Origin of the sequence: Dethiothermospora halolimnae, from assembly GCF_037577855.1 — a bacterium.
Lineage (GTDB): Bacteria > Bacillota > Clostridia > Tissierellales > VENL01 > Dethiothermospora > Dethiothermospora halolimnae.
In genome coordinates this window covers 1-40,867 of record NZ_JBAKFX010000038.1, presented here as the reverse complement: position 1 = coordinate 40,867, position 40,867 = coordinate 1, and the positions used below count along the sequence as shown (strand labels likewise).

The 40,867-nt window shown below is 30.7% G+C and carries 44 protein-coding genes and 1 pseudogene; all 45 read left to right on the top strand.

Annotated features, from left to right (window positions below; all coding sequences use genetic code 11):
• Positions 1–262: 262 nt before the first annotated feature.
• The 45 genes and pseudogenes from V6137_RS14260 to V6137_RS14040 all read left to right on the top strand — a co-directional run bounded on the left by V6137_RS14260 (position 263) and on the right by V6137_RS14040 (position 40,721).
• Positions 263–766, top strand: a complete 504-nt coding sequence (locus V6137_RS14260; protein ID WP_425448625.1) for a YqeG family HAD IIIA-type phosphatase — start codon at positions 263–265, stop codon at positions 764–766.
• Positions 767–1,009: 243 nt separating this feature from the next.
• On the top strand, positions 1,010–2,692 hold the full coding sequence (locus V6137_RS14255; RefSeq protein WP_425448623.1) for a GspE/PulE family protein: 1,683 nt from the start codon (positions 1,010–1,012) through the stop codon (positions 2,690–2,692).
• 10 nt (positions 2,693–2,702) lie between these two features.
• Complete coding sequence (locus V6137_RS14250) at positions 2,703–3,764, top strand: type IV pilus twitching motility protein PilT (protein WP_425448622.1); 1,062 nt, start codon at positions 2,703–2,705, stop codon at positions 3,762–3,764.
• Positions 3,765–3,776: 12 nt separating this feature from the next.
• Positions 3,777–4,988, top strand: a complete 1,212-nt coding sequence (locus V6137_RS14245; protein WP_483863908.1) for a type II secretion system F family protein — start codon at positions 3,777–3,779, stop codon at positions 4,986–4,988.
• A gap of 502 nt (positions 4,989–5,490) precedes the next feature.
• Entirely contained in the window at positions 5,491–5,889 is a 399-nt protein-coding gene (locus V6137_RS14240; RefSeq protein ID WP_425448624.1) for a type II secretion system protein, read from the top strand.
• Positions 5,890–5,920: 31 nt separating this feature from the next.
• A complete protein-coding gene (locus V6137_RS14235) occupies positions 5,921–6,685 on the top strand; it encodes a prepilin peptidase (protein WP_425448620.1) in 765 nt (254 codons plus the stop codon).
• A 241-nt stretch (positions 6,686–6,926) separates the two neighbouring features.
• Entirely contained in the window at positions 6,927–8,006 is a 1,080-nt protein-coding gene (gene pilM / locus V6137_RS14230) for a type IV pilus assembly protein PilM (RefSeq protein WP_425448619.1), read from the top strand.
• 12 nt (positions 8,007–8,018) lie between these two features.
• Positions 8,019–8,579, top strand: a complete 561-nt coding sequence (locus tag V6137_RS14225; protein WP_425448618.1) for a PilN domain-containing protein — start codon at positions 8,019–8,021, stop codon at positions 8,577–8,579.
• Positions 8,566–9,927: a LysM peptidoglycan-binding domain-containing protein gene (locus tag V6137_RS14220; RefSeq protein ID WP_425448617.1), complete on the top strand. Its 1,362-nt coding sequence runs from the start codon at positions 8,566–8,568 to the stop codon at positions 9,925–9,927. Before V6137_RS14225 ends, V6137_RS14220 begins: the two co-directional genes overlap by 14 nt.
• Before the next feature lie 72 nt (positions 9,928–9,999).
• Positions 10,000–12,882 (top strand): S-layer homology domain-containing protein, encoded by a 2,883-nt coding sequence (locus V6137_RS14215; protein ID WP_425448616.1) that lies wholly within the window; start codon positions 10,000–10,002, stop codon positions 12,880–12,882.
• 14 nt (positions 12,883–12,896) lie between these two features.
• Positions 12,897–13,946 (top strand): hypothetical protein, encoded by a 1,050-nt coding sequence (locus tag V6137_RS14210; protein WP_425448615.1) that lies wholly within the window; start codon positions 12,897–12,899, stop codon positions 13,944–13,946.
• Positions 13,947–14,031: 85 nt separating this feature from the next.
• Positions 14,032–14,088 (top strand): annotated as a pseudogene (locus tag V6137_RS14205) (type II secretion system protein); the annotation flags it as partial.
• Positions 14,089–14,151: 63 nt separating this feature from the next.
• On the top strand, positions 14,152–14,484 hold the full coding sequence (locus V6137_RS14200; protein ID WP_425448614.1) for a hypothetical protein: 333 nt from the start codon (positions 14,152–14,154) through the stop codon (positions 14,482–14,484).
• A complete protein-coding gene (locus V6137_RS14195) occupies positions 14,477–14,890 on the top strand; it encodes a type IV pilus modification PilV family protein (RefSeq protein ID WP_425448613.1) in 414 nt (137 codons plus the stop codon). The genes V6137_RS14200 and V6137_RS14195 overlap by 8 nt, the downstream gene beginning before the upstream one ends.
• A 38-nt stretch (positions 14,891–14,928) precedes the next feature.
• A complete protein-coding gene (locus V6137_RS14190) occupies positions 14,929–15,462 on the top strand; it encodes a prepilin-type N-terminal cleavage/methylation domain-containing protein (RefSeq protein WP_425448612.1) in 534 nt (177 codons plus the stop codon).
• A 10-nt stretch (positions 15,463–15,472) separates the two neighbouring features.
• Positions 15,473–15,964: a hypothetical protein gene (locus V6137_RS14185; RefSeq protein WP_425448611.1), complete on the top strand. Its 492-nt coding sequence runs from the start codon at positions 15,473–15,475 to the stop codon at positions 15,962–15,964.
• A gap of 51 nt (positions 15,965–16,015) precedes the next feature.
• Positions 16,016–16,534: a shikimate kinase gene (locus tag V6137_RS14180; protein ID WP_425448610.1), complete on the top strand. Its 519-nt coding sequence runs from the start codon at positions 16,016–16,018 to the stop codon at positions 16,532–16,534.
• A 92-nt stretch (positions 16,535–16,626) separates the two neighbouring features.
• On the top strand, positions 16,627–17,064 hold the full coding sequence (gene aroQ, locus V6137_RS14175; protein WP_425448609.1) for a type II 3-dehydroquinate dehydratase: 438 nt from the start codon (positions 16,627–16,629) through the stop codon (positions 17,062–17,064).
• A gap of 85 nt (positions 17,065–17,149) precedes the next feature.
• Positions 17,150–17,707 (top strand): elongation factor P, encoded by a 558-nt coding sequence (gene efp, locus V6137_RS14170; RefSeq protein ID WP_425448608.1) that lies wholly within the window; start codon positions 17,150–17,152, stop codon positions 17,705–17,707.
• 45 nt (positions 17,708–17,752) lie between these two features.
• The gene (locus tag V6137_RS14165; RefSeq protein WP_425448607.1) at positions 17,753–18,130 is read left to right on the top strand and encodes a CD1247 N-terminal domain-containing protein; all 378 of its coding nucleotides are present in this window, start codon (positions 17,753–17,755) and stop codon (positions 18,128–18,130) included.
• Positions 18,131–18,363: 233 nt separating this feature from the next.
• Positions 18,364–19,440, top strand: coding sequence for a stage III sporulation protein AA (gene spoIIIAA / locus V6137_RS14160; protein ID WP_425448606.1), 1,077 nt, complete (start codon positions 18,364–18,366; stop codon positions 19,438–19,440).
• Positions 19,391–19,915, top strand: a complete 525-nt coding sequence (spoIIIAB, locus tag V6137_RS14155; protein ID WP_425448605.1) for a stage III sporulation protein SpoIIIAB — start codon at positions 19,391–19,393, stop codon at positions 19,913–19,915. Before spoIIIAA ends, spoIIIAB begins: the two co-directional genes overlap by 50 nt.
• 23 nt (positions 19,916–19,938) lie before the next feature.
• Entirely contained in the window at positions 19,939–20,136 is a 198-nt protein-coding gene (gene spoIIIAC / locus V6137_RS14150) for a stage III sporulation protein AC (RefSeq protein ID WP_425448604.1), read from the top strand.
• A 14-nt stretch (positions 20,137–20,150) separates the two neighbouring features.
• Positions 20,151–20,537 (top strand): stage III sporulation protein AD, encoded by a 387-nt coding sequence (spoIIIAD, locus tag V6137_RS14145; RefSeq protein WP_425448603.1) that lies wholly within the window; start codon positions 20,151–20,153, stop codon positions 20,535–20,537.
• Positions 20,538–20,550: 13 nt separating this feature from the next.
• Entirely contained in the window at positions 20,551–21,726 is a 1,176-nt protein-coding gene (spoIIIAE, locus tag V6137_RS14140) for a stage III sporulation protein AE (RefSeq protein ID WP_425448602.1), read from the top strand.
• Between the two features lie 8 nt (positions 21,727–21,734).
• Positions 21,735–22,361: a stage III sporulation protein AF gene (spoIIIAF, locus tag V6137_RS14135; protein WP_425448601.1), complete on the top strand. Its 627-nt coding sequence runs from the start codon at positions 21,735–21,737 to the stop codon at positions 22,359–22,361.
• 16 nt (positions 22,362–22,377) lie between these two features.
• On the top strand, positions 22,378–22,965 hold the full coding sequence (gene spoIIIAG, locus V6137_RS14130) for a stage III sporulation protein AG (protein ID WP_425448600.1): 588 nt from the start codon (positions 22,378–22,380) through the stop codon (positions 22,963–22,965).
• Between the two features lie 19 nt (positions 22,966–22,984).
• The gene (locus tag V6137_RS14125; RefSeq protein WP_425448599.1) at positions 22,985–23,653 is read left to right on the top strand and encodes a SpoIIIAH-like family protein; all 669 of its coding nucleotides are present in this window, start codon (positions 22,985–22,987) and stop codon (positions 23,651–23,653) included.
• 72 nt (positions 23,654–23,725) lie between these two features.
• Positions 23,726–24,133, top strand: a complete 408-nt coding sequence (locus V6137_RS14120; protein ID WP_425448598.1) for an Asp23/Gls24 family envelope stress response protein — start codon at positions 23,726–23,728, stop codon at positions 24,131–24,133.
• Between the two features lie 55 nt (positions 24,134–24,188).
• A complete protein-coding gene (amaP, locus tag V6137_RS14115; protein WP_425448597.1) occupies positions 24,189–24,731 on the top strand; it encodes an alkaline shock response membrane anchor protein AmaP in 543 nt (180 codons plus the stop codon).
• 19 nt (positions 24,732–24,750) lie between these two features.
• Positions 24,751–24,978, top strand: coding sequence for a DUF2273 domain-containing protein (locus V6137_RS14110; RefSeq protein ID WP_425448596.1), 228 nt, complete (start codon positions 24,751–24,753; stop codon positions 24,976–24,978).
• Positions 24,979–25,036: 58 nt separating this feature from the next.
• Positions 25,037–25,447, top strand: coding sequence for a transcription antitermination factor NusB (gene nusB, locus V6137_RS14105; protein ID WP_425448595.1), 411 nt, complete (start codon positions 25,037–25,039; stop codon positions 25,445–25,447).
• Positions 25,440–26,384: a tRNA (adenosine(37)-N6)-threonylcarbamoyltransferase complex transferase subunit TsaD gene (locus tag V6137_RS14100; protein ID WP_425448594.1), complete on the top strand. Its 945-nt coding sequence runs from the start codon at positions 25,440–25,442 to the stop codon at positions 26,382–26,384. The genes nusB and V6137_RS14100 overlap by 8 nt, the downstream gene beginning before the upstream one ends.
• 13 nt (positions 26,385–26,397) lie before the next feature.
• On the top strand, positions 26,398–27,627 hold the full coding sequence (xseA, locus tag V6137_RS14095) for an exodeoxyribonuclease VII large subunit (protein ID WP_425448593.1): 1,230 nt from the start codon (positions 26,398–26,400) through the stop codon (positions 27,625–27,627).
• Entirely contained in the window at positions 27,614–27,847 is a 234-nt protein-coding gene (xseB, locus tag V6137_RS14090; RefSeq protein WP_425448592.1) for an exodeoxyribonuclease VII small subunit, read from the top strand. Before xseA ends, xseB begins: the two co-directional genes overlap by 14 nt.
• A 9-nt stretch (positions 27,848–27,856) precedes the next feature.
• Complete coding sequence (locus tag V6137_RS14085) at positions 27,857–28,750, top strand: polyprenyl synthetase family protein (RefSeq protein WP_425448591.1); 894 nt, start codon at positions 27,857–27,859, stop codon at positions 28,748–28,750.
• A gap of 713 nt (positions 28,751–29,463) precedes the next feature.
• Complete coding sequence (locus tag V6137_RS14080; RefSeq protein ID WP_425448590.1) at positions 29,464–30,132, top strand: hypothetical protein; 669 nt, start codon at positions 29,464–29,466, stop codon at positions 30,130–30,132.
• Positions 30,095–31,975, top strand: a complete 1,881-nt coding sequence (gene dxs / locus V6137_RS14075) for a 1-deoxy-D-xylulose-5-phosphate synthase (protein WP_425448589.1) — start codon at positions 30,095–30,097, stop codon at positions 31,973–31,975. The genes V6137_RS14080 and dxs overlap by 38 nt, the downstream gene beginning before the upstream one ends.
• Positions 31,976–31,987: 12 nt before the next feature.
• On the top strand, positions 31,988–32,788 hold the full coding sequence (locus V6137_RS14070; protein WP_425448588.1) for a TlyA family RNA methyltransferase: 801 nt from the start codon (positions 31,988–31,990) through the stop codon (positions 32,786–32,788).
• Between the two features lie 189 nt (positions 32,789–32,977).
• Positions 32,978–33,430 carry an arginine repressor gene (locus tag V6137_RS14065; protein WP_425448587.1) on the top strand — a complete coding sequence of 151 codons (453 nt, stop codon included), beginning with the start codon at positions 32,978–32,980 and terminating at the stop codon, positions 33,428–33,430.
• Between the two features lie 14 nt (positions 33,431–33,444).
• The gene (recN, locus tag V6137_RS14060) at positions 33,445–35,136 is read left to right on the top strand and encodes a DNA repair protein RecN (RefSeq protein WP_425448586.1); all 1,692 of its coding nucleotides are present in this window, start codon (positions 33,445–33,447) and stop codon (positions 35,134–35,136) included.
• Between the two features lie 203 nt (positions 35,137–35,339).
• Positions 35,340–36,671, top strand: a complete 1,332-nt coding sequence (gene spoIVB, locus V6137_RS14055; RefSeq protein ID WP_425448585.1) for a SpoIVB peptidase — start codon at positions 35,340–35,342, stop codon at positions 36,669–36,671.
• 209 nt (positions 36,672–36,880) lie between these two features.
• Entirely contained in the window at positions 36,881–37,687 is an 807-nt protein-coding gene (gene spo0A / locus V6137_RS14050) for a sporulation transcription factor Spo0A (protein ID WP_425448584.1), read from the top strand.
• Positions 37,688–37,701: 14 nt separating this feature from the next.
• On the top strand, positions 37,702–37,869 hold the full coding sequence (locus V6137_RS14045) for a hypothetical protein (RefSeq protein ID WP_425448583.1): 168 nt from the start codon (positions 37,702–37,704) through the stop codon (positions 37,867–37,869).
• A gap of 215 nt (positions 37,870–38,084) precedes the next feature.
• The gene (locus V6137_RS14040; RefSeq protein ID WP_425448582.1) at positions 38,085–40,721 is read left to right on the top strand and encodes a calcium-transporting P-type ATPase, PMR1-type; all 2,637 of its coding nucleotides are present in this window, start codon (positions 38,085–38,087) and stop codon (positions 40,719–40,721) included.
• The last annotated feature ends 146 nt before the right edge of the window (positions 40,722–40,867 follow it).

Below are 40,867 nucleotides of genomic sequence, written 5' to 3'. Positions count from 1 at the left end.
TATATTTTAAATATCATTTGATTACTGTTTGTCAAGGGCGGCTACGGTGGACTTAGTATAATTCCACTGGTTTATCCCAGTATTATCCATAACATTAGTTTTTCATAGAACTTTTTACATTACCAGTCTATACATTATATATTATGAATAAAGTAAGATAAATGTAATTTAAAGTTGTGAAAAGGGTAAAAATAATATTATGTTATAATTTTATATATTGTTAATATGGAAAAATATAATTTGAGGTGATAAAGTGAAAAAAATGTTAATACCAGATTTATACGTAGACTCTATTTTTCAAATTGATTTTGATAATTTAAAGGAAAAAGGTATAAAGTCCCTTATAATAGATATAGATAACACTTTGGTTGCATGGGATAAGGAATCTGCGCCTGACAGTGTTATTAAGTGGTTTGATAAGATAAAAAAAATGGGTTTTAATATTTGTTTGGTATCTAATAATACAGAGGACAGAGTTGTAAAATTTAATGAAAACTTATCATTATATGCTGTTCATAGAGCTACTAAACCTAGAAAAAAACCCTTTTTAGATGCATTAAGTTACCTTAAAACTACAGTTAAGGAAACGGCAATGATAGGAGATCAAATATTTACCGATGTTTTAGGGGGAAATAGGGTTGGATTATATACAATATTGGTAGTTCCAATAGCGGGAAAGGAGTTTATATGGACTAAATTTATTAGAAATATAGAAAGATTAGTTTTAAAGAAAATAAATAAAGGGGAAAATAAAAAGAATAAATAGTTATAAAAGTTTTACTCACAACCTAAAAATATAAATTGACAAACATGGTTAATCATGGTAATATAAATAACTGTGAGATAAATGGAAAACAATGGATAAGGACTATGGTTAAAAGGCATATATTTCCTAAAGTTTTTTCAGTAATTAGGGAGGAATTTACATAAATAAGTTGAATTATTAATAAAATAGTAGTCTTTTACTATACAAAGTGGTAATATAGTACTATAGATTGTAGGTGAAAAAATGGTTGATAAAAATAAAATGAGGTTGGGAGATTTATTAGTTAATGTAGGTAAACTTTCGGAGGAACAGTTGCAACAGGCTTTAAAGGAACAACAAAAATCGGGGAAAAAATTAGGTGAGATTTTAGTAGAAAAGCAATATGTAACCGAAAGGGATATTATACAGGTACTAGAGTTTCAACTGGGGATACCCCATGTTGATTTGAACAAATACTTTGTTGATCCTGAGGCACCCCAGTTAATACAGGAAAAAATAGCAAGAAGGAATACTTTAATACCAATAAAAACAGATAGGGGTAAATTAGTGGTAGCAATGGCAGACCCCCTTAATATATTTGCAATAGATGATATAAAGATTGCCACGGGGATGGAAGTAGAGCCGGTTATTTCAACAAGGGAAAACATATTAAGTGCCATAGAACAATTTTACAATAGACAAAATGCTGAAAAGGCATTAGAAGAGTTTAGAAGCCAATATGATGTGGATAGCATAAATGAGTTAGATGAAGAAGTTTTAAACGAAATCAACAATGCACCAGTGGTCAAATTAATAAATTCCATAATAAGACAAGCTGTTAAATCTAATGCCAGTGACATACATATAGAACCCTTTGAAGAGAAACTTAGGGTTAGGATAAGAATAGACGGGGATCTACAGGAGATTATGACACCATCAAAATCAACCCATTCTGCCATAGTTACAAGAATTAAAATAATGGGGAAAATGGATATAGCTGAGAAAAGAATACCTCAAGATGGAAGGGTAGAAACAAGTATAGATGGTCGTGACGTGGATTTACGTATTTCTATATTGCCCACAGTATATGGTGAAAAAATAGTTATTAGACTATTAGATAGGGGTAATTTTTTATTATCAAAGGATCAGCTGGGCTTTACAAAGGGGAATCTAGATAGATTCGATAAAATAGTAAAAAATCCAAATGGAATAATATTAGTTACCGGTCCCACCGGTAGTGGTAAAACCACCACGTTATATACAGTCCTTAGGGAACTAAATGAAATAAATAAAAATATAATTACTGTGGAGGACCCTGTTGAATATAGACTAGATGGTATTAATCAAGTTCAAGTAAATAATAAAGCTGGATTAACCTTTGCCAATGGATTAAGGTCCATATTGAGACAGGACCCGGATATAGTAATGATAGGTGAGATTAGGGATGTGGAAACTGCCCAAATAGCTGTTAGAGCCTCTATCACAGGACACCTTGTTATAAGTACTATGCATACCAATAGTGCTCCCGCTACCATATCGAGACTTATGGATATGGGGATAGATTCATATCTTATAACATCATCGGTAGTTGGGGTGGTTGCCCAAAGACTGGTTAGAAAGATATGTGAAGAGTGTAAGGTGAGTTATACTCCTGATGTTAATGAAAAGAGGATATTAGGCATAGAAGAAGATGTTACATTATATAAGGGGCAGGGATGTAATAAGTGCTATAATACCGGTTATAAGGGAAGAATTGCTATCCATGAAATTATGCCATTGACATCGGGGATAAGGGAAGTTATAGATGCTAATTCTAGTATAGACCAATTAAAGAATAAGGTATTATTAGAGGGAATGATTACCCTTAAGGAAAATTGTAAAGAGCTTGTTTTACAGGGAACTACAACCGTTGAAGAACTACTTAAAGTGGCTTATACAATGGAATAGGCGGTGAATTATGGACGTACTTAAATTATTGGAAAAAACAATTGAAAAAAAGGCTTCCGATTTACATATAACAGTGGGAGTTCCCCCTATTATAAGAATTGATGGAGAGCTGGTAAGCCTAGGGGATACAGTTGTAACACCTAAAGATAGTCAGCAATTGGTTCAACAGCTTTTAGAAGAAAAAAACTTTAATAAGTTGGAAAGCAAAGGGGAGGTGGATGCTTCTTATTCCTATCCTGGAGTGGGTAGATTTAGGGTAAATGTATATAAACAAAGGGGAACATATGGTATTGCAATAAGAAGTGTAGCTTTAAAGATACCAACTGTAGAAGAATTGGGACTTCCTAATACCATAAAGGATTTAGCTAGGAAAAAAAGGGGACTTATACTTATAACAGGACCAACAGGAAGTGGTAAGTCCACTACATTGGCAGCAATGATTAATAAAATTAATAATGAAAGGGCTTGTCACATATTAACCTTGGAAGACCCCATTGAGTATTTACACAAACATAATAAAAGTATAGTAAATCAACGGGAAATAGGTCATGATAGCAGTTCCTTTGCAGATGCCTTAAGATCATCCTTAAGACAGGACCCAGATGTAATATTGGTTGGTGAGATGAGGGACCTAGAAACTATGCAGATAGCTATTACAGCGGCTGAAACGGGACATTTAGTCCTATCTACGTTGCATACAATAGGGGCAGCAAAAACTATAGATAGGATAATAGACGTGTTTCCAGCTAATCAGCGTCAGCAAATAGTTATGCAATTATCAAGTGTATTACAGGGAGTAGTATCTCAACAATTATTGCCTCGGTTAGATGGTAGTGGCAGAGTGGCAGCTTTGGAGATGATGGTTACTACACCTGCCATAAAGAACTTGATTAGAGAGGGGAAAACCCATCAAATACAAACAGCCATACAGACCGGTGGAAAGTTTGGAATGAAGACTATGGACAAGTCCCTTGTTGAACTTTATAAAAATGGGATTATATCTATGGAAAACACTATGAATTTTGCTATAAATAGTGATAATGTAAAGCGACAAATTAACTTTAGAGGGTAAGAGGTGATATCTTTGCCTGTTTATAAATATACGGCTATGACTAAAAGTGGCGATAAAACAGAGAGTACATATACTGCAAACTCTGAAACGGAAGTTTTAGCCATGTTAAGGGATAGTGGGCACTTTCCCATTAAGGTACAGGAGATGGTTGAAAAAAAGGAAATTAGTTTAGGCGATATATTCAATAAAGTAAAAACAAAGGATATAGCAATATTTTGTAGACAGTTTTATACAATGTTAAATGCAGGGGTTACCATAGTCAATTGCTTAGATATATTAAGACATCAAACGGAAAATAAAAAACTTAGAAAAGTAATTGGAGATGTATATGAAGATGTACAAAAAGGATTAACACTATCTGAGGCCCTTAAAAAACATAAAAAAACATTCCCAAGCCTTTTTATAAATATGGTGGAGGCTGGGGAGTTAAGTGGAACTTTAGATACAGTTATGAATAGAATGGCAACCCACTATGAAAAGGAGTATAAGATAAACAATAAAATAAAGGGAGCAATGGTATACCCTATAATACTAAGTATTGTAGCTATAGGTGTTGTTATATTTCTTTTGACATTTGTTATGCCAACCTTTATGGGAATGTTTACTGGTAGTGGTGTAGAGTTACCGTGGCCTACAAAAATATTATTATCCATAAGTGACTGGTTACAGAGCTATTGGTATATATTTATTGGAGCTTTATTAATTCTTATAGTTGGACTTGGTTATTATGGCAAAACCGATAATGGTAGATTTATTATAGATAATATGAAGTTAAAAATACCAGTTGTAAAAAATACGTCTGAAAAGGTAATAACATCAAGATTTACTAGGACACTATCTACATTATTGGTCAGTGGAGTGCCACTAATAGATGCATTGGAGATAGTTTCTAAGGTGGTTAATAATAAAGTAGTTGAAAAGAAAATGAATAGTGTAAAAGAAGAGGTCCAGAAAGGAGCCAGCTTATCAAAGCCCGTTAAGAATACGGGAGTATTCCCACCTATGGTGGACTCCATGATAGAAATAGGTGAAGAATCGGGCTCCCTAGATGATATCCTAGATAGGACTGCAAATTTTTACGACGAAGAAGTGGAAACTGCAATACAGAAGATGACTACCATGTTAGAGCCTATTATGATAGTTGTTATGGCAGTTATTATAGGATTTATCGTAATAGCTATGGCATTGCCTATGTTTGATATGGTTAATACGGTTGAAATGTAGTTAATAGTTAAAAGTTAAGAGTTAATAGTCGTTGGAGGATTTTTGTTTAGTGGAGAGTTGAGAAGGGAGAGAGGAGAGATGGTGGTGGGGAAAATATTTTGTGGAATTTATATTTGTATGTATAATTTTTTTGTTTGTTGGGAATAATCGGAGCTAATGAAGATAGTTAATAGTCGTAGGGGTAAAGAGGGTTTTGGTTTTACCCTGTACTTTGTACCTTGTATTCTGTACTGCATTTAGAAGTAGCTTCGAATTCATTGGAAGGTTACTTTATGAGATAGTTTATTGTTACCATGAAATATTGGTAATTGATATATTATATTAATTATGGGGAGGTGGTTTGAGGAGTAGTGGAGAGTTGAGAGTGGAGAATTGAGAGTTAAGAGCGTGGGAAAGCTTCGCTTTCCTGTGTAGGGGCTGGATATGTCCAGTCCACTGGCCAAGTGAAGAGGCGAGGAAAAATTAAAAAATTACATATTTAGGAGGAATTTAGATGTTTAAGATGTTAAGTAAAAAGATCAATAATAAGAAAGGTTTTACACTTATTGAATTAATCGTTGTTATTGCTATATTAGGTATTTTGGCAGCTATAGCTATACCTAGATTAGGTGGATTTAGAGATAGTGCGAGTAGTGCTGCAGATGAAGCCACAGCTGCAACTATTGCAAATGCTATAACTTTACATTATGCAAATATAGGAGCACCTTCAAAAAAAGTAGATGTAGCTATAGATAGTGAATTAGATACTGAAATAAAAAAAATGATAACAGATAGTGATGGAGCTGTACCAACACCCCAAGATAAAGATGCTAGTAACTTCTTTGCTGTAGTAAGTACTGATGGAAGTGTTAAAGTTTATTATGATAATGCTGATGGTACACAACTTTATCCATCAAATTAATATATTATACTAGATTTGGGAGGAAAAACAGATGATACCAACAATAATACTAATCACAGGAATAATAATAGGGTCATTTCTAAATGTATGCATATACCGCATACCTAGAGAAGAGTCAATCGTGTTTCCCTCCTCTCATTGTACAAGCTGTGGTACTGGTCTTAAGAGTTGGGATTTGGTGCCGGTTTTTAGTTATTTGTTTAATAGGGGTAAGTGTAGATATTGTGGAGAGAAGATCTCTCCACAATATCCTATTATTGAGGTTTTAAATGGACTTTTATATTTATTATTATATCTACAGTTTGGCTTATCAGTAAGGTTTATAACCTTCGCAATAATAACCAGTATCCTACTAATAATAACCATAATAGACTACAAAACCCTAACCATTCCAAATGGACTAGTCCTATTAATACTAACAATATCACTAGCCTATCAAACATATCAATCTTTTAATAACCAATCTCTCTCCCTTCTCCTCTCTCCACTGTTATCTATGTTCCTGGGTGGTGGAATACTTCTTTTAATAGCTGTAGTAACAAAGGGAGCCATGGGTGGGGGAGATATAAAGCTTATGGGAGCATTGGGATTATTGTTGGGTATTAAATATACAGTGTTGACTTTGTTTTTATCCTTTGTAGTTGGTGGAATAATATCAGTAATCTTATTAATTAGTAAAATTAAAAAAAGAGGACAAGCTATACCCTTTGGACCATTTATAGCTTTGGCATCTTTTATATCTATGGTATGGGGACAGGGAATTCTTGATTGGTATTTTAATACAATGTTTTTATAGGTAAGGGCGTAAATTGGTTGTGGGATTACGAATCCTCCAACAACATAAGGGGGCATGAATCCCCCAACAACATAGGGGGTCATGAATCTCCTAATAACATATGGGATTTTTCCATATACTGCGGAATTACCAAATCTCTGCTCTCTGTACCTTGCACTCTGCACAGAACAAAGAAGCGCCAAAGGTGACTTTGTTCTTATATTATAAAAGTAATAAAAACATATAAAAGGGGGTTAAGTGGTTGAATATAACAAAACCCAAATTACTAAGTAAAAATGTGGTATCAATAGATATAGGAACTTATTATATAAAGATAGTATCTGGAAAAGGCAATAAAAATGGTGTATCAATAGATACAATGAATATGGTTGAGACATCTCCTGGCTCATATAGTGACGGACAGATTATAGATATAAATAAAATGAAGGATTCAATAGAAGAGGTTTTAAAAAGAGAAAAAATAAAAGCAAAATCAGCTATATGTACCCTTGAAAGTACATCGGTTATAATGAGGGAATTAGAAGTTCCAGTTATAAAGAAAAAAGAAATGATGGAAATGATAAAACTAGAAGTTCAACAGTATCTTCCTGTTGACTTAAAGGAATATATAATTCAATATAAAAAGATAAAGGAATTTGATGATAATGGAAATAAAAAGGCTAGGATACTAACAGTTGCCATGCCTAAAATTATAGTTAATAACTATAATCAATTATTAAAAATGCTAAGATTAAAACCAATGGCACTTGATATAAACTCAAATGCCCTTGATAAACTGTTTGATGAAAAAACTATTATAAATGAAAGTTTTAATTTTGAAAACAAAACTGTGGCCTTAATGGATATAGGTTATAGTTATATACATATAGTTATACTTCATAATGGAGTATTCCAATTTAATAGATTGTTAAATTTAGGGGCAAAGGATATAGATAGTAATATTGCTAACTCTTTTAACCTTACCTTAGAGGAAGCTATGAAGAAAAAAGAAGAGATTGAAAGTTTAAACGAAGTAAGCAATGAGACTATATCCTCCCATATAATGATGAATGATATTATAAAGTCAACAATAGATAGTTGGATAGGTGATATAGAAAGGTTATTTAAGTATTATACCAGCAAAAAAGTTGGTAATAAAATAGATAAAATCTTCATACATGGACAAACATCAAAATTTGAAGGGATGGATAAGTATTTAGAGGAGTTATTAGATATATCGGTTTCAAAGATTAAATCGTTAAATAATGTAGATATATCTAAGACAGATAATAAAAACTTAACCTCCTATATAAATGCAATAGGAGCTATGATAAGAAGGTAGGGGGATATAAAGATGAATGATTTTAATTTTTTTCAAGTATATGAAGAAAGGCATACCACCGATAATAACAATATATTAATATATGGACTTACTATCTTAATAATTATTGCTATTGTTACATATCCCATCATAAATGTTATAAAAATAAGAAATCTAGATGGTGAAGTAGTGGCTATAAAGGAGCAGGTTGAGTCTCCTAAGATAAAATCACGACTTAATGAAATAGAAAGCAAAAAAAATACCATAGAAGAGTTAGAGTTAAAGTACGGAGTATTAAGTAAGGTCGAATATAGAATGAAAACCTTAGATATTGTAAATGAATACTTGATAGATATATTAACTAAATCTATGCCCTCGGGGATACACTTTAGTTCTATAAAGATTAATAGATCATCGATCCAAGTTGATGGTGTTGGGATGAATAAAGATTCCATAGCGATACTACAAAATAACTTAAGAAAAATAGAACTATTTGATAATATGTATGTCCCCAGTATATCTTCAAATAGAGGATTTTATAATTTTTCTCTTACAATGAATATTAAGGGTGTGAATATAGATGAAGCTAACTAGAAGGGAGAAAATACTATTACTATTACTTAACATTGTGGTTATAGGATGGGGCTATTATAAGTTTATAATAACACCTCAATTTGAAAAAATGGATTCTTTAAAGTCGGATAAACAGGTATTTAGTAGTAGATTAGAAAGCTATAAAGAGATAGCCAGCTCAGGAGAAGAACTAGATAACAAACTATTGGATCTAACAAACGGAGTAGATAAAGTTACTAGAAAATATTTTCCCCATATAGAGCAAGAGGAAATAATATATATAGTAAATGAATTTCTTAAGAGTAATGATTTAGAAGTGGACTCCATATCATTTACCCAACCATCGGAAGAAAAAATGGGGGAATTAACTTTAGATAAGATGTCAGTTACACTCCCCTATAAGGGAAAATACTCTTCATTAATGGCTTTTCTAAAGAAGTTAAGAAAATACCCCAAAAAGATAATCATTAGTGATGTAGATATGACAAATGGAGAGGATGATGTATTAACTGGGAATATAGGACTAGACTTTTATAGTTTAGGAAAAGTAATCTCAACTAATGATGATATAGTATCTTGGAACTTAGAGGATGAAGAACAAAAGGAAAACCCCTTTGAAACAGTGGATGGATATAAAGAGATGTTAAACAGACCCCTTGACTTTGATAAAGATAGTATAACTATAACTATGGGACAGAGTAAAGTATTATTAGAAGATTTTGAAGATACCAATATTAACTATATGGCAACAGCAAGGGAGTTTAAAGGAGATTTTAATCTAGATACAAATGCAAAATCAAATGATTTTTCTTATCGTATGGATTATGAGCACCCTATTATGGAGAAAGAAGGAAGAGGCTATGTTTTATTAGATGATAAAAATCTAAATATAAAGAAACCTCCTAAGGCTATAGGTCTATGGGTTTATGCAAATAAGGAATCAAATAATAATCTAGGAATAAGACTTAAAGACTTAAACGGAGACAAAAAAATATATTATTTAACTAAGGGTATAAACTGGACAGGCTGGAAACACCTTATGGTTGTACCACCCCAGGATAAAAAGTTATATCCATTACAGTTAGACAGGATAACAATAGACTTTGAAAAGGAAAAAGAAGAAGGAACTATATTAATCGATAGTTTGGAAGCATATTATGATTTAGAGATATTTAAAGACCCGATAGATCAATATAGTGGAAATTATATACACTATGAAGTTCAACCGGAAGATACACTAAAGAGTATATCGAGGGAATTTTATAATGACACAACTAAAGTTGGAGTTATTATGAGGTACAATAATCTATATAATAACAAGATACAGGCAGGTAAGATACTGATATTACCAAGAAATATTGAAGAATAGGTGATAAAATGGGGGAGTTATGTTCATACTTGAAGGGACTATAGAAAAACTAAACTAAAAAGAGGTGATAAGATGAATAAAAAACAAATAATATCGTTGTTACTTGTTACTATATTAATATTTAGCATATCATCACCTATATTTGCAGATGATGATAATCAGTGGGAAGAAACCACTGATTATGAAATGGGAGAAGACCATGGTAAAGAAATAGGGGCTATGATAGGTAGATATTATGGACATAAGCATTTTTTAGAAGGGAAAAAACTTGACTGGAGAGAAGGAGAAAATCCTTGGGATAAAATTCCCGAATTAAAGGATTTTATTGAACAATATATGGTAAATGAACAATATCAACAAAACTATAATAACGGTTTTAAAGAGGGTTTTAGAAAGGCCTTTGGAGGAGAATATGTTAAGGCTTATCAGGAAGCTAATATGGATACAAAGGTAGACATAGATATTAAGAGCGGTCTAGAAGATGGACAAACTGCTGGAGAATTGATGGGTAAAAAATATGGTAAGGAATACTTTTATGATGGTCTAGGAAATGACTGGTTAGATGCACTAAGTACTAACTTTGAAGATTCCCAGATAATAAGTAAATATAATCTTAATAATGAAACCGATGATTATAGGGATGGTTTCTTAGCTGGTTTTAGAGCAACATTTAAAAAAGAGTTTGAAACTACATATCATGAAATAAATATGGATGATGCTACTAACTCCCATGATAAAGGTTTTAATGATGGTAAAAAAATAGGAAGTAAAATAGGAGCGGAAAAGGGGAAGGAAGATTATAGTAAAGGGAATGCCAATGATTGGTATAGTGCTTTACCTAAAGACGAGCCAATAATAAAAGAATATAACTTAGAAAATGAAACTAATGGATATAGAAACGGTTTTATTGAAGGATATAAAGAAGCCTTTAGGGAGAGTTACAAAGAAGCCTATAGAAAGGCTAATATGAACAATGTATTGGACGGTGGTGCAGAGCAGGGGGAAATAGATGGTGCAGAGTTTGGAGATGTATATGGGATTAGAAAGGCCTATGAGGATCTAAAGGGTGATATATTTGATGTACCGGTTACCGGATGGGAAAAGCATAAAATGACACCTGATGAAGTGATAAAACATGATGAAATAAATGAGAAATATGATATCGCTCAAAAGGGGGAGGATTATCAAGATGCCTTTTATGAAGCCTTTATTGATGCCCTTGAGAAAAGCTATAGTGAAGTTATAGAGTCTAAAAAAGAAGATGATGAAGACGAAGAAGAGATTTTACCAGAGGATGAACAGGGTTATAATGATGGTAAAGAAATAGGAAGACTTGTTGGTGAAATATATGGATATGAAGATTATTTAGATGATAGGGATAATGACTGGGAAGATGCCATACCATCAAATAGAGATATAAGGGACGAATATAATCTTGATGATGAAACTAGTATATATGAAGATAAATTTATAGAAGGATTTGAAGAAGGATTTAAAGATAGTTATCAAAAGGCATACAGGGAAAAAAATATAGGTAGACAAAAGACCTCCTTTGATGATGGTAGGGAACATGGGGAGTACTTTGGAAAGTTAACAGGTGAAAACTATGGAAGACGGGATTATTATAGTGGAGATGAAAATTCTTGGGAAGATGCTATTTTAGATGATGATGATATAATAGATGAATATTCTTTAGATAATGAAAATAAAGAATATGAGAAGGGCTTTTTAGTTGGATTTAAAAAGCAGTTTCAAGAAAGTTATACAGAGGTATTTAGAAATACAAATGTTGACACCAATAAATTAACCAAAGAAAACGGCATTAAACATGGTAAAGAAATAGGTACTAAAATGGGGGAATCTATGGCAAAGATAGATTACACCAAAGGGGATACAAATGATTGGAGAAATTCAATTTTTACCGATGAGGAAATAATAGAAAAATATCAATTAAATAGGGAGACTGAAGACTATAAAAAAGGGTTTATAGTTGGATTTAAAGATGGTTTTAAGGAAAGTTATATAAAAACATTTCAAGATACTAATATTAATATTTCTAAAGGAATTATAGAGTATAGCGAAGTTTCAATGGAAGGAAAGAATATAAAAAGTTCCGATGAGATGGTAAATATAGATATAAAACCGGGGACATTCTATACTAAAACCTATATAGGGATAGAAAAGAGTAAAGGTCCATCATTATACTTTAATGGCAAGTATGCCCCCGCGTCCCAAGTATATAATTTATCTGTGAAAAATCAATATAATTTTATAAAAATAAGACAGCCTATAAAATTAACCTTTAAATATCATGGTCCAGACACTGGAGGCATATATAAACTTGTAGATGGAAAGTGGCTTTATCTATATAGTGAAGTTGAAGATGGAAAAATTTCAACGGAAATAGAAGATGTTCTATTTACAGAGGGTACATATGCTGTCTTTGTTGATGATAATTACACCAAGTTATCAGATATAAGGGGACATTGGGGAGAAAAAGAAATGTATACATTTACAAGGAGATACTACTTGTCGGGATACTATGATGGTACATTTAGACCAGAAACCAATGTAACGAGGGCGGAGTTTGTAACTATATTAGATAGGGTTTCAAATTGGGATAACTCCCAGTATTATAATAGTGTGACTAAATTTAAAGACTATATGGTCTTTGGAGGTTATAAAAGTTCCATAGCTAAGGCTATAGCTAGGGGATACATTAAGGGATACCCCGACAATACATTTAGACCCAATATACCAATTTCATATAGTGAAATAGAATGGCTAGTTGAAAGGCTACCGGGAAATAGTGGATTTGATTGGAAAGACATAAGGGATAAGATGATGTATGAAAAGGATTATCGCTCTAAAAGTTTTGATGATAAAGATAAATATATAACAAGGGCAGAGGTTGTCTATTTGTTATATACACTACAACAGCAGGGTGCTATATAAAGGAGGGATAATGGATGAATTTAAAAAAATATAGTAGTTTATTTTTAGCCATAATATTATTATCTACTATACTATTTACCACGGTGTATGCCGATGATAATAAGACTAATGTTGGCTTTGAAATTAATTATGGAGGGGAATACAGTCAGTATCCCCAGGTAACATTATGTTTGGAAAATTTGAATAAAAAAATTAATGTATTAAATTATAAAATTCAGTTCTCTTTAGACAAAAAAACTTGGATGGGCTACAATAGTACAACCCAATCTTGGGAAGAGGGATATCAGAGTAATTATCAACCCTATTATCCCAACTTTAATATAGGAAAGGGACAAGGTATAAAAATAGTCTATGTAAAGATATTCAATGGAAATGATGAGACTATTGCTTCCGATACAATAAACTATAGCCCAGAAGCAATTAATCCTACTATAGAGCCTTCTATATCAATAGACCCTACTACTGGGGAGTCGGTATCGAATAAAGGGGGGATAACTAGGGGAAATGGTAGTAAAAAGGACCCCTACGTTATAAGAAGTAATAATACAAGTATATTACTTAAAGCTCTAAACTCTTCCCATGTAAAGTATTCGGTTAATACCGGCAGTTGGAGTGACTGGAAAGAAATAAAAGATGAAACCATAGATGTTCCTATAAAGCTTACTCAGACTGAAGGATTAAAGAGGGTTTTAGTAAAAACTAAAAATAGATATGGTGTTGAAAGTAGAACAAAAACTATTTACTACTTAATAGACAGTACACCGGCAAATATAGATTTTTCAACTAAATATCACTCTTTTGTTGCCGTTGAGGGAAATATAGACTTTGATTTAGAGATATATGACAATTTATCTGATACTGTGGATTTTACATTGGAAATATATATATATGATCAAATAGTTACTAAAAAGGGAAGAATACAAATGTATGTAAATAATAAACCCACAACTGTACCAATGTCAGTAGAAGGACTACCCAGTGGAAACTTTATAGCTAAGGTGATAGTAAAGGATGGAGCTAATAATGTTTCTGAAAGAAAAATAACAATAAATAGTATAGAATAAAAATAAATGGACAAACTCTAAAATAGAGTTTGTCCATTTATTTTTATTTAAGGGTGGAGATAGATTATGAAGTCACACTGATAAAGGGTTTACATTAATAGAGGTTATTTTAGTAATTAGTATATTATCAATACTGGCATCCATATCATATCCTAGATTTAATAATATAATAAATGAAATAGAGATGAAAAATGAAATCAAGAAAATGAAAAATGATATTCTTAAAGCAAGAAACTCGGCTATTATAGAAGGAATAAGTTACAGGGTAGTATTTAAAACTAAAGGGAGTACTTATAAGATATATATGGTAGATGAAAAAATTAAATGTATTAAAAATGTGAAAATGAAGCATATAAGAATAGATGGAACTAATTTTTTAAAAGACGAATTTTACTATAGGGCCTCTGGAGCTCCAAGTAAAGGAGGAAGAATTAAATTAGTAAGTCAAAATGATACATATGATATGACTATACAGGTTGCTACAGGTAGAGTAATGTTAACCAAGGTAACAGGAAAAAAAGGTGATGTATATGAATAAAACATATTTAAAGGATACTAATGGATTTACATTGGTGGAGATGGTAGTTAGTTTCTGTATAATTTCTATAATTATAGTTAGTTTTACATTACTTATAGGTACAGCATATAAAATTATAAATAGCTCTAAAGATTCCATAGATATAAATAATAGAGCAGAGAGTATAATGGAAAATATTAAGTCTGGTAACATCTATAATGGGTTTAAAGAGGAAGAAAAAATAGAACTGAAAACTAGGCTAGAAACTAGCTTTGAAATTAAGAACTATACTGGAAGTATAAAAATTACAAAGAAAAATGAAGAATTATTTTTAGTAACCTTAAAAATAAAAGATTCTAAAAGGGCAAAAGAAATAAACCTACAAACCTATATAACAAAGGATATTGTAAATAAACTATTAATATAAAAAATCAGATTATAAATAAAATGTAGGGGATAGTAATTATGAATAATTATGGATTTACTTTTATTGAGTTGATAATTTCTATTGCTATATTGTCAATAATATTTGTTTTAATAGGTACAGTATTAGATTTAGGTTTTGAGGCTACGGAAAATGGTGAACAAACACTAAATACCCTTCAAAGGGGACAATATTTAATAAATAAGATTACTTCAGAGGTAAGGGAAGGAAGTGGCATATTAGATATTAATAAAATTAAAGATATAAATAAAAGTAAATATAGGGACAATTTTGGATTTGTTATACTAAATCAAGAAAAAGAAAAATTTATATTATATTATAGAGAGAATAGGTACAATAGAATAAAAAGAGCTACAGCAGAAAATATAAAAGGAAAGTCTATAAAAGCTTCTAATTTTTTAGGACATAATATAATTGGAAACTATGTGAAAAAAATAAACAACAATGGACTTAATAAAGAAAATAAAATAATCAATTTAAGGATTTCCATAAAGAATAAAAGAAGTATAATTAACTTTAATAAGGATATAAGTGTACAGTGTTCCATCAAATAATGGAGGTATTATGAATAAAAAATATTTAAATAATAAAGGATATATGTTAATATTTACATTATTGATTATGTTTATATTTTCTATAATAGGTATTTTTATATTATCAATGGCTTTTGAAAACCTAATAATAAGTGATAATAACATGAAAAGCACAGAATCATATTATATGGCAGAATCAAAAATAAAGTTGGCATTATATGATAATGAATATTATAATATTATCAAAGAAAAGATTAAGGAACATATAGATAACGGAGTTCTTTTAAATGATAAAATTAGGATTGAAGATTTCTTTGTTAAGATAAACTTTAATAAAATAGATGAGGGACTGGTATCTATCAAAGTTACCAATACATATAAAAATTGTAGAAGAATAGTTAAAGCTATTTTTAACCCCTTTAATATTGCGAGTGATTCCATTAAGACTAAAGATTTAGAAACTTTAAGTCTCGCCGAGAGGCCAATAGTAATTACTATACAACAAGAACTTCAGTCTGTATAGATTAGTGAACATAAGATTAATAGACAATATAAAAACGATGGTGGTGTTTTAATGAGAAAAAATATAGTCTTAACTGGATTTATGGCATCGGGGAAAAGTACTGTTGCAAAGGTGTTATCAAAAAAGCTTAAGATTAGATACATTGATATAGATAGATATATAGAAAGAAAGGAAAATATGTCTATAAAGACTATTTTTAATAAATTTGGAGAGAAGCATTTTAGAGAATTGGAATCAAAGGCAGTAAATAAAATATCAAAGCAAAGAAATGTTATAATATCCACAGGAGGCGGAGTTATTTTAAATAATAAAAATATTAAATCATTAAAGAAAAGGGGAAAAATATTTTTATTAGATGCTTCTCCGAAAACCGTTATTAAAAACCTTAAAAATTCCCGAAGAAAGAGACCATTACTATCTACACGGAACTGGGAAGGTAGGGTTTATGACTTAATGAATAATAGAAAAAATCTCTATAAGAAAAGTTGTGACTATGTTATTTCAGTAGATGGTAAGTCAATAAATGAAATATGCAATGAAATTTTAGAAATAAATAATATTAGTTTGTAAAATAATATATAAAACAGTTAATTGTGCTATTCAAAGGTTAAAAAATATGTTATTATATTATAGAATACATATAGAGGAAGGGTTTAGTACCGATGCCAAAAATTTTAGTCATACATGGACCTAATTTAAATATGCTTGGTATAAGGGATAAATCTAAATATGGATCTAAAAATTATAACCAAGTTAACGATTTAATTATGAAAAAGTCAAAGGAAATCGGCTTAGAGACTGAGATATTTCAGTCAAATACTGAAGGAGACATAGTTACAAAGATACAACAATCAATTGGTAACTATCATGGACTAGTAATAAATGCCGGTGGATATACCCATTATAGTGTTGCCATAAGGGATGCCATAGAGTTAATAGATGTACCAGTAATAGAGGTTCATATGTCTAATATATATAATAGAGAAGAATTTAGGAAAAATTCTATGTTATCTCAAGTATGTACTGGACAAATTACTGGATTTGGATATTTAAGCTATTTATTAGCATTAGAGGCTTTAAAGCATAACTTGATTTATTAATGGGGAAACTGATATTTTAAACTTATAAAATTTATTCTCTTTTTATAATTAATAAGAGAAATAATAATATTAGGAGGTTAAGATTATGATTACAGCAGGAGATTTTAGAAAAGGACTAACTTTTGAAATGGATGGAGAACTTTACCAAGTACTTGATTTTCAACATGTTAAACCGGGAAAAGGGGCAGCCTTTGTTAGAACTAAGGTAAAAAATGTTATGACAGGAGCTATTAAGGAGTCAGCTTTTAATCCTAATGATAAATTCCCTAAGGCTTTTATAGAAACTAAGGAAATGCAATATTTATATAATGATGGTCAGTTATACTACTTCATGGATAATGAGACATTTGAACAACTACCTCTTAACTATGAGCAAGTGGAAGAAGCTATTAAGTATATAAAGGAAAATGAAACTGCTACTATAAGATTTTATAAAGGAAAGCCCTTTGAGGTTCAGGCACCTAACTTTGTAGAACTAGTAGTTACTCAAACAGAACCAGGGGTTAAAGGAGATACTGCAACTGGAGCTACAAAACCAGCTACAGTTGAAACAGGAGCCACAGTTCAAGTACCGTTGTTTGTAAATATAGATGATAAAATTAAAATAGATACTAGAACTGGTGAGTATTTATCAAGAGTTTAGTCAATAATATAAAAGAGTTTCAAATTAAAAAAATGGAGGGATAATATGGAACATTTATATGAAAAAATATCATATTTAACGGGGCTAGCTGAAGGGTTAGGTATTGATAATAAAAGTAAGGAAGGAAAGCTATTACTACATATCATTGATACCCTTGAAGATTTTGCTGATACAATCTCTGAACTTTCAGGAGAGCAAGAGGAGCTAAGTGACTATATAGATTATATAGATGAAGACTTAGCAGATGTTGAAGATGAAGTTTATGAAAATCTTGATTATGAATATGAAGATGATATTGATTATATCGAAATGGAGTGTCCACATTGTAAGGAAACTGTTTATCTTGATAAAAACTTACTTGATGAGGATGCTGTTTGTCCCAACTGTTTAGAAACTATAGTATGTGACTGTGTAGAGGAATAAAAAAACCGATGTCTTAGACATCGGTTTTTTTATGTATATATATTTGTTAAATATATTTAGTTCAGTTAAGTTATTATAGAATTGATAATATCTTAACTGATTAGTTATTAGAGTATTAATAATATCTTAACTCATTAGTTGTTGGGGGATTCGTAATCCCCCAACTAATTTTATATATATAAGAATATTTTTGTATATTCTTTAATAGTATATATAAAGAGGAGGGACAAGTTATGGATGTACAAAAGAATATAAACTTTAAAAAAAAGAATTCTAAAAATGAATCATTAACATTTGATTATATAATAAGATATCTTGAGCCTAGTATTACAGAGAAGTTATACAATATACCCACTGAAATAAAAAAGAAAATTGAAGAAATAAGACTTAGAAATAATATGCCTCTAATGATATCCATAGCAGGTAAAGATTATATATTAAGTACCAATGGTGATATCACACATAATATAGATGAAGGTTATATAGTAACCAAGGGCGACATAGATAAATCTTTTCAGATTTTAAGTAATTATTCAGTATATGCACTGGAAGATGAGATAAGAAATGGTTTTATAACTATAAAAGGGGGACACAGGATAGGTATCACTGGGAAAGTAAACTATATAAATAATAGAATAGAAACTATAAAAAATATATCATCATTAAATATTAGGATAGCTAAAGAAGTTAAGGGAGTCTCTGATGAAATTTTTAAATATTTAATAAAAAAACCAAACTCAATATATCATACATTAATTGTATCTCCTCCCCAATGTGGTAAAACTACGTTGTTAAGGGATTTAGTAAGAAATATAAGTAATGGATTAACAGTATATGATTTTAAAGGATTAAAGGTGGGATTAGTAGATGAGAGATCGGAAATAGCATCGGTATATGGAGGAGAAACCCAAAATGATGTGGGGATTAGAACCGATGTATTAGATGGATGTAAGAAATATGATGGCATAATTATGTTAATAAGGGCCATGTCACCTAATGTAATAGCCACAGATGAATTAGGTGATAAAAAGGATATAGATGCTATACATGAAGCCTTAAAGGCAGGTGTAAAAATAATATCAACGGTGCATGGAAAAAACATAGATGATATTAGAACTAAGCCTAATTTGAGAAAAATAATTTCTGAGAAAATTTTTGAGAGAATTATAATTATGGACAATTCTAATGGTGTTGGAACTATTAGAGATATAGTGGAAGGACACAACTTTAAGTCAATATTAAAAGAAGAGAGGAAAAATTATGTTTCTATTAAAAATAATAGGAAGTATAATAATAATAATTTCATCTAGCCTAATAGGTTTTTTATATGGCAACAGGTATTCAACTAGGGTTAAAAATTTAAATCATATACAAAATTGTCTACAGCTTGTGGAAACAGAAATTATATATAGGGCTACTCCCTTACCCGATGCTTTGGGACAAGTTTATGAAAAGGGAAATAAAAATGTATCATTTATATTTAAAGATATAAGGGAGACCTTACTTAAAAACAAAAATATGGATATATCAAGTAGTTTTAATCATGTATTAGAAAGTTCTAAAGATAGATTAAAATTTCAAGAGGATGATATAGAGATATTAAGGTATTTGGGGAGAGTTATAGGAACCTCTGACAGGTTAGATCAGCAAAAACATTTAAAGGTTATAATGGAACAGATTATTATTCAGCAAAGGGAAGCACAAGAAAATAGAAAAAAAAATGAAAAGATGTATAAAAGTTTAGGCATATTATCGGGACTAGCTATCATAATTATATTACTATAAAGAAAAATGAAAGGATTGATAATATGAATATAAGTCTGATATTAAAAATATCAGGTATAGGGATACTATTGGGGATATTACATACAATCTTATCCAAGCAAGGAAAGGAAGAATATGCTCATATAGCTACCATAGCTGGTGTCATAATTGCTTTTACGATGATAATGGGAATAATAGGAGATCTCTTTGATAGTGTTAAAACTATATTTAAATTATATTAGATAGGGTGATAGATATGGAAGTACTGCAAATAGTAGGGGTAGGAATAATAGCAACGATTTTGGCTGTTGTAGTAAGGCAACAGAAACCAGAGATAGCTCTACAAATTAGTATAGTAGCTGGGCTTATTATTTTTTTATTTGTAGTAACCAAATTATCCTATGTTATAGATTTATTAACAAACCTAGCGGGAAAAGTGGACATGGAGTTTATTTACTTTTCAACAATATTAAAAGTAATAGGTATAGCCTATATAGCAGAATTTGGTGCCCAAATATCCAGAGATGCTGGAGAGGAGGCAATAGCTTCCAAGATAGAGTTGGGTGGAAAGGTTTTAATAATGGTGGTTTCTATTCCAATAGTAACTGCATTATTAGACCTAATAATGAAAATAATGCCTTAAGGTGTGACAAACTATGAATAAAAGAACAGTTATTATTTTTATATTAATATTTATACTGGTTCCCAGTATAGGATATTGTGATGATGAAGTGATTGATAAAGACAAGATAGTTGAAGAACAATTAAAAAATTTAAAACTAGAAGAGTTAAGTGACATTATCAAAGACATAAATAAATCATCGGATGAATATTTTCCGGAGGTGAATTTTAAAGGTTTATTAATATCTTTAGTTAAGGGTGAACAGATAGTAAATAGTCAAGAGGTATTAAAAGGAATTTTAAATATAGTATTTAAGGAGGTAATAGTTAACTTTAAATTACTATTGAAATTACTTGTACTAGCTATAATATGTGCCATATTAGTAAACTTACAAAGTGCCTTTGAAAGTGATACGATAGGGAATTTGGCTTTTTATGTATGTTATATAATACTTATCTCCCTATGTATAAAGGGCTTTAGTATTGGTATAGGAATAGCAAGGGATGCCATAGATGACATGGTGGTATTTATACAAGCTTTACTTCCCACCCTTATAACCCTTTTATTAGCAATGGGAGGACTTACGTCATCGGCATTATTCCAACCCCTTTTATTAGGTGCTATAACAATAACCAGTACTATAATGAAGGATGTATTGTTACCAATTGTATTTTTCTCAGCCATTATAGGAATTGTAAGTAATATTTCTGATAGGATACAATTTTCAAAGCTGTCGGGATTGTTAAGGCAGATATCAGTTGCTATCATAGGCATAACCCTTACAGTTTTTATAGGTGTAATCTCTATACAGGGTATAACTTCAGCTCAAGTGGATGGAATAACAATTAAAACTGCTAAATTTGCAGTTGATAAGTTTATACCAATTGTTGGTAAGTTTTTATCCGATGCAATGGACACGGTTATAGGATGTTCCATGCTTTTAAAGAACGCAATAGGGGTTATAGGATTAATTGTTTTATTTATAATATGTATAATGCCAATTATAAAAATTATTGCTCTGGTATTTACTTATAAAGTAGTTACAGTTGTTATAGAACCTATATCGGACTTTAGAATAATTAATTGCTTAAACGAAATTATTAAGTCCCTTATAGTTATATTAGGTATAGTAATTTCCGTCGGTATGATGTTTTTTATAACGATTACTATTATTGTTGGAGCCGGAAATATAACTATGATGCTTAGGTAGGTGATAAAATGATAGACTTTTTAAGGGCTTGGGTAAGTGACATAGTCGTTGTGGTTATTCTTATTTCATTTTTAGAGATAATATTACCTAAGGGAAACATGAAGCGATATATAAATATGGTAATAGGGTTATTAATAATAATTGTTTTAATAAATCCATTCATAAATTTGTTATCTAAAGATATAGATATAGAAGGGGAGGTTTTTAAAAATATAGTTGATGGACAAAATATTGAGTATTCAAATGATGAAGAACTAAAGGAAATAAGACAAAAACAGGTGATAGACATATATAAATTATCTTTAAAAAAAGAAATACTTAGTTTAATTAAAAGTAAAACAGAACATAGTGTTAAAGCTATATCGGTGAAAATAAATGAGGATCAAGGAAGTGAAGAGTTTGGAAATCTACAAGGAGTGGAGCTTTTAATAGATAAAGGGGATAAAAAAGAAAAGGGTAAAGAGAAAGGAGTAAATATTAAAGAAATAAAGAGGGTGTCTGTTACTTTAGATACAAATGTAAAAGAGAATAAAGAGACTAATTTAAAACAATATGATAATGTAAGGAAAATTTTATCTGAAGCCTATAGGATACCTAAGGAAAATATAAATGTCTCTATAAACAAAGAAGGGTGATAGTGGAGGGGATAAAATGAACTTAGAAGAAATAAGAAAATTTTTTCAAAAAAATAACTCAAAAAAGCTTTTAACTAATTTAACTGTATTATTAATTATAGGCATAATATTATTACTTATGGCTAGTATTTTAGGTAATAAGGATAATAAGTCTAAAGATAATACTATTAAAACTAACAATAAAAAAGTAAAAAGTGAGTTATTAATAGATGACTATGCAAGTAATATAGAGAAAAAACTTCAGAATATAGTAAGTAAAATACAAGGAGTTGGAGAAATCAGTGTTATGGTAACATTAGAAGATACAGCTGAAAGAATACCTGCAGTTGATGTTACAGAATCAAATGAAAAAACAAATGAAAAGGATTCCCAGGGAGGAACAAGGGAGATGATAAGAAATGATAGAACAAAAAATGTAGTAACCACAAATTCCAGTAATGGAGAAGGACTAATAGTTATAAAGGAAGTTAAACCACAGGTGAAGGGGGTAATAGTTGTAGCTGAAGGAGCAGAGGATATAAAAATAAAAGAAAAAATATATAGGGCAGTAAAAACTGTTCTTAGTATTTCTGGGAACAGGGTAGAAGTATTTTCTAGTAATTAAAAATAAGGGGGATTTATATATGATTATAAAGAAAAAAGCTTTACTTATAACTTCATTGGTATTGGTGTTGGTTATGGTTGGATATATACATCATCAATTAACTAAACAATCTTTACTAGATACATCTAATGATTATGAAAAACATGAAGAGGGTTTACTGGCTGAGATGAATGATGGGGAAAATGATATAAATTCAGAAACTACATTAAAGGAGCTAGAAGAGGGAGAAGAGTTAAATATAGATGTTAATATTGAGAAGGATAAAGATATAGATGATCTTTCAACTAAGGTAAACGATAGTATTGAAACAAGTATAACTAAACAAGAAAATATTGAAAAGAATAATTATTTTATAGAATATAGATTATCAAGGGATAAATTAAGGGCAGAATTATCTGAAAAATTAACCAGTATCATAGAAAATGATAAAACCAGTAAAGAAATTAGAACCAAAGCCCAAGAGGAAATAATCCGAATAGGGAATGTTTCAGAAACAGAACTTTATATAGAGGGACTGATAAAAGCTAAAGGTTTTGAAGATGCACTGGTATTTTTAAAAGAGAATAGTGGAAAGGTAATAGTATCGGTAGATGAATTAACAGAACAAGATGTAATGAAAATATTAGAAATAGTAAAAGGTGAAACATCAATTGAAGCATCAAATATAACAATAATGAAAAAGCTATAGTAATGTTTGTAAAAAAAAAATCTATCTGATATAATACTCATGTAAACTATAGAAAAGCAGGGGGTGCAACATATGGAAAATGATATAAACAGAGATGAAATGATAGAACATGGACAAATTAAAATTGCAGATGAAGTTGTAGGTATTATAGCAGGTCTAGCGGCAACAGATGTAAAGGGTGTTGCTGGAATGAGTGGTGGTATAGCCGGCGGTATAGCCGAGATGCTAGGTAAGAAGAATTTATCTAAGGGTGTAAAGGTTGAAGTAGGTGAAACAGAATCAGCAATAGATTTGTACATAGTAGTAGAGTATGGAGCGAAAATTCCAGAGGTAGCCTGGGAAGTTCAAGAGAGTGTTAAAAATGCTGTTGAAACTATGACAGGTTTAAACGTTGTGGAAGTAAATATAAATATTCAAGGTGTTAATATTGAGAAAGAACCTAAGGAACCTAAGGAAGAACAGTCTCAAAGAGTTAAATAATAACCCTCTGATTTTTCAGAGGGTTAAATTTAGTATAATAAAGGAAGGTGTTTAGATGAAATTATTTGACAGGATAATATTATCACTGTATACATTTTGTCTTGCATTGGTATCTATCTTAATTATGATTTTTCCCTTTAAACTCAATTTAAGCATATCGTCTATTGACAACGTAACAAAGTTTTTAGAAAATATCAAGGGAAATTATTGGTATACTTTAGTGGGACTAGCCTTTTTTCTTGTTAGTATAAAATTTTTAATATCTGGAGCTAAAAAGAAGCCACAAATGGGATATATAGTTAAACATACTAAGCATGGAGATTTGAAAATATCTACAGAGACTATTAAGGGCTTAGTTAATTCAGTTGCCGACAAATCAAATGGAATAAGTAATATAAAAACTATGATAGATCTGATGGATGATGGGGTTTCCATAAAAATAAAAGGAGCGGTTACTCCAGATGTTAACATTCCAGAAATAACAGAAGGATTACAAGGGGAAATAAAAGGATATATAGAAGAATCCACTGGGATAAATGTGACCGATGTTATGATAAATATAGATAATATTACAACACCAATGAGAGTTATGAAATAATATTTAAGAGGTGTTAACTATGTTTAGAGAAAAAATTATGGAGATATTTGGTAATAATTATGGGAAATTTATAGGAGGATTAGTTGGATTTATCATTGGAATATCAGTCCTTATAATAGGCTTTTTTAAGGTTTTGTTTATCTGTATCTGTATAATCCTAGGTGGCTATTTTGGTAGTAAGATTGATAGTAGGGAAAGCCTAGTGGAATTATTAGACAAAATACTTCCTCCTAGCAAATTTAAATAATACATATAATAATACAAAATAGATAAAAATAAGTACATGAAATACAAGGAGGATAAATATGGGAAGAAGACATGCAAGGGAATCTACAATGAAATTATTATTTCAGATGGGAGTTAACGAGAACTATTCTGAAGAAGAAATTGAAACTTTTATAAAGAATAATAATTTTAGAGATGAAGAATTGGGATATATAAGGAGTACAGCAAGGGCTATTATAGAAAATTTAGCCAATATAGACGAGAAAATTCAAAAACATTCTAAAAAATGGAAAATTAATAGAATAGCTAAAGTAGATTTGGCAATAATTAGAATAGCAGTTTATGAAATCCTATATAAGGACGATATACCTTTTAAAGTTTCAATTAATGAAGCCTTAGAAATTGGGAAAAAATATAGTACCGATGAAGCTGGCAAATTTATTAATGGGATTTTAGGAAGTTTAGTCAGAACTATTGATTCAAATGAGTAAATACTTTCTAGGCATTGATACAAGTGCATACACAACTTCAATGGCTGTAGTTGATGATAATGGAAGTATATTGTCTGATATAAGAAAAGTTTTAGAAGTAAAAAAAGGAAAAAGGGGCTTAAGGCAACAGGAAGCTATTTTTCAGCATATAAATAATATGCCAAGTATGATAGATCAACTGACAAAGGAAATTGATCTATCTAAGATAGTAACTGTTTCTGCCAGTATAAAACCTAGAAATATTAAAGATTCATATATGCCTGTTTTTAATGTATCAAAGGGACAGGCATATATTCTTGCAAAAACACTTGGGGTTGAATATAAAGAATTTACCCATCAAGATGGACATATAGGTGCGGCTTTTAATAAAGTTAAAACTCCAAAAGAGTTTCTGGCTTTACATATCTCAGGGGGAACAACGGAATTACTATATGTAAAAGATAATAAAAGAAATTATGAAATAGATATAGTAGGGGGAAGTAAAGATATTAGTGCGGGGCAATTAATTGACCGAATTGGTGTAAAATTAGGGATGGCTTTCCCCTGTGGTAAAGAAATGGAAACATATTTAGAAAATGGAGAAATTTTAAAAATGAAAAAGCCTATTAGCACCAGTGGTATGGAAATTAACTTTTCAGGAATAGAGACTTTTCTTTATAGATCAATGGATGGTGAAAATAAAGAAGATATTATTAAAACTACATTTTATTGTGTAGGGTATTCATTGGTTAGTATATTAGAAAATGCTATTAAAAGATTTAATGTAAAAGATGTTGTGATTATAGGAGGAGTTGCATCGAACAAATATATAAGAAATATAATTCACTACAATATAGGAAAAGATAAAGCAGTTAATGTAATATACCCAAATATAAAGTATTGTACCGATAATGCTGTAGGTATAGCATACTTAGGAAGTGTAAAAAGAGGAATTTAAGTGGAGGAGTTTTATGGAATTAAAGCCACTAAAGGTTAAAGAAGTTAATAATTATATAAAAAGAATAATAGATGGAGATCCCATATTACATAATATTAGTGTTGAAGGGGAGATATCTAACTTTAAACATCATTATACTGGACATATGTACTTTACCCTTAAAGATAGTAGCAGTAGAATTAGATGTGTTATGTTTAAAAGTCATGCAGGACAAATCCAGTTTGACCCTAAAGACGGAGTAAATGTTGTAGCTAAGGGATATATATCGGTATATGATAAGGATGGCAGTTATCAACTATATGTAAATAGCATGAAGCCTAAAGGCATAGGGGATTTATTTATTGCATTTGAACAATTGAAAAACAAACTAGAAAAACAGGGGCTGTTTAATAAGATTCATAAAAAGGAATTACCCTTTTTACCTAAGAAGGTAGGGGTTGTTACTTCATCTACTGGAGCAGCAGTTAGGGATATTATAACGGTAATAAAGAGACGGTTACCCAGTGCTAATATATTAATTTATCCTGTTTTAGTACAAGGTCAAAGGGCCCATCAAGAAGTATGCAAAGGATTAAAATATTTTGATACGAGGGATGACATTGATTTAATCATTACTGGAAGAGGGGGCGGTTCAATAGAGGAATTATGGTGTTTTAATGAAGAAGATGTTGCTAAAACTATATATGAATTATCCACCCCTATTATTTCGGCTGTTGGCCATGAGACAGACTTTACCATTGCCGACTTTGTAGCTGACTTAAGGGCTCCTACCCCATCGTCAGCTGGAGAGTTGGCTGTTCCTAGAAGAGAAGATTTAATGGATAAATTAAATCAGATATTCTCAAGATTAGTTTATAATTATAATATGGATTTAAATAATAAAAGGGATAAACTTGAATATATGAAAAAAAGCTTAATCAATAGGTCTCCTGAAAATGAACTTAAGAACAATAGGGAACAGTTAAGAAGGTTATATAAAGATCTAAGTAGAAATATTATACATAGAAAAAATATACTTAATAAAGATTTAATGAATTTAGGAGCTAAACTTGATTCTTTAAGTCCCCTATCGGTTCTTAATAGGGGCTACTCTTTATTAATTAACGATGAGGGACATGTGATCAATTCTATAAAAGAAGTTGATATAGATGAAAAGTTAGATGTACTTTTACATGATGGTGATGTAAAAGTAAAAGTTTTAGATAAAAAGGAAGGAAGAAGGGATAACTATGACAAAGAATAAAAACTTGTCCTTTGAAGAAGCTTTTGATAATTTGGAAATCATAGTTAAAGAACTGGAAGAAGGGAATTTAGATATTGATTCATCCTTGTCTAAATTTAAAGAAGGAATTGATTTGTATAGACATTGTAATAAAATACTTAATGATATGGATGGGGAGATAAAAACTATACTAGAAAAAGAAGATGGTACATTAGAGGAACAGGATTTTAATGATTTTTAGGAGGAAATTATGGATATAAGCAATGAACTGGGAAAATATAGTGAAACAATAGAAGAATACTTAAATGAAATATTACCTAAAAGTAATAGTCTACAGAAAAGAATCTTTGAATCTATGAGATATAGCATATTTGCTGGGGGAAAAAGGCTTAGACCCTTTTTAATATTAAAAACCTGTGAAATATTTAATGGTGATTATAAAGAGGCATTACCCTTTGCAGCTGCAATGGAAATGATACATACATATTCGTTAATACATGATGACTTACCCTGTATGGATAATGATGATTTTAGAAGGGGAAAACCAACAAACCATAAAGTTTATGGAGAGAACCTTGCTATTTTAGCTGGAGATGGTCTGTTAAACTTTGCTTATGAGACTATGATAAGTCATGTTTTTAATACTAAAAGTAATAGTGAAAGATATTTAAAGGCATTAAAGGAAATAAGCAATGCAGCTGGAGTTTTTGGAATGATAGGTGGTCAGGTAGTAGATATAGAATCGGAGGATAGTGGTATTGACCAAAGGGCCTTAGATTTTATTCATAATAACAAAACATCGGCATTAATCGAGGCATCAATTGTTTCTGGAGCTATTATAGGAGGAGCTAATGACGATGAAATAAATTTACTAAGGGATTATGGTAAATCTATAGGATTAGGTTTTCAAATTCGGGATGACATACTAGATAAGATTGGGGATATGGATAAATTAGGGAAAGATATTGGAAGTGATGAGGATAATCATAAGGCAACCTATGTATCACTATATGGTATGGATTCTTCAATAGAAAAGTCGAAAGAATTATATAATTTTGCTATTACTAGCCTTAATAAATTTGATAAAAAAAATATAAATATTTTAAAAGAGCTGGCATATTTCTTGTTAAACAGAGATATGTAATCTGTTAATAGGTAATATAATCTTTGTTATTAGTTTGAAATTAATATTAGACTATGTTATAATTATTTCTAGTCTAGAGTGGCACAGTATTCTAGTCAGTACAACTAACTTTGAGGGCGGGCCTAAAAATCCGTCAAAGGGCACATCGATGAAGTTCCTGGTTTCGGCTGCTGACGCCCAGTCGGGGGTCGTTTCTGGGAGTAAGGAGGATGGGGCGATCTACAATGGCATGTGGGCGATGACCCTACCTCCGTGGAGACTCCCTTTATTATTTAATGGGCAATAACGGGAGAGTAACCTGCATATGGTGCAAGCTATGTGCAGCGTAGCCTGCCTTGAGTGAAATAGGTGGAAAATGGTCGCGATCTATCTAACTATGGGCCCATGGTATAGGAGATTTTGCCGTTGAAACCTACTTTGCAAAAGAGGCTAAGAGTTAGTATGGCTGTTGAGGAAAACTCCTAGACTGTTCTTAAATATAAGAGGTATATTGGGGATTACAGTGTGCACTAAGTGGTAATCTAGCCCTATTCTAGGTGACAGAATAGAGACAGGATTAAAGGGGAACCGCTGTGATGGCGACAAGCAGTTTCTGTCTGGGAAACCCTGCTAGACCTAAGTCACAAAATTTATCTAATATACTGCCACTTATAAGGGGCTGATAGCTTGGCTATCAGCTTTATTTCTATATTTATAATAATGGAGGTAGTGTTTTGTCGGAAGATGATAAAAATAACAAAAAGAAAAATAGTCAAAATAGTATATTAAAAAAGTACAACTTCAAATGGATAATACTTGTATCTATAATTACTTTTTCTATAGCAATAATGGTTAGTTTGGTTTCAGTTGGAATCTTAGAAAGTATAGAAATTTCCATAGCATTTATAATACTAATACTTATAGTTATATTAGGAGTTTTTTTTGATACAATAGGAATAGCAGTTGCTGCTTCCAAAGAAGAACCATTTCATGCCATGGCTGCCAATAGGGTGAAGGAGGCAAAGTATGCCATAAGACTGGTAAGAAATGCAGGACCTGTATCTAACTTTTGCAATGATGTAATAGGTGATATTAGTGGTATAGTCAGTGGAGCAGCTGGAACAATTATCGTTACAAAACTTGCTTCAAAATATGGAATTATTAATACGGTTTATATAAGTGCAGCTATGAGTGCATTTGTTGCTGCATTAACCGTTGGTGGAAAGGCATTGGGAAAAGAGATCGCTATATCTAAAAATGAGACTATAATATATTATACATCAAAAGTAGTTTACTTTTTAGATAAAAAATTAAAAATAGATGTTTTACCTAGTTTGAAGAAAAGAAAAAATAAAAGAAAGAGAGATGCTAAAAGTGGGAAAAATTCTAGCAAAAATAAATAATTTGGAAGATTTTAAAAAACTAAATACTACAGAATTGAATAATTTAGCTGAAGAGATCAGACAATTTATTATAGATAAGGTATCAAAAACAGGAGGTCATTTAGCTTCAAATTTAGGAGTTGTAGAGCTTACCATAGCCCTTCATAGGGTGTTTAATAGTCCAAAAGATAAAATAATCTGGGACGTAGGTCATCAAGCCTACGTCCACAAGATACTGACGGGAAGAAAAGATGAGTTTGATACCCTAAGACAATTTAATGGTTTAAGTGGCTTTCCTAAACGAAATGAAAGTGAACATGATATATTTGAGACAGGACATAGTTCTACATCTATATCGGCAGGACTTGGATTTGCATTGTCTAGGGACGTTAAAAATGACAAGAATGATGTAATAAGTATTATTGGTGATGGTGCAATGACTGCTGGAATGGCTTTTGAAGCCTTAAATCATATAGGTGAAGTGGGAACAAAACAAATAGTGGTATTAAATGATAATGATATGTCCATATCGGAAAACGTTGGTGGATTATCTAAGTATCTAAGTAAAATAACTACCACATCTACATATTCAAAAGTAAAGGAAGATTTAAGTTCTATATTAAATAGTATACCGGCAATTGGTAAAAAGGTATATAAAACTGCAGAAAAGGCTAAGGATAGTGTAAAATATTTTTTAATACCGGGAATGCTATTTGAAGACTTAGGGCTTAAATATATAGGTCCAGTGGATGGGCATAATATTCAAGAAGTTATTAGTGCACTTTATAGGGCTAAAAATATCAATGGTCCTACTTTAGTACATGTTATAACAAAGAAGGGTAAGGGATATTTACCTGCTGAAAAAAGTCCAGATAAATATCATGGAGCATCACCTTTTAAAATAGAAACTGGAGAGTCAGTTAAAAAAACTGATATTCCAAAGTATTCAAATATTTTAGGAGAGTCACTTGTAGAATTAGCATGTGAAAATGATGATATAGTAGCTATAACAGCCGCTATGCCAGCTGGTACTGGGCTAGCTAAATTCCACAGTAAGTTTCCTAAAAGATTTTTTGATGTAGGTATAGCAGAACAGCATGGAGTAACCCTTGCAGCTGGATTGGCTTCTAATGGCCTTAAACCGTTTTTTGCCGTTTATTCAACATTTTTACAAAGAGGCTACGATCAGGTTTTACATGATGTATGCATTCAAAATCTCCCAGTGGTATTTGCTGTTGATAGGGCAGGACTTGTGGGAAATGATGGAGAAACCCACCACGGTGTTTTTGATTTATCATTTTTGTCCCATATGCCTAATATGACAATAATGGCCCCTAAGGATAGAAAAGAGATGAAGGAAATGATAAAATTTGCTGCAAGCTATAATAAAGGACCTTTAGCCATTAGATATCCAAGGGGAGTAAGTTGTGATATGACCAATGTATCTGAAAATTATGAAGTTGAATGTGGTAAAGGTGAAGTAATATTAGAAGGAAAAGATATCGCCATATTAGCAGTGGGAAAAATGGTGGACTATGGTTATAATGTGGCAATGGAGCTTAAAGAGAAGGGTAAAGAAGTAACTCTAGTTAATGGTAGATTTATAAAGCCCTTGGATGAACAGTTGATACTAGATATTGCTAAGAATCATAAACTTATATTAACTTATGAGGATAATGTAGTTAGTGGTGGATTTGGGAATACTGTAAACAGTTTACTTATAAAAAATAATTATAAAGGTAAAGTTTTAAACATAGGGTTACCAGATGAATTTATTGAACATGGTGCAGTGGAATTACTGTATTCTAAATATAAATTAGATGTTAATAGTGTTGTAAAGTTAATAGAAGATACTATTAATTAATAGGAGTTTTTTATGAAAAAAGTAAGGTTAGATAAGTTATTAGTAGATAAAAACATAATAGAGAGTAGAGAAAAGGCTAAAAAATATATTAAAACTGGAAATATATTAGTAAATGGAAAAAAAATAAGAAAGCCCAGTACAAAAATAAATGAAGAGAGTTCTATAGAAATAATAAATGACCCTATACCCTATGTAGGTAGAGGAGGCTTAAAGTTAGAAAAGGCTCTAAGGACTTTTGATATTTCTTGTAAGGATAAAGTGGCAATGGATATAGGTGCCTCCACCGGGGGATTTACTGATTGTATGCTGAAAAACGGAGCTACAAAGGTTTATGCCATAGATGTGGGACATGGACAATTAGCTAATAAATTAAAGGATGATAAAAGGGTTATAAATATGGAAGGTAGGAACATAAGGTATGTTAAACTAGAGGACTTAGAAGAATTAGCTGATTTTGTTACAATAGATGTGTCCTTTATATCATTAAAGTTAGTACTACCTAAAGTTATAGAAATAACTAAGGCTAATGTCGATGTGGTAGCACTGGTTAAACCTCAATTTGAAGCAGGTAAAGAAAAGGTCGGAAAAAAAGGTGTAGTGAAGGATTTAAAGGTACATAAAGAAGTTTTAAATGATATAAACTCTTTCTGTATAGATAATAATTTGACAATTATAGATTTAACCTATTCTCCCATAAAGGGGGGAGAGGGGAATATTGAATACTTAGCCCATATAAAAAGAGGAATACATTCTAACTTTAATATTGATAATAAGATTGACGGTATAGCAGTGAAATCCCATAAAAATTTATAATAGGTGAAGGATACAAGGGGTATAGGTATATTAGTTAAAAGATAGCCGAAAAGGGCTATCTTTTATTTAGCTAAATAATTAAAATAAAAGTATTTTTTTATATTTATAAATTTGATATAATAAGTATACATAAATGATGTTTGTAGGTATCAAAAATGATATGGTTGTTAATTCATCAAGGAGGATAATATGAAAAAATATACTAGACAAGCTAAGGTACTAGAGCTTATTGAAAAAAATGAAATAGAAACTCAGGAGGAGTTACTGGAATATCTTAAAAATTCCGGTATAGATGTAACACAGGCCACTGTGTCTAGAGATATTAGGGAGCTAAGGTTAGTAAAAGTCTTATCAAAGAATGGTAGATATAAATATGCAGCCATGGGACAAAATCAAGAGGGAACAACCGATAGACTCTTAAAAATATTTAAAAATTCTATAATATCTATGGAAACAGCAGGTCATTTATTAGTTATAAAAACATTACCTGGGGCTGCTCAAATTTCAGGCTCTGCCATTGATGCTTTAGATATGGAGCAAATAGTAGGCACTATTGCCGGAGATGATACAGTCTTTGTTGCTGTAAGGAATAAAGATGCTATTAAAGAGATAATAAATACTTTTAATAATATTTTAGATTAGGGGGAGGTGTGACGATGCTCCTTGAATTAAGTATACAAAATTTTGCTATTATAGATGAAGTTAATATATCTTTTACTAAAGGCTTTAATGTGTTGACAGGAGAGACTGGAGCAGGAAAGTCAATTATAATAGATGCTGTGGGACTGTTGTTAGGGGGACGAGCTAATAGAAGCTATATAGGAACAAGTGGAGATAAAACTATTATTGAAGGACTATTTCATATAGATGAGGATAATGATATAAGTGATGTATTAGAAGGCTTTGGAATAGATAAAGAGCCAGATAGTATTATATTGATAACTAGAGAAATTTTTAGCTCGGGAAGAAGTACCTCTAGAATAAATGGTAGAACAGTAACATTAAATATGTTAAAGGAATTAACAAAAAAACTTGTTGATATTCATGGACAACATGAACACCAGTCCCTATTATCTCCAGAGAATCATATAAAATTAATAGATTCTCTAGGTGGAAAAAAAATAGGGATATTAAAAGAAAACGTAAAGAATAAATATAATGAAATATTAGCCCTAAAAAATAAATTAAAAAAATATAATAGTGATGATAAAGAAAAAGAGCGAAAAATAGACTTACTTAAATTTCAATTAGATGAAATAGATGTTGCAAATTTAAAAAGAGAAGAAGAAGAAATTTTATTTAATGAATATAATATATTATCAAATTCAGAAAATATAATAGAAACCCTGACAAAAGTTAATGAAACGTTAAATTCAAATGATTATAACTATAGCTCTATAATTGATCAGTTAATAAATTTAGGTAGTCAATTAAGGGACATATCGAAACATGATAAAAAGTTAGAAAGATATGTGGAGGATTTTGATGCTATAATTTTCACTATACAGGACTTAACTAGGGAATTAAGAAGTTATGAAGAAAATATAGATTATAATCCAGAAAGATTGAATGAATTACAAAATAGGCTTAATACTATTAATGATCTTAAAAGAAAATATGGTAACACGATAGATGAAATATTAGATTATAGAAATAAAATATATAATGAGTATCAGTTTATAGTAAATAGTGAAGAAGAAATAAGAATAATAAATAATGAGATAGAAAAAATAGAAAAAGAATTATCTAAGATTTGTGAAGAATTAACCTTAGAAAGAAAAGGAATTTCTAAGAATATTGAAAAATCTATAACAAAGGAACTCAGTGAATTAAACATGAAGGATGTAAAGTTTGAAGTGCAATTTAAAAAATATGATTATTATACTCAAGATGGAATAGATAATGTTGAATTTTTAATATCTACAAACATTGGTGAACCATTAAAGCCCTTATCAAAAATCGTATCTGGTGGAGAGATGTCTAGAATTATGTTAGCTTTTAAAAATATCTTGGCTGATGTGGATAATATTTCCTGTCTTATATTTGATGAAATTGATACAGGAATTAGTGGCAGAACTGCCCAAGTACTTAGTGAAAAAATATCAAAAATATCAAAAACCCATCAAATCTTGTGTATAACCCATTTGCCACAAATAGCCGCAATGGGAGACAGTCATTTTTTAATTAATAAAATAGTGAAGGATAATCGAACTATAACTAAAGTAAAAAAATTAGACTATAGTAAAAGAGTGGATGAACTATCTAGGCTATTAGGTGGTGTTGATTTAACAGATACTACTAGAAACCATGCTAAAGAAATGTTGGAAATGTCAAAACAAATTAGATAAATAATGAAAAAGACCCTTTTTAAGGGTCTTTTTCATTATTTTTTAAAAATCCATCCTATTTTTCGGAAATTTAGATTTTAGTTAACATATTGATAAATATTTATGTAGAATAAATAACCTCAAAAAAGGCTAAATTAAGTTTACAAACAAATTTTGTGGAGGTGTAGAATTAAGCTAATGCAAAAATAGGAGCGTGATTTTATTTGAACAAAAATAAAAAAGGTTTAAAAATCTTTTTTGTATTTATATTAGTACTAACAATAGCAACATATTCAGTACAAATAATTGATATAATTAAGTATCCTTCACATATAAGTATTTATCAAGGGGAAACAAAAGATATAGATATAATATTTCCATTTACTGTGGATATATTAAGTAATAACAAAGAAAATATATTACATTTTAAAGAAAATAACACAGAGGATAAATTAAAATTAAGTTTTAAAAATTCATATAGAGTGGGGACATTAAAAAATGGAGAAGGTAAATTAAAATTTAAACTATTAGGTTTAATACCTATAAAAGAAATAAATGTTAATGTATCAGAGAATATTTATTTAGTTCCAGGAGGAAATACAATAGGTGTAAGATTAAATACAAAAGGAGTATTAGTAGTGGCTTTATCCGATGATATTATTGGTAAGAATGGAGACAAATATAGTCCTGCTATAGATGCTGGAATAAAAATAGGGGATGTAATACTATCTATTGATGGAAAAAAAGTAAGAGATGCAGATCATGTTATAGAAATATTAAATAACATTAAGAAGAAAAAGGTTAAGGTTACAGTAGAAAGAAATAAATTACAGTTTGTTACTGAAATATATCCTGTTAAAAGTCCATCGGATAGCTGTTATAGATTAGGAATATGGGTAAGGGATAGAACTGCTGGCATTGGAACTATGACGTTTTATCACAGTGATACTAGAAAATTTGGAGCATTAGGACATGGAATTACTGATATTGATACTGGCGGATTAATGCCAATTGAAAATGGAGAGATTTTAAATGCAAAGATATCAGCCATAGAACAGGGAAAGAAAGGAGCTCCTGGGGAATTAATAGGCTTATTTTATGAATCTGATGATGGAATCGGTGAAATTACTAATAATACCGACTTTGGAATATATGGAACTATAAACAAAGGATTTAATCACATTATAAATCGCAAAGCTCTTCCCATTGCATCCCCTAGTCAAGTAAAGGAAGGGAAGGCTTATATACTAAGTACCATAAAAAATAATGATATAAAAAAATATGAAATTGAAATTAAAAGTTTAAAAAATCAAAAATTTCCCCATCAAAAAAGTATGGTAATAGAGGTTGTAGATGAAGAATTATTAAAAGAAACTGGAGGAATTGTTCAAGGGATGAGTGGTAGTCCAATAATTCAAAATGGGAAAATAATAGGAGCAGTAACCCATGTTTTTGTTAATAATCCAGCTAAAGGGTATGGTATATATATAAATTGGATGCTTCAAAAGGCTGGAATTTTCCAAGACTATACAAAAAATATTGTAAAAGCAAATTAATAAAAATGACAAAAAATTTCTTTGTCATTTTTATTAACTATTGTATAAATTATCCTATAAAATCACATAAAAATTTGAATTATTAAAAAAATTACTTAAATTAGAAATTGAGGAAGGATATATATATCCTTTGTCGAATAAATATAAGAGTAGAGTTATAATATAAATAGATTTTTATCTAGAAAAAAGTTTTAGTGGGGGGAAAAGAATTGGAAAACAAAAAAATTAATGTATTAATAGCAGATGATAACAAGGATTTTTGTAGTATTTTAAGCGAGTATTTAACGACTCAAGAAGATGTAGAGGTAGTTGGTATAGCAAAAGATGGACTTGAAGCTATAGATCTTATAGAAGAAAAGTCACCAGATGTATTGGTTTTAGATATTATCATGCCACATTTAGATGGATTAGGAGTTTTAGAGAAAATCAATACAATGGATTTGGAGAAGTTTCCAAAAACTATAGTATTATCAGCAGTTGGGCAGGACAAAATAACTCAAAGAGCTATAAATTTAGGTGCAGATTATTATGTAGTAAAACCCTTTGATTTTCAAATATTTATGAAAAGAATAAGGCAAGTAACAGGAAATGCTCCTACAAAAATAGAAAGAAGAAAAAATGTTGATATTAGTTCTAATTTAGTCAATAATGTGACTAAAGAAAAAAGTCTAGAAGCCAAAATAACTAATATCATACATGAGATAGGAGTTCCTGCCCATATAAAAGGTTATTTGTATCTTAGAGAGGCAATTGGTATGGTAGTAGAAGACATTGAACTACTTAGTGCAGTTACTAAGGAACTTTATCCCAATATAGCTAAAAAGTTTAATACCACTCCTAGTAGGGTGGAAAGAGCTATAAGACATGCTATTGAGGTGGCATGGAGTAGAGGTAAAGTAGATACTATAAATAATCTATTTGGATACACTGTTCATACTGATAAAGGGAAACCAACAAATTCTGAGTTTATAGCAATGGTAGCCGATAAGTTAAGACTTGAAAGGAATGCAGGTTAAAGAAAGTTAGTATAATGAGTAAAGAAATAAGAATAATATTAGATGAATTGAATTACTCTATAGGTAAATTAAATGAAAAAGAAAAACAAGGAAAAAAGTTAAATACCAATCAATATTGGTATAGAGAAGGATTAAAAAAAGCTAAGGATATAGTTTTAAATGTAGATAAACTAACCAAATAAAAAAGTATGGGAGATTCGTTCCCATACTTTTTTATTTGGTTAATAGTTAACAGATGACAGTTAATAGATAATAGTCAAAAGCAGGGGACTGATTTAGAACTTTTTAATACTATCATAAAAAATGTTATCATAATTGATACAAATAAAAAAATTTAAAAAAGAAAATTATGGGTATAATAAAAAAACATACCCAATAAAGATCATGGAGGGATTTAATGAATAGGGAGAGATGGTATGCAAAAGATTTAGAAGATGTTGAACAAACCTTAGATTCAAACCTAGAAACAGGATTAGCAAAAAATAAAGCAAAAAAAAGGCTAGAAAAATACGGTAAAAATGACCTAAAAGAAAAGAAAAAGGAAGGCCTATTAAAAAAGTTCATAAATCAATTTAAAGATTTTATGGTTATTATTTTAATAATTGCAGCGGCTATTTCTGGAGTTTTGGGAGAAGTAACTGACACTATAATTATATTTATTATAGTTTTTTTAAATGCCATCCTAGGATTAGTACAAGAAAATAAGGCGGAAAAATCACTGGAGGCTTTAAAAAGCATGTCCACTCCAAACTCAAAAGTTTTAAGGGATGGCTCTATAATGGAAGTTAAATCATATAATATAGTTCCTGGAGACATTGTGTTACTAGAGGCAGGAGACTATGTACCAGCAGATGGTAGAATAATAGAAAAGGCAAGTTTACAAGTGGAGGAGTCTGCATTGACAGGGGAGTCACTACCTGTTAATAAGACGGTGGATACTTTAGCAGATAAAAAAATAGTAATAGGAGATAGAAAAAACATGGTGTTTTCAGGAAGTGTAGTCACCCATGGAAGGGGTAAATTTATAGTTACATCCACCGGTATGAATACTGAAATAGGAAAAATAGCAACAATGCTAGAATCTCAAGAAAAAGGGGATACACCTTTACAAAGAAAGCTAGCTGAATTAGGTAAAAAGTTAGGAATCATAGCATTGATTATATGTGCTATTATATTTTTAGTAGGATTTTTTCAAGGTAGACCTATTTTTGATATGTTTATGATATCGGTTTCATTAGCTGTTGCAGCAATTCCTGAAGGTTTACCAGCCATAGTAACTATAGTATTATCCCTTGGTGTCCAAAGGATGATTAAGAAAAATGCCATAATTAGAAGGTTACCTGCAGTGGAAACATTGGGAACTGCTTCTATAATTTGTTCTGATAAAACAGGGACCCTTACTCAAAATAAAATGACAGTTACTAAGGCATATACATATGATAAATTAATAGATGTGGACGAAATAGATATAAATGATAATGAATATAGAATGTTAGTATATACAGGGGTACTTTGCAATGATGCTTCAATCGAAGAAAATGATGGAGAAAAAAAGACTATTGGAGATCCAACAGAAATTGCCCTTGTTGCATTGGGATATGAAAAGGAACAATTAAAAAAAACATTGGAAAGTGAGTTTAAAAGAGTGGAAGAAATACCCTTTGATTCTGATAGAAAGATGATGTCTACCATACATGAAGTGGATGGGGGGTATAGAGTATTTACAAAAGGAGCTATAGATGTATTAATAAATAGATGTAATAAAATACTAATAAATGATAATGTAGAAAGTCTAAATGAAGAAAAGAAATCTGAGATATTAGAGGAAAATAAAAATTTAGCTAAGGAAGGTTTAAGGGTATTAGCATTAGCATATAAAGATATATCTGACATTCCTAATGAAGTAAGTTCAAAAAATATAGAGAATGATTTAGTATTTATAGGTATGACAGCAATGATTGATCCTCCAAGGGAAACTGTAAAAGGAGCAGTGGAAAGGTGTAAAACATCGGGAATAAGACCTATAATGATTACTGGAGATTATAAAATAACAGCCATAAGCATTGCAAAGGAACTGGGAATTATCCAAAGTGAAGAAGAATCCATAGATGGTGAAGCTTTAGAAGATATGACCGATGATGAATTAAAGGAGAATATTGAAAAATATTCAGTATATGCAAGGGTATCTCCAGAACATAAAGTACGAATAGTTAAAGCTTGGCAAGATAAAGGAAAAATCGTGGCCATGACTGGCGATGGAGTAAATGATGCCCCTTCCCTTAAGAGGTCTGATATAGGATGTGCAATGGGAATAACAGGAACAGATGTATCTAAGGAAGCATCGGACATGATATTAACTGATGATAATTTTTCAACCATAGTTTCGGCAGTTGAAGAAGGTAGAGTAATCTATGATAACATTAGAAAATCGATACACTATTTGTTGTCCTGTAACATAGGGGAAATAGTGGCACTTTTAACAGCCCTTTTATTTAATCTTCCTGCACCATTAATTCCAATACACATTTTATGGATAAATTTGGTTACCGATAGTTTTCCTGCTTTATCTTTAGGTGTAGATCCAGGAGAAAAGGATATAATGGAAAGAAAGCCAAGAAAACCAAGGGAAAGTATATTTGCCCATGGATTAGGATTATCTATTGTAATAAGGGGTATTATGATTGGAATTGTTAGTTTTAGTGCTTTTAATGTGGGATTAAATGAAGATATTATCACAGGAAGGACCATGGCATTTCTTGTACTTAGTATTTCCCAGTTTGCAAATAGTCTAAGTGTTAGATCATTAGATAAGAATATATTTAAAATAGGTATATTGTCAAATAAATATTTATTAATGGCAATATCCCTATCTGGAGTACTAATGCTTAGTGTAACTTTAGTTCCATTTTTACAAAATATATTTGAGTTAGGAAATTTAAGTTTAGAGCAATGGTTAATGGTGGTAGGTTTTTCTATTATCCCCTTTAGTGTTGCGGAGATATATAAGACAATTAGAAATAGAATGAGAAAGTAGACTAAAAATTTTTAGTCTACTTTTTTATGTGTGCCCAGCATGGACACAGTCTATAGGGTGAAAGTCCCGAACACCGAAGGTGATATAGGTGCTAGCTGAAGACAAGGGTGTCCACCGTGAGGTGGAATCTGAAGGAAGTCGGCGGC

Coding starts and splice junctions, on each gene's coding strand:
- V6137_RS14260 (WP_425448625.1), top strand. CDS start 263: ATGTTAATACCAGATTTATACGTAGACTCTATTTTTCAAATTGATTTT.
- V6137_RS14255 (WP_425448623.1), top strand. CDS start 1,010: ATGGTTGATAAAAATAAAATGAGGTTGGGAGATTTATTAGTTAATGTA.
- V6137_RS14250 (WP_425448622.1), top strand. CDS start 2,703: ATGGACGTACTTAAATTATTGGAAAAAACAATTGAAAAAAAGGCTTCC.
- V6137_RS14240 (WP_425448624.1), top strand. CDS start 5,491: ATGTTAAGTAAAAAGATCAATAATAAGAAAGGTTTTACACTTATTGAA.
- V6137_RS14235 (WP_425448620.1), top strand. CDS start 5,921: ATGATACCAACAATAATACTAATCACAGGAATAATAATAGGGTCATTT.
- V6137_RS14225 (WP_425448618.1), top strand. CDS start 8,019: ATGAATGATTTTAATTTTTTTCAAGTATATGAAGAAAGGCATACCACC.
- V6137_RS14220 (WP_425448617.1), top strand. CDS start 8,566: ATGAAGCTAACTAGAAGGGAGAAAATACTATTACTATTACTTAACATT.
- V6137_RS14215 (WP_425448616.1), top strand. CDS start 10,000: ATGAATAAAAAACAAATAATATCGTTGTTACTTGTTACTATATTAATA.
- V6137_RS14210 (WP_425448615.1), top strand. CDS start 12,897: ATGAATTTAAAAAAATATAGTAGTTTATTTTTAGCCATAATATTATTA.
- V6137_RS14200 (WP_425448614.1), top strand. CDS start 14,152: ATGAAAAATGATATTCTTAAAGCAAGAAACTCGGCTATTATAGAAGGA.
- V6137_RS14195 (WP_425448613.1), top strand. CDS start 14,477: ATGAATAAAACATATTTAAAGGATACTAATGGATTTACATTGGTGGAG.
- V6137_RS14190 (WP_425448612.1), top strand. CDS start 14,929: ATGAATAATTATGGATTTACTTTTATTGAGTTGATAATTTCTATTGCT.
- V6137_RS14185 (WP_425448611.1), top strand. CDS start 15,473: ATGAATAAAAAATATTTAAATAATAAAGGATATATGTTAATATTTACA.
- V6137_RS14180 (WP_425448610.1), top strand. CDS start 16,016: ATGAGAAAAAATATAGTCTTAACTGGATTTATGGCATCGGGGAAAAGT.
- aroQ (WP_425448609.1), top strand. CDS start 16,627: ATGCCAAAAATTTTAGTCATACATGGACCTAATTTAAATATGCTTGGT.
- efp (WP_425448608.1), top strand. CDS start 17,150: ATGATTACAGCAGGAGATTTTAGAAAAGGACTAACTTTTGAAATGGAT.
- V6137_RS14165 (WP_425448607.1), top strand. CDS start 17,753: ATGGAACATTTATATGAAAAAATATCATATTTAACGGGGCTAGCTGAA.
- spoIIIAA (WP_425448606.1), top strand. CDS start 18,364: ATGGATGTACAAAAGAATATAAACTTTAAAAAAAAGAATTCTAAAAAT.
- spoIIIAB (WP_425448605.1), top strand. CDS start 19,391: ATGTTTCTATTAAAAATAATAGGAAGTATAATAATAATAATTTCATCT.
- spoIIIAC (WP_425448604.1), top strand. CDS start 19,939: ATGAATATAAGTCTGATATTAAAAATATCAGGTATAGGGATACTATTG.
- spoIIIAD (WP_425448603.1), top strand. CDS start 20,151: ATGGAAGTACTGCAAATAGTAGGGGTAGGAATAATAGCAACGATTTTG.
- spoIIIAE (WP_425448602.1), top strand. CDS start 20,551: ATGAATAAAAGAACAGTTATTATTTTTATATTAATATTTATACTGGTT.
- spoIIIAF (WP_425448601.1), top strand. CDS start 21,735: ATGATAGACTTTTTAAGGGCTTGGGTAAGTGACATAGTCGTTGTGGTT.
- spoIIIAG (WP_425448600.1), top strand. CDS start 22,378: ATGAACTTAGAAGAAATAAGAAAATTTTTTCAAAAAAATAACTCAAAA.
- V6137_RS14125 (WP_425448599.1), top strand. CDS start 22,985: ATGATTATAAAGAAAAAAGCTTTACTTATAACTTCATTGGTATTGGTG.
- V6137_RS14120 (WP_425448598.1), top strand. CDS start 23,726: ATGGAAAATGATATAAACAGAGATGAAATGATAGAACATGGACAAATT.
- amaP (WP_425448597.1), top strand. CDS start 24,189: ATGAAATTATTTGACAGGATAATATTATCACTGTATACATTTTGTCTT.
- V6137_RS14110 (WP_425448596.1), top strand. CDS start 24,751: ATGTTTAGAGAAAAAATTATGGAGATATTTGGTAATAATTATGGGAAA.
- nusB (WP_425448595.1), top strand. CDS start 25,037: ATGGGAAGAAGACATGCAAGGGAATCTACAATGAAATTATTATTTCAG.
- V6137_RS14100 (WP_425448594.1), top strand. CDS start 25,440: ATGAGTAAATACTTTCTAGGCATTGATACAAGTGCATACACAACTTCA.
- xseA (WP_425448593.1), top strand. CDS start 26,398: ATGGAATTAAAGCCACTAAAGGTTAAAGAAGTTAATAATTATATAAAA.
- xseB (WP_425448592.1), top strand. CDS start 27,614: ATGACAAAGAATAAAAACTTGTCCTTTGAAGAAGCTTTTGATAATTTG.
- V6137_RS14085 (WP_425448591.1), top strand. CDS start 27,857: ATGGATATAAGCAATGAACTGGGAAAATATAGTGAAACAATAGAAGAA.
- dxs (WP_425448589.1), top strand. CDS start 30,095: ATGCTAAAAGTGGGAAAAATTCTAGCAAAAATAAATAATTTGGAAGAT.
- V6137_RS14070 (WP_425448588.1), top strand. CDS start 31,988: ATGAAAAAAGTAAGGTTAGATAAGTTATTAGTAGATAAAAACATAATA.
- V6137_RS14065 (WP_425448587.1), top strand. CDS start 32,978: ATGAAAAAATATACTAGACAAGCTAAGGTACTAGAGCTTATTGAAAAA.
- recN (WP_425448586.1), top strand. CDS start 33,445: ATGCTCCTTGAATTAAGTATACAAAATTTTGCTATTATAGATGAAGTT.
- V6137_RS14045 (WP_425448583.1), top strand. CDS start 37,702: ATGAGTAAAGAAATAAGAATAATATTAGATGAATTGAATTACTCTATA.
- V6137_RS14040 (WP_425448582.1), top strand. CDS start 38,085: ATGAATAGGGAGAGATGGTATGCAAAAGATTTAGAAGATGTTGAACAA.